52 protein-coding genes and 1 pseudogene (1 of these 53 running past the window's edge) are annotated in these 51,199 nt (G+C 69.3%); 25 read left to right on the top strand and 28 right to left on the bottom strand.

Annotated elements, in window-relative coordinates; translation table 11 throughout:
- Nucleotides 1-116: 116 nt before the first annotated feature.
- The 5 genes from OP79_RS36435 to OP79_RS36415 form a co-directional block, all read right to left on the bottom strand.
- The gene (locus OP79_RS36435) at nt 117-1,220 is read right to left on the bottom strand and encodes a zinc-binding dehydrogenase (RefSeq protein ID WP_211270929.1); all 1,104 of its coding nucleotides are present in this window, start codon (nt 1,218-1,220) and stop codon (nt 117-119) included.
- A gap of 393 nt (nt 1,221-1,613) precedes the next feature.
- Nucleotides 1,614-3,683: an iron ABC transporter permease gene (locus tag OP79_RS36430; protein ID WP_033326455.1), complete on the bottom strand. Its 2,070-nt coding sequence runs from the start codon at nt 3,681-3,683 to the stop codon at nt 1,614-1,616.
- Between the two features lie 4 nt (nt 3,684-3,687).
- Entirely contained in the window at nt 3,688-4,671 is a 984-nt protein-coding gene (locus OP79_RS36425) for an iron-siderophore ABC transporter substrate-binding protein (RefSeq protein ID WP_033326453.1), read from the bottom strand.
- A complete protein-coding gene (locus OP79_RS36420; protein ID WP_033326449.1) occupies nt 4,668-5,525 on the bottom strand; it encodes an ABC transporter ATP-binding protein in 858 nt (285 codons plus the stop codon). The genes OP79_RS36425 and OP79_RS36420 overlap by 4 nt, the downstream gene beginning before the upstream one ends.
- A gap of 283 nt (nt 5,526-5,808) precedes the next feature.
- On the bottom strand, nt 5,809-6,627 hold the full coding sequence (locus tag OP79_RS36415; RefSeq protein WP_033326447.1) for a VOC family protein: 819 nt from the start codon (nt 6,625-6,627) through the stop codon (nt 5,809-5,811).
- Between the two features lie 251 nt (nt 6,628-6,878).
- Here OP79_RS36415 and OP79_RS36410 point away from each other — a divergent pair, with 251 nt between their 5' ends.
- From OP79_RS36410 to OP79_RS36385, 6 genes are all read left to right on the top strand, one after another.
- Nucleotides 6,879-8,231: an ABC transporter substrate-binding protein gene (locus OP79_RS36410; RefSeq protein WP_033326494.1), complete on the top strand. Its 1,353-nt coding sequence runs from the start codon at nt 6,879-6,881 to the stop codon at nt 8,229-8,231.
- Between the two features lie 82 nt (nt 8,232-8,313).
- Nucleotides 8,314-9,291 (top strand): carbohydrate ABC transporter permease, encoded by a 978-nt coding sequence (locus OP79_RS36405; RefSeq protein WP_033326442.1) that lies wholly within the window; start codon nt 8,314-8,316, stop codon nt 9,289-9,291.
- Nucleotides 9,288-10,184: a carbohydrate ABC transporter permease gene (locus OP79_RS36400; protein ID WP_078492225.1), complete on the top strand. Its 897-nt coding sequence runs from the start codon at nt 9,288-9,290 to the stop codon at nt 10,182-10,184. The genes OP79_RS36405 and OP79_RS36400 overlap by 4 nt, the downstream gene beginning before the upstream one ends.
- Entirely contained in the window at nt 10,181-11,248 is a 1,068-nt protein-coding gene (locus tag OP79_RS36395; RefSeq protein ID WP_245685571.1) for a zinc-dependent alcohol dehydrogenase, read from the top strand. The genes OP79_RS36400 and OP79_RS36395 overlap by 4 nt, the downstream gene beginning before the upstream one ends.
- Before the next feature lie 203 nt (nt 11,249-11,451).
- Nucleotides 11,452-12,258 (top strand): DeoR/GlpR family DNA-binding transcription regulator, encoded by an 807-nt coding sequence (locus tag OP79_RS36390; RefSeq protein WP_245685570.1) that lies wholly within the window; start codon nt 11,452-11,454, stop codon nt 12,256-12,258.
- Nucleotides 12,255-12,992, top strand: coding sequence for an HAD family hydrolase (locus tag OP79_RS36385; protein WP_051745184.1), 738 nt, complete (start codon nt 12,255-12,257; stop codon nt 12,990-12,992). The genes OP79_RS36390 and OP79_RS36385 overlap by 4 nt, the downstream gene beginning before the upstream one ends.
- 9 nt (nt 12,993-13,001) lie before the next feature.
- Here OP79_RS36385 and OP79_RS36380 read toward each other — a convergent pair whose 3' ends face one another.
- Both OP79_RS36380 and OP79_RS36375 read right to left on the bottom strand, forming a co-directional pair.
- Nucleotides 13,002-13,412: an SseB family protein gene (locus tag OP79_RS36380; protein ID WP_033326437.1), complete on the bottom strand. Its 411-nt coding sequence runs from the start codon at nt 13,410-13,412 to the stop codon at nt 13,002-13,004.
- 14 nt (nt 13,413-13,426) lie between these two features.
- The gene (locus OP79_RS36375; protein ID WP_245685569.1) at nt 13,427-15,004 is read right to left on the bottom strand and encodes a hypothetical protein; all 1,578 of its coding nucleotides are present in this window, start codon (nt 15,002-15,004) and stop codon (nt 13,427-13,429) included.
- 202 nt (nt 15,005-15,206) lie between these two features.
- Here OP79_RS36375 and OP79_RS36370 point away from each other — a divergent pair, with 202 nt between their 5' ends.
- Entirely contained in the window at nt 15,207-16,271 is a 1,065-nt protein-coding gene (locus tag OP79_RS36370; RefSeq protein WP_033326489.1) for a protein kinase family protein, read from the top strand.
- A gap of 15 nt (nt 16,272-16,286) precedes the next feature.
- Here the strand turns inward: OP79_RS36370 and OP79_RS36365 are convergent, their stop codons facing one another.
- The 4 genes from OP79_RS36365 to OP79_RS36350 are packed head-to-tail and all read right to left on the bottom strand — an operon-like array spanning nt 16,287 to nt 19,967.
- Nucleotides 16,287-16,880: a hypothetical protein gene (locus tag OP79_RS36365; RefSeq protein WP_033326434.1), complete on the bottom strand. Its 594-nt coding sequence runs from the start codon at nt 16,878-16,880 to the stop codon at nt 16,287-16,289.
- Nucleotides 16,877-17,749, bottom strand: coding sequence for a carbohydrate ABC transporter permease (locus OP79_RS36360; RefSeq protein WP_033326432.1), 873 nt, complete (start codon nt 17,747-17,749; stop codon nt 16,877-16,879). The genes OP79_RS36365 and OP79_RS36360 overlap by 4 nt, the downstream gene beginning before the upstream one ends.
- The gene (locus OP79_RS36355) at nt 17,746-18,687 is read right to left on the bottom strand and encodes a carbohydrate ABC transporter permease (protein ID WP_425428656.1); all 942 of its coding nucleotides are present in this window, start codon (nt 18,685-18,687) and stop codon (nt 17,746-17,748) included. Before OP79_RS36355 ends, OP79_RS36360 begins: the two co-directional genes overlap by 4 nt.
- Nucleotides 18,684-19,967, bottom strand: coding sequence for an ABC transporter substrate-binding protein (locus OP79_RS36350; protein WP_033326430.1), 1,284 nt, complete (start codon nt 19,965-19,967; stop codon nt 18,684-18,686). Before OP79_RS36350 ends, OP79_RS36355 begins: the two co-directional genes overlap by 4 nt.
- Nucleotides 19,968-20,119: 152 nt before the next feature.
- Between OP79_RS36350 and OP79_RS36345 the strand changes: the two genes are divergently transcribed.
- Nucleotides 20,120-21,478, top strand: coding sequence for a Gfo/Idh/MocA family protein (locus tag OP79_RS36345; protein WP_033326428.1), 1,359 nt, complete (start codon nt 20,120-20,122; stop codon nt 21,476-21,478).
- 245 nt (nt 21,479-21,723) lie between these two features.
- On the opposite strand, the gene OP79_RS36335 is transcribed toward OP79_RS36345, so the two are convergent.
- Nucleotides 21,724-22,302 (bottom strand): YceI family protein, encoded by a 579-nt coding sequence (locus tag OP79_RS36335; protein ID WP_033326424.1) that lies wholly within the window; start codon nt 22,300-22,302, stop codon nt 21,724-21,726.
- Nucleotides 22,303-22,403: 101 nt separating this feature from the next.
- On the opposite strand from OP79_RS36335, the gene OP79_RS36330 reads away from it, so the two are divergent.
- The gene (locus tag OP79_RS36330) at nt 22,404-23,258 is read left to right on the top strand and encodes a helix-turn-helix domain-containing protein (RefSeq protein ID WP_033326422.1); all 855 of its coding nucleotides are present in this window, start codon (nt 22,404-22,406) and stop codon (nt 23,256-23,258) included.
- A gap of 163 nt (nt 23,259-23,421) precedes the next feature.
- Here OP79_RS36330 and OP79_RS36325 read toward each other — a convergent pair whose 3' ends face one another.
- Nucleotides 23,422-24,015: a TetR/AcrR family transcriptional regulator gene (locus OP79_RS36325; RefSeq protein WP_033326420.1), complete on the bottom strand. Its 594-nt coding sequence runs from the start codon at nt 24,013-24,015 to the stop codon at nt 23,422-23,424.
- A gap of 131 nt (nt 24,016-24,146) precedes the next feature.
- Between OP79_RS36325 and OP79_RS36320 the strand changes: the two genes are divergently transcribed.
- The 7 genes from OP79_RS36320 to OP79_RS36285 all read left to right on the top strand — a co-directional run bounded on the left by OP79_RS36320 (nt 24,147) and on the right by OP79_RS36285 (nt 30,355).
- Nucleotides 24,147-24,911 carry a 3-oxoacyl-ACP reductase family protein gene (locus OP79_RS36320; protein WP_033326418.1) on the top strand — a complete coding sequence of 255 codons (765 nt, stop codon included), beginning with the start codon at nt 24,147-24,149 and terminating at the stop codon, nt 24,909-24,911.
- 40 nt (nt 24,912-24,951) lie between these two features.
- The gene (locus OP79_RS36315; RefSeq protein ID WP_033326416.1) at nt 24,952-25,755 is read left to right on the top strand and encodes an alpha/beta fold hydrolase; all 804 of its coding nucleotides are present in this window, start codon (nt 24,952-24,954) and stop codon (nt 25,753-25,755) included.
- A 44-nt stretch (nt 25,756-25,799) separates the two neighbouring features.
- The gene (locus OP79_RS36310) at nt 25,800-26,219 is read left to right on the top strand and encodes an ester cyclase (protein ID WP_033326414.1); all 420 of its coding nucleotides are present in this window, start codon (nt 25,800-25,802) and stop codon (nt 26,217-26,219) included.
- Nucleotides 26,220-26,600: 381 nt separating this feature from the next.
- Nucleotides 26,601-26,999 carry a nuclear transport factor 2 family protein gene (locus OP79_RS36305; RefSeq protein WP_033326413.1) on the top strand — a complete coding sequence of 133 codons (399 nt, stop codon included), beginning with the start codon at nt 26,601-26,603 and terminating at the stop codon, nt 26,997-26,999.
- 222 nt (nt 27,000-27,221) lie between these two features.
- Entirely contained in the window at nt 27,222-28,241 is a 1,020-nt protein-coding gene (locus OP79_RS36300; RefSeq protein WP_033326411.1) for an LLM class flavin-dependent oxidoreductase, read from the top strand.
- Between the two features lie 784 nt (nt 28,242-29,025).
- Nucleotides 29,026-29,718, top strand: coding sequence for a haloacid dehalogenase type II (locus OP79_RS36290; RefSeq protein ID WP_033326407.1), 693 nt, complete (start codon nt 29,026-29,028; stop codon nt 29,716-29,718).
- A 67-nt stretch (nt 29,719-29,785) separates the two neighbouring features.
- Nucleotides 29,786-30,355, top strand: coding sequence for an HXXEE domain-containing protein (locus tag OP79_RS36285; protein WP_051745183.1), 570 nt, complete (start codon nt 29,786-29,788; stop codon nt 30,353-30,355).
- On the opposite strand, the gene OP79_RS36280 is transcribed toward OP79_RS36285, so the two are convergent.
- From OP79_RS36280 to OP79_RS36250, 8 genes are all read right to left on the bottom strand, one after another.
- Complete coding sequence (locus OP79_RS36280; protein WP_245685568.1) at nt 30,356-30,523, bottom strand: helix-turn-helix transcriptional regulator; 168 nt, start codon at nt 30,521-30,523, stop codon at nt 30,356-30,358.
- Nucleotides 30,524-30,652: 129 nt separating this feature from the next.
- The gene (locus tag OP79_RS36275; RefSeq protein ID WP_033326478.1) at nt 30,653-30,862 is read right to left on the bottom strand and encodes a hypothetical protein; all 210 of its coding nucleotides are present in this window, start codon (nt 30,860-30,862) and stop codon (nt 30,653-30,655) included.
- A gap of 186 nt (nt 30,863-31,048) precedes the next feature.
- Nucleotides 31,049-32,158: a glycoside hydrolase family 6 protein gene (locus OP79_RS36270; RefSeq protein WP_245685567.1), complete on the bottom strand. Its 1,110-nt coding sequence runs from the start codon at nt 32,156-32,158 to the stop codon at nt 31,049-31,051.
- Between the two features lie 433 nt (nt 32,159-32,591).
- Complete coding sequence (locus OP79_RS36265; protein ID WP_033326403.1) at nt 32,592-33,086, bottom strand: GNAT family N-acetyltransferase; 495 nt, start codon at nt 33,084-33,086, stop codon at nt 32,592-32,594.
- A gap of 146 nt (nt 33,087-33,232) precedes the next feature.
- Complete coding sequence (locus OP79_RS36260; protein WP_033326401.1) at nt 33,233-34,171, bottom strand: MerR family transcriptional regulator; 939 nt, start codon at nt 34,169-34,171, stop codon at nt 33,233-33,235.
- A 183-nt stretch (nt 34,172-34,354) separates the two neighbouring features.
- The gene (locus OP79_RS55510) at nt 34,355-34,525 is read right to left on the bottom strand and encodes a hypothetical protein (protein WP_157857416.1); all 171 of its coding nucleotides are present in this window, start codon (nt 34,523-34,525) and stop codon (nt 34,355-34,357) included.
- 38 nt (nt 34,526-34,563) lie between these two features.
- Nucleotides 34,564-34,785: an H/ACA ribonucleoprotein complex subunit GAR1/NAF1 gene (locus tag OP79_RS36255; RefSeq protein ID WP_051745182.1), complete on the bottom strand. Its 222-nt coding sequence runs from the start codon at nt 34,783-34,785 to the stop codon at nt 34,564-34,566.
- Nucleotides 34,782-34,988: a hypothetical protein gene (locus tag OP79_RS36250; RefSeq protein WP_033326399.1), complete on the bottom strand. Its 207-nt coding sequence runs from the start codon at nt 34,986-34,988 to the stop codon at nt 34,782-34,784. The genes OP79_RS36255 and OP79_RS36250 overlap by 4 nt, the downstream gene beginning before the upstream one ends.
- Before the next feature lie 195 nt (nt 34,989-35,183).
- Here OP79_RS36250 and OP79_RS36245 point away from each other — a divergent pair, with 195 nt between their 5' ends.
- The 5 genes from OP79_RS36245 to OP79_RS36225 all read left to right on the top strand — a co-directional run bounded on the left by OP79_RS36245 (nt 35,184) and on the right by OP79_RS36225 (nt 40,444).
- Nucleotides 35,184-36,032, top strand: a complete 849-nt coding sequence (locus tag OP79_RS36245; RefSeq protein ID WP_033326397.1) for a helix-turn-helix domain-containing protein — start codon at nt 35,184-35,186, stop codon at nt 36,030-36,032.
- A gap of 130 nt (nt 36,033-36,162) precedes the next feature.
- Nucleotides 36,163-36,783 (top strand): ArsR/SmtB family transcription factor, encoded by a 621-nt coding sequence (locus OP79_RS36240; RefSeq protein WP_157857415.1) that lies wholly within the window; start codon nt 36,163-36,165, stop codon nt 36,781-36,783.
- The gene (locus tag OP79_RS36235; RefSeq protein ID WP_078492220.1) at nt 36,780-37,946 is read left to right on the top strand and encodes an MFS transporter; all 1,167 of its coding nucleotides are present in this window, start codon (nt 36,780-36,782) and stop codon (nt 37,944-37,946) included. The genes OP79_RS36240 and OP79_RS36235 overlap by 4 nt, the downstream gene beginning before the upstream one ends.
- 43 nt (nt 37,947-37,989) lie before the next feature.
- Entirely contained in the window at nt 37,990-38,868 is an 879-nt protein-coding gene (locus tag OP79_RS52525) for a transposase domain-containing protein (protein WP_157857414.1), read from the top strand.
- 97 nt (nt 38,869-38,965) lie between these two features.
- The gene (locus OP79_RS36225) at nt 38,966-40,444 is read left to right on the top strand and encodes a vanadium-dependent haloperoxidase (RefSeq protein ID WP_063742064.1); all 1,479 of its coding nucleotides are present in this window, start codon (nt 38,966-38,968) and stop codon (nt 40,442-40,444) included.
- Here OP79_RS36225 and OP79_RS57375 read toward each other — a convergent pair.
- Nucleotides 40,385-40,513: pseudogene (locus tag OP79_RS57375) on the bottom strand (XdhC/CoxI family protein); the annotation flags it as partial. The gene OP79_RS36225 and the pseudogene OP79_RS57375 overlap by 60 nt on opposite strands.
- A 348-nt stretch (nt 40,514-40,861) precedes the next feature.
- Entirely contained in the window at nt 40,862-41,602 is a 741-nt protein-coding gene (locus OP79_RS36220) for a metallophosphoesterase (protein WP_033326393.1), read from the bottom strand.
- 179 nt (nt 41,603-41,781) lie between these two features.
- Here OP79_RS36220 and OP79_RS36215 point away from each other — a divergent pair, with 179 nt between their 5' ends.
- Together OP79_RS36215 and OP79_RS36210 are read left to right on the top strand one after the other, a co-directional pair.
- Nucleotides 41,782-42,399: an ABATE domain-containing protein gene (locus OP79_RS36215; protein WP_033326391.1), complete on the top strand. Its 618-nt coding sequence runs from the start codon at nt 41,782-41,784 to the stop codon at nt 42,397-42,399.
- Between the two features lie 175 nt (nt 42,400-42,574).
- Nucleotides 42,575-43,219 (top strand): class I SAM-dependent methyltransferase, encoded by a 645-nt coding sequence (locus OP79_RS36210; RefSeq protein ID WP_033326389.1) that lies wholly within the window; start codon nt 42,575-42,577, stop codon nt 43,217-43,219.
- A 49-nt stretch (nt 43,220-43,268) separates the two neighbouring features.
- Here OP79_RS36210 and OP79_RS36205 read toward each other — a convergent pair whose 3' ends face one another.
- From OP79_RS36205 to OP79_RS36185, 5 genes are read right to left on the bottom strand one after another with little or no spacing between them, the layout of a single operon-like run.
- Complete coding sequence (locus OP79_RS36205; RefSeq protein WP_033326471.1) at nt 43,269-43,760, bottom strand: GNAT family N-acetyltransferase; 492 nt, start codon at nt 43,758-43,760, stop codon at nt 43,269-43,271.
- A 44-nt stretch (nt 43,761-43,804) separates the two neighbouring features.
- Complete coding sequence (locus tag OP79_RS36200) at nt 43,805-45,007, bottom strand: XdhC family protein (protein WP_033326470.1); 1,203 nt, start codon at nt 45,005-45,007, stop codon at nt 43,805-43,807.
- A 32-nt stretch (nt 45,008-45,039) separates the two neighbouring features.
- Nucleotides 45,040-47,433, bottom strand: a complete 2,394-nt coding sequence (locus OP79_RS36195) for a xanthine dehydrogenase family protein molybdopterin-binding subunit (protein ID WP_033326387.1) — start codon at nt 47,431-47,433, stop codon at nt 45,040-45,042.
- A 2-nt stretch (nt 47,434-47,435) separates the two neighbouring features.
- Nucleotides 47,436-48,014: a (2Fe-2S)-binding protein gene (locus tag OP79_RS36190; protein ID WP_033326385.1), complete on the bottom strand. Its 579-nt coding sequence runs from the start codon at nt 48,012-48,014 to the stop codon at nt 47,436-47,438.
- A complete protein-coding gene (locus OP79_RS36185) occupies nt 48,014-48,901 on the bottom strand; it encodes an FAD binding domain-containing protein (protein ID WP_033326383.1) in 888 nt (295 codons plus the stop codon). The genes OP79_RS36190 and OP79_RS36185 overlap by 1 nt, the downstream gene beginning before the upstream one ends.
- A 284-nt stretch (nt 48,902-49,185) precedes the next feature.
- Between OP79_RS36185 and OP79_RS36180 the strand changes: the two genes are divergently transcribed.
- Nucleotides 49,186-50,859, top strand: coding sequence for a PucR family transcriptional regulator (locus tag OP79_RS36180; protein ID WP_033326381.1), 1,674 nt, complete (start codon nt 49,186-49,188; stop codon nt 50,857-50,859).
- A 153-nt stretch (nt 50,860-51,012) separates the two neighbouring features.
- A protein-coding gene (locus OP79_RS36175) for a hypothetical protein (protein WP_033326469.1) crosses the window boundary here: on the top strand, nt 51,013-51,199 show its beginning. It continues 587 nt past the right edge of the window; the window shows 187 of its 774 coding nt (coding positions 1-187); its start codon is at nt 51,013-51,015; its stop codon lies beyond the right edge, outside the window.

The following is a 51,199-nucleotide window of genomic DNA, read 5'->3' as shown; positions in this document are numbered from 1 at the left end:
ACCGCAGAAGTCAGTGCTTCCGGCGTCGATAGTGCTCACCTGCTGGCGGCTACGGAACCGAGCATTCCCCGGCTCCTTAGCTCCCATTAGGCGTCGTGCGCCCGCTGCCGCACGACTCATTCCTGCCGCGGCACGATGAGCGCCTTCACCACGCGCTGGGCCGCGACGTCTTCCAACGCGGCCTGTGCTTCGGTGAGGCCGTACTCCCTGGTGATGAGGTCGGTCCACGGGAAGATCCGTCCGTACCGGGCCATGACCTGGACCGCCCGGTACACGTGCCCCACATCGCTGCCCCAGCAGCCGCGGATGTCCAAGTGCTTCTGGTTCAGGTCGAGATGCGGGTTGAAGGTCGCCTCACCGGCGTCGGTGTACTGGCCCACGATCACGTATCGCCCGGCGTCCCGGGTGAGCCGCATGCCCTCGGGCACCGCCGAGGGCACACCGGTCGCCTCGATCGTGACGTCCGCGCCGCGTCCCGCGGTCGCTTCCCGTACTGCCGCGATCCGTTCCTCAGGCGTGGTGCTGCCGATGTCGATGACGGTGTCGGCGCCGAAACGGGTCGCCGCGGCCAGTCTGGCCTCGGGCCCTCCGATGACGATCACCCTTCCGGCGCCGCGCAGTTGGGCGAGGACGGCGGCACACAGGCCGACGGGGCCCGCGCCTTGGACCGCGACCGTGTCACCGAAGGCGATCTCGCCGAGCGTCACGGCGTGCAGCGCGGTGGGCATGCCGCAGCCTCCGGAGAGGAACGCGCGCCAGTCCAGTTCGTCGGGCAACGGGATCACATGGACGCCCGCCTTCAGGTGGATGTACTCCGCCCAGCCGCCCAGCAGTCCGTCGTCGGCCGAGAGCGTGACCCCGTACACCTTCCGCTCCGGGCAGCGGGTGGTGGCGTGGCCGACGGTGCAGTACCAGCAGCGCCCGCAGGTCCCGTACACGTCGAGGAACGTCACGACCTGCCCGACCCGCAGCGGAACCCCGTCCACGTCCCGAGGCACCTCCCCCGGCCCCAGCGCGCTGATCCGCCCCACACTGACGTGCCCGGGAATGATCGGGTACGGCACACCCGCGAGCTGTCCCTTCCACAGATGCCCGTCCGTACCGCACACCTCGCTTCCCAGGGTCTGCAGCAGGATCGCGCCGGGCTCCAGTTCGGGACGGGCGAAGGAACGGAGTTCAAGCGGTGCACCGGGTTCGGGCATGACGACGGCGGAGATCACGACGGTTCCTGTTCACTGAGGGCGGCCCGCTGCTCTCACGCGGGCACACGGATGGGCTCCGGATCCTAAGCGGGTCCGGCGAAGTCCGGTGCGGTACCGCACCCCTAAGCCACCACTCACCCGCGCCCTCCCTCCGGCGGGAGGGGTCGTGGGCCGGTGCGTCGTATGCCCGTCGCTTAGGTTCTGTCTCGGAGAACCCGCACCGTGTACCAGCAAAGGGCCGTATGCCCGCCCTGCGACGGGCTGACGCACCGGCCCACGACCCCGACCCACCACCCACCCCAGGGGCGCGGGGAACTGCGCGACCAGCCACCCACACACCCGCACCCGCCCACGAACCAAACGAACCACCCCCGTAGGCGCCCCGCCCAACCGCCAGAGGCACCCCCGCCTTCAAGCGGAGCGCGAACGCACCAGCAGGTAAAGGAAGTACGGCGTGCCGATCACAGCCGTCATGAGGCCGGCGCCAAGCTGAGCCGGCGCAATGACCGTACGGCCCACCAGGTCCGCCGTACACACAAGCGTCGCGCCGAGCAGCACCGCGACCGGCACCACCCTCACGTGCTGCCGGCCCACCAGGGCCCTGGCCGCGTGCGGTGCCACCAGTCCCACGAAGCCGATCGTGCCCGCGGCGGCCACGGCGGTGGCGCTGAGCAGGACGGCCAGCGTCAGGAAGCCGAGGCGCCCCCGTGCCAGCCCGAGCCCCAGCAGCCTCGGGGTGTCCTCGTCGAGCGACACGAGGTCGAGCTCGGTGCGCCGCAGGCAGGCGACGAGGAGGCCCACGGCGAGTACGGCCGCGAGGGGCACCACGTCGGGCCCGGTCCGCCCGTAGGTGGAACCCGACAGCCAGGTGAGCGCCAGCGCCGCGTTGAACGGGTCGGTGAGGATGATGAGCAGACCGATCAGGGCAGCCGCCCCGGTGGCGACGCCGAACCCGACCAGGACGAGCCGGTTCTGCTGGAACCCGCCCCGCGCGGCGAGCCCGAACACGAGGACGGAACTGATCGCGGCCCCCGCGAACGCGCCGCCGGCCACGCCCCACGAGCCGACGGCGGGCACCGTCGTCACGAGGAGCACGGCACCGAGCGCGGCGCCACCGGAAACGCCCAGGATGCTGGGATCCGCGAGCGGATTGCGGGTCACGGCTTGGATGAGCGTCCCGGCAAGGCCGAGGGCGGCGCCCGCGAGGAGTGCCGCGAGGACCCGGGGCATCCGGGTGTCGAGTACGAAGGTGATGGCCCTGCCCGCCCGGCCCTGTGCCCAGTTCGCCACGTCGCCCAGCAGCAGCTTGCTGTCGCCGAGCAGCACGGCGGCGATCGTCACGCCGACGAGCGCCACCGCCAGTACGGCCGTGGTGGTCAGGAAGACGGTCCTGCTTCTGATGCGCAGCCGGTCGGGGGCGGGGGCTCCTGCCGTGTCCCGGACCCGGGCGGCCATCACGATCAGGAAGACGGCGCCTACGAGGCTGGTGACCACGCCGGTCGGTACGGCGACGGCGATGTCCGCGGGCACGAGGGCGCGCAGCAGCACGTCCGAGCCGAGTACCAGCGCCGCACCGGCGAGACCCACGACCGGAAGGCTGCCACGTGTCCGTGAGAACGCGCGGATCCTGCGGGCGAGGGGGCGGACGAGGGCGGGCGCGCACAGGCCGACGAAGCCGATCGGCCCGGCGAGCGTGACGGCCACCGTGGAGAGCAGCGCGGCGAGTACGACCCCCGTGACCCGGGTGGCTCGGACCGGCACGCCGAGGCTGCGGGCGGCGTCGTCGCCGAGAGCCAGGGCGTCGATCCGCCGGGCGAGCAGCAGGAGCCCGACGAGCCCGGCGATACCGATCGGCGCCATCTGCAGCACGCCGTCGAACCCGTTCTGGGCGATGCTGCCCTGGTGCCACTGGAAGAGGCCCTCTGTCTCCTGTGGGAACAGCAGGAGCAGGCCCTCGGTGACGGCCATGAGACCGAGGGTGAGGGCACTGCCGGCGAGCACGAGCCGGACGGTGCCCGAGCCGAGGCCGGACAGGCCGAGCACGACGGCCGCCGCCGCGAGGCCGCCGACGAACGCGATGCCGGAGGAGGCGAACAGCGGGAGCGTGACACCGGTGACGGCGACAAGGCCGAGGGCCAGATAGGAGCCGGCGTTCACCGCGAGGGTGTCGGGCGAGGCGAGCACATTGCGGCTGACCGACTGCAGGGCGGCGCCCGCCATGCCGAGTACGGCGCCGACGAGCAGCCCCGCGGTCATCCGCGGCAGCCGGGAGGCGATGACGACGGACGCGTCGTCAGGGTTCGCCTGGCCGGTGAGCGCCTTCCAGACCTCGGGTGCGCCGACCGCGGCGGTGCCCTGCGTGATGTCGGCGATCGCGAGGCCCGCGACGAGGAGTACCAGAGCGACCGTCACCGCGGCCGCGCCCGTCCGGGACGTGGCCGCCGACGGACGGGTGGCGGGAGTTGTTGCGGTGACGGTCATGGTGTTACTTCGTCAGCGCCTCGACGACGGAGTCGACGTACTTGCTCATCGACCCGGGACCGCCGAACATCCAGATGCCGTCGGGCAGCCGGTGGACGTCGCCCTTCTTCACGAACGGCAGGGACGTCCACACGGAGTCCTTGGCCAGGGCGCCGGTGAACGGCGTGCTGCTCTTGTCTCCGTCGTTGGCGATGTAGGCGAACTGCACGTCGCCGAGCTTGGTGAGGCCCTCCACGTCCGTGGCGCCGAGACCGTAGGCCTCGTCTCCCTTCACCGTCCAGGCGTTCTTCAGGCCGATCTTCTCGTTGACCGCACCGATGAGCGAACCGCTGGTGTACGGCCGGATGGAGACCTGGTTGGAGACGACGTAGCCGTCGGCGAAGGCGTACTCCGCGCCGGCCAGACCGGCGTCGGCGAGGGCCTTCTTGCCCTCGTCGAGCTTCGTCCGGAAGTCCGACTTGAGCTTCTCGGCCTGCTCCGTGGTGCCGGTGGCCTGCGCGAACAGGTCGAGGTTCTCGGTCATCCGGCCGATCGGGTCGGCGGCGTCGGCGGACTTCGTGACCAGGACCGGGGCTATCTCGCGCAGCTGCTTCACGGCGGCGGGCTTCAGGTCGCTGCTGGCGACGATGAGGTCCGGCGACAGGGCGGCGATGGTGTCCATGCTCGGCTCGCCGCGCGTGCCGATGTCCTTGGGGTCGTTCGTGAGCGGGACGGCGCTGTCCCAGGTCTTGTAGCCCTTGATGTCGGCGACGCCGACGGGGTCGACGCCCAGCGAGATCAGGCTCTCGACCTCGTTCCACTCGGTCGCGACGACCTTCTTGGCGGGTCCGTCGAGCTCGACCTTCACGCCGGCGGCGTCGGTGAGAGTGATGCGCTCGGCGCTCGGCTTCGCGTCGGCCTCGTCGGCGGCGGGCTCGGTCGTTCCGCAGGAGGTCAGGGTGAGGGCCGCGGCGGTGGCGGCCGCCGTGGTCATAAGGAGGCGTCTCATGGGGTGGTGTCGAGCCTTTCGCTTCGCGTGTGGTGTCGGCCGATCGCGCGGGTGCGCAGCCGGCCTGTCAGCGGGTCGGTGCCGACTTCGATGCGGATGCCGTAGGTGTCGGTCAGCCGCTGAGCCGTCAGTACGTCTTCGGGGAGGCCGTCCGCGATGATCCGTCCCTCGTCGAGGAGCACGATGCGGTCGGCGAGAGCCGCGGCCTGGTCCAGGTCGTGCAGGACTGCGCCCACCGCTATCCCGTGGTCGTCCGCCAAGTCGCGTATGAGGTCGAGGAGTTCGACCTGGTACCGCAGGTCGAGGTAGGTCGTCGGCTCGTCTAGGAGCAGTACGCCGGTCTCCTGGGCGAGGCAGCCGGCGAGCCATACGCGCTGGAGCTGCCCTCCGGAGAGGTGCTCGACGCCGCGCCCGGCGAGTTCCGCGACGCCCGTCATGGCCAGGGCGCGCTCCACCGCGGCCGGGCCGTCCGGGTCGGCCCTGCCCCAGCGGCCCCGGTACGGGTAGCGGCCGAACTCGACGACGTCCCGCACGGTCAGCCCGCTGGGCGTGGGGCGACCCTGTGTCAGGAGAGCCAGGCGGCGGGAGAACTCACGCGGGGTCAGCGCAAGGCCGTCGGCGCCGTCGATGACGAGCGTGGCGGTCCGGGGTCGCTGCAGCCGCGCGAGGGCACGCAGGAGTGTCGACTTCCCACTGCCGTTCGGGCCGACCAGCACGGTCACTTCGCCGGGCCGCAGGGTCAGCGACGCGTCGTGTACGACGTCGACGCCGTCGTACGCCACGGTGACACCCGTGGCGGACAGTTCATGACCGCGGGGACCGACGGCCGCGGAGGTCTCTTCGACTGCTTGCACGCCGCAAAGGTTAGCCTAACCTAACGAAAACCATGAAGGGCGCCCAGAATCAGCACATCCAGGCCGCAGGACGGGCACTCCGCGTACGCGCCAACTAAGCGGAGCAGGCGAAGTCCAGTGCTGCCCCGCGCCCCTGGGAGGCCGCAGGCCTCCTTAGGGGCGCGGGGAACTGCGCGACCAGCCACGGACGGCCCGCACCTTTGGTACCGCACTACGCGCGGAGCGCGGCAGCATCCGGTCCGGGCGGCACAGAGGACCGCCCGGACCGTTCGGCTCGCGAGACTCAACTCCCTGCCGAGGTTGCCGGAGGCGCCGGAGTGAGCACAACGAAGTCCGCGTTCGACGGGTCGAGGCAGACGGCCAGGCGCCCTACGCTCTCCACGTCCTCCGGACCCATCTGCACGCTACCGCCGTTCTCGGTGACCTTGGCGACCGCCGCGTCGCAGTCGGTGACGTTGAAGACCGGGTGCCAGTACGGCACGCCGTTCGCCAGCGCGAGATCCTCCTTGCTGAGCTCCATCATGCCGCCGAACATGCGCTCTTCGGGGAGCCCGGGCGGAGTGATGAGGGAGTACGTGCCTCCGCCGCCCGGCACTTCCATGTCACCGAACTGCCAGCCGAAGACACCGCCGTAGAACTCCTTCGCGGAGGTGGCGTCGCTGGTGTACAGCTCGGTCCAGGACAGTGAGCCCGGCGCCTCCACCAGCTCGAAGCCTTTGTTCGTGCCCGGCTGCCAGACGGCGAACTGGCCGCCGAGCGGGTCGCTGTACTGCGCCATCCGCCCCCAGTCGTCGAGGTCCCGCGGCGCCACCCGCACCGTGCCGCCCGCGTTCTGAACGGCCCGGGTCGTGGCGTCCGCGTCGGTGACGCAGAAGTAGATCATCCAGGCCGAACGGGCACCCTCCTCGCTGAGCTTGCCGAGCCCGGCGACGGTCTTGCCGTCCTTCTGGAACATCCCGCCCTCCATGCCGCCCCCCTCGTCACCCATGGACTGGTACTCCCAGCCGAGCACCGCGCTGTAGAAGGCCGCGGCGGCCGGGACGTCGGGGGCACCGAGGTCGGTCCAACAGGGGGAGCCGGGAGTGGGTTCAGTGGTGATCACGGCGGTTCCCTTCGCAGGTCCTGTTTCTCATCAGCGTGACACCCACCACTGACAATCGCCCGCCAGCCGCTTCGCGGTGCGCACCTCCAGCAGCCGGTTCGACGATAGATCCGCTGAGAATTTATCGCAAGATGCGTTAACAAGCTCGCAGTCTTCTGCTAACAATGCTCGCCAACACCTTCCGCGCCGACCACCTCCCCGGGACGGCCGCAGCGGCACGCAGCACCCACCACACGAGAGGCACCCTCGCCATGCCATCGACCAGACATGCCCTCATCGCAGGCGCCACCGCCACCGCTCTCCTGCTCGCCGGATGTGCCGGTGCCGGAGGCGGCGGCACCGGCGGAGGTGACGGCGAGAGCATCAACGTCCTGATGGTCGGCAATCCGCAGATGGAAGACATCGCGAAGCTGACGAAGAGCACGTTCACCAAGGACACCGGCATCAAGGTGAACTTCACGATCCTTCCGGAGAACGAACTGCGCGACAAAGTCACCCAGGACATCGCCACCCAGGCCGGCCAGTACGACGTCGCCACCATCGGCGCCTACGAGGTGCCCATCTGGGAGCAGAACGGCTGGCTGCAGGAACTGGACTCCTACGCCGACAAGGACAAGAGCTTCGACAAGGCCGACCTGCTCAAGCCGATGGTCAAGTCCCTGTCCGGTGAGGACGGCAAGCTGTACGCCCTGCCGTTCTACGGCGAGTCCTCCTTCCTCATGTACAACAAGGACGTCATGAAGGAGAAGGGCATCACGGTGCCCGAACGTCCCACCTGGCAGCAGGTCGCCGACATCGCCGCCGAGGTGGACGGCGCCCGTCCGGGCATGAAGGGCATCTGCCTGCGCGGTCTGGCCGGCTGGGGCGAGCTGGGGGCCCCGCTGACGTCCATGGTCAACACCTTCGGCGGCACCTGGTTCACCAAGGACTGGAAGGCGCAGGTCAACAGCCCGAAGTTCAAGGAGGCGACGAACTTCTACGTCGACCTGGTGAAGAAGCACGGTGAGGCGGGCGCCCCGCAGGCCGGGTTCACCGAGTGCCTGAACGCGATGAGTCAGGGCAAGGTCGCGATGTGGTACGACGCGACCAGTGCGGCCGGGTCACTGGAGGACCCCAAGACCAGCAAGGTGGCCGGCAAGGTCGGCTACGCGTACGCGCCGACCGTCGAGACGGCCAACAGCGGCTGGCTGTGGGCCTGGGCGTGGGCCATGCCCAAGACCACCAAGAAGGCGGACGCGGCCTCGAAGTTCATGCTGTGGGCCTCCAGCAAGAAGTACGAGGAGTTGGTCGGCGAGAAGCTCGGCTGGCCGCGGGTGCCGGCCGGCAAGCGGGCCAGCACCTACGCGCTCCCCGAGTACGCGAAGGCCTCCTCAGGCTTCGGTGACGTCACTCTGCAGTCCATCCAGCAGGCCAACCCGTCCGACCCGGGCGTGCAGCCCAGGCCGACGGTGGGGATCCAGTTCGTGGCCGTCCCCGAGTTCCAGGACCTGGGCACGAAGGTGACCCAGGAGATCTCCGCGGCCATCGCCGGAAAGACCAGCGTGGACAAGGCATTGGGCGACGGCCAGAAGCTCGCCGAGGAAGTCGCCAAGAACTACCGGTGACCTTCCCTGCCCGGTCGGCCGTCCCGTCGGCCGGCCGGGCACCGCTCCCCTACCCCGGCCATCACTGGCAGAGGAAAGTTTCATGACCACGCTCATCGAGACATCCGGTACGCCCGGTACACCGAAGACACAGCCACGGCCCGTCCGTCGGCGAAAGCCCACCGGCGCCGGCAAGTGGCGGCGGCGCATCCCCCTGCTGCCGGCGCTGATCTTCACGATCGTCGTCACCCAACTGCCGTTCATGGCAACGCTCGTCATCTCCACCTTCCAGTGGAACATCCTCAAGCCGGGCGAGAGGCACTTCGTCGGCCTGTCCAACTTCACGTTCGTCTTCACCGACGAGCGGCTGCGCTCGGCAGTGCTCAACACCGTCGTGCTCACCGCGTCGGTGGTCCTCATCAGCGTGGTCCTCGGCCTCGGCCTCGCCATGCTGCTCGACCGCAGGTTCGTCGGCCGCGGGCTGGCGCGCACCCTGCTCATCGCGCCGTTCCTCGTCATGCCGGTCGCCTCGGCGCTGCTGTGGAAGCACGCCATCTACAACCCCGACTACGGCCTGCTCAACGGCACCCTCAACGCCGTATACCGCCTCTTCGGCGCCGACAACGGCCCCACCATCGACTGGATCTCCTCCTACCCGATGCCGGCGGTGGTGCTCTCACTGGTCTGGCAGTGGACGCCGTTCATGATGCTGATCCTGCTGGCCGGCCTACAGGCGCAGCCCGGCGACGTCCTGGAGGCGGCCCGCGTCGACGGTGCGTCGGCCATGGCGACCTTCCGCTTCATCACGCTGCCGCACCTGCGCCAGTACCTGGAGCTGGGCATCCTGCTCGGCACGATCTACGTCGTGCAGACCTTCGACGCGGTCTACACCATCACCCAGGGCGGCCCCGGCTCCCAGACGACCAACCTGCCCTACGAGATCTACCTGACCATGTTCCGCAAGTACGAGTACGGCGAGGCGGCCGCCGCCGGTGTCGTCGTCGTACTCGGCTCGATCGTGATCGCGACGTTCGCGCTGCGCACCATCGCGTCGCTGTTCCGTGAGGAGATATCCCGATGACCGCTCACGCAGCAGTCGCCGCCCCTGGAGCGAAAGTCAGGAAGCTCGTCCGTCGTCACGACAAGCAGGGCGACCACGGCGGTGCGCAGGGTCTTTCGCCCCTGTGGACCTTCGTCGCCTGGCTCGCCACCCTGGCGTTCTTCGCGCCGGTGGCGTGGATGGTGCTCACCTCCTTCCACCAGGAGGCCGACGCGGCGACCAACCCGCCCACCCCGTTCGCCCCGCTCACCTTCGACCAGTACGAAACGCTGTTCAGCCGGGACATCACCCCCTTCCTCCTCAACTCGGCCATGGCCAGCGTCATTTCCACCCTGCTGGTGCTCGCCCTGGCGGTGCCGACGGCCTACGCGCTGTCCATCAAGCCGGTCGAGAAGTGGACCGACGTGATGTTCTTCTTCCTGTCCACGAAGTTCCTGCCGGCCATCGCGGCCCTGCTCCCGGTCTACATGATCGTCAAAGAGGTCGGGATGCTGGACAACGTCTGGACGCTGATCGTCCTGTACACCGCGATGAACCTGCCGATCGCGGTGTGGATGATGCGCTCGTTCCTCGCCGAGGTCCCCAAGGAGATCCTGGAAGCCGCCGAGATGGACGGGGCCAACCTGCTCACCGTGCTGTGGCGGGTCGTCGCCCCCATCGCCATGCCCGGACTCGCCGCCACCTCGCTGATCTGCTTCATCTTCAGCTGGAACGAGTTCATGTTCGCCGTCAACCTCACCGCCACCCAGGCCTCCACCGCCCCGGTGTTCCTGGTCGGCTTCATCACCAACGAAGGCCTCTTCCTGGCCCGGCTGTGCGCGGCGGCCACCCTGGTCTCCCTGCCGGTCCTCATCGCCGGCTTCGCCGCCCAGGACAAACTCGTCCGCGGCCTGTCCCTGGGAGCCGTGAAGTGAGCACCCGACCCGAACGGAACCCCACCCCCATGAACCAGCAGATCCGCCGCGTACTCGTCCGGTCGATCGACGACATCCAGATCGAACGGACGGACGCCCCCGTGCCCGGCGCCGGTGAACTCCTCGTCCGTACCACCGTGGTCGGCGTGTGCGGCTCCGACACCCATGCCGCCCTCGGGCATCACCCGTTCATCGACCTGCCCTACCGTCCCGGACACGAGGCAGTCGGTGTCATCGCCTCCGTGGGTGCGGGCGTCGAGGACTTCGCCTCCGGCGACCGGGTGCTCATCGAGCCGAACCTCTACTGCGGCCAGTGCTTCCAGTGCCGCTCCGGCCGCTACAACATCTGCCAGGAGCTGAAGGTCTTCGGCTGCCAGACCCCCGGCGCCATGGCGGACCTGTTCACCATCCCCGCCGCCCGCGTCCATCGCGTCCCCGGCGGCATGACCGACATCGAGGCGGCTCTCGTCGAACCGCTGGCCACCCCGGTGCACGCCGTGGCGAAGGCCGGTGACCTCACCGGACGTACCGTCGTCGTCCTCGGCGCCGGGCCCATCGGCCTGTTCACCCTCATCGCCGCCCGGCACGCGGGCGCCGCCCGGATCGCCGTCACGGACCTCATGGACGGCAAACGGGAACGGGCGCTGCGCCTCGGCGCCGACACAGCCCTGCCCGCCGACGCCCCCGACCTGGTCGAGCAGGTCCACGCGGCGCTCGGCGGTCCGGTCGATGTCGTCTTCGACTGCGTGGCCCGGGAGCAGTCCATGGCCCAGGCGACCGGCCTGGTCGCCAAGGGCGGTCACATCGTCGTGGTGGGCGTGGGCGCCGGCGGCCCGACTCCGATCCGCCTCGACCTGGTCCAGGACCGGGAGATCCGTATCGAAGGCACCCTGATGTACACCGCCGAGGACTACCGCACCGCCATCTCCCTCATCTCCTCGGGCACCATCGACGTCGACGAGGTCGTCACCGCCACGTACGGACTGGAGGACGCCGGCAAGGCCTTCGCCGCCTCCCTCCAACCGGAACACGTCAAGGTCCTGGTCACTCTGGAAGCTCTCTAGCGGTGTGCGGGTGCTCTGGGCGACGGCCGCGCAGGCGCCGGTCCCTCCCGCCGCGTATGCGAAACTTCGAGTTTGAAGCTTCGTGGAGGAGCCCGACCGCACTGGCCGTGAACGCCGTGACCGCAGCGCTGTGCAGGCCCTGGTCCGTCAGTCCGTCGGCAGAAGCGCGACGGACGCAGGACATGGATGGAAGGAGAGCCGCAGTGCCCGCCAGGACACGGTCGTCGCAGGCCGCGGTCGAGGAGCGGCGTCAGGCCGTCCTGCGACACGTCGCCGAACACGGCGAGACACGCATCGACGACCTCGCCGACCGGTTCGACGTCAGCTTGATGACGATGCACCGCGACCTCGACGACCTGGCCCAGCGTCACCTGCTCCGCAAGGAACGCGGCCGGGCCGTCGCCTTCCCCGCGCTCACCATGGAGACGGCCACCCGTTTCCGCGAGAGCACCGAGCACTCGGCCAAGGCCGCGTTGTGCGCGGCGGCCGTCGCCCGGATCAGGCCGGGCAGCACGGTACTCATGGACGACTCCACCACCCTCTTCCCCCTCGCCCCCGCCCTCGCGGAGCTCGACCAACTCACCGTCGTCACCAACTCGGTGGGCCTGGCGCAACGCCTGGGAACGGCCTCCGGCGTGGACGTCACCCTGCTCGGCGGGCGCTATCACGGCGACTTCAACTCCTGTACGGGTCCCGCGGTCACCCGCGCCCTGTCCGGCATACGTGCCGATCTCGCCCTGATGTCCGCCACCGCCGTCCTCTCGGGCGAGCTCTTCCACCCCCTGAACGAGTACGCCGAGGTCAAGCTGGCCATGCTCGCCTCCGCCGAGCGGGCCGTACTCCTCGTGGACCACTCGAAATTCGGCAAGGCCGCCACCTACGCGTACGGCACCGCGGCCGACTACCAGACCGTCATCACCGACACCGGCGCCCCCGACGCGGAGCTCGCGGCCATCCGCGAGCTGGGAGTCCCCGTCGAGACAGTCGACCCCGGAGAACCCTCCCCGTGATACAGACCCTGTTCGAAACTCCCAGCGCCTATCGGCTCACCGCCACCGAGATGGCCGATCCCGTACCGCGGGTCGAAGCCGTGCTGTTCGACTTCAGCAACACGATCTTCCAGATGATCGACCTCGAGACATGGCTGCGCCGGATCGGCACAGCCACCGGCCGCCTCGCTCTGCTGCACGAGCAGGGCGCCGTGGCCGAGATCTCCCGGCAACTGCGCACCGCGTTCCGGCTGCCCGCGGTCGCCGCCCTCCAGGAGGGCCGGGACCTGTCTCCCGAACGGCATCGCGACGCCATGCGGGGATGGTGGGGTCACGTCGACTTCCTACGAGGCGTGGAGGAGGCGGCCTACCGGGAACTCACCGCGCCGGACGCCTGGCTCCCCTACCCCGACACCGCGCCCACCCTGCGCAGCCTCCGCGCTCGCGGACTGCGCATCGGCATCGTGAGCGACTTCGCCTGGGACCTGCGGACCCACCTTGCCCAGCACGCCCTGGACGACCTGATCGACGCCTGTGTCATCTCCTATGAGCAGGGCCGCGAAAAGCCCGACCCCCAGCTCTTCCTCAAGGCCTGCGCAGACCTGGGCGTCGACCCCCGCGCAACTCTCATGGTCGGCGACAACCCGGTCCGCGACGGCGGCGCGACCGCCTGCGGCCTACGGACCTACATCCTCCCGGCCGAGAACCGCACCGGCGACCGGGGCCTGGCCGACGTCCTCCGGCTCGTCACCTAGTTACCTCTGTTACCTCTGGCAATGGGAGAGCACGCTGCGTACGGCCTCCGAGGTGAAGGTGACCGCGTCCGGGTGGCCGAGGTCGATGGCCAGGGTGAGGTCGGTTTCGGTGGGCCAGTTGACCGCCAGGACCTCGAGTTGCAGCTGGCGGTAGCAGTAGATCTCGGGGAAGGCGTCCGAGAGCCTTTCCTCGCAGGTGAAGGCCACCACGGCCTGGGTTCCCGGCGGGTACTCGAGTACGGGGAGGGTCAGGAGGCCGCTGTCCTGGGCGTCACGCGTGGCGATGTCGTCGGGCAGGGGCACGAGGACATCGCAGGCGATCAGGGTGTCCAGGGCCGACGGGTCGTAACGGTGGCGCTTGAGATCGCGCAGAGCGTCCTGCGCGGCGGCCGTGAGCACTGCCTCGGGGATGGCGATCATGGCCTTCCTCCTCATCAGTGCGTTGCGGTTCGGGACGGGGTTTCCCACGTACCCCGGGTGAGACCAGCTATGCGCGCTGTCGCCCGGTTGCCGCCCCGCTCGCCGTGCACGGCGGGTGCCACATAGATCCGCACATCAGCGATCCGGTGAGGCTGCCAGGTGCGGGCGTACGCGGGCGGTTGGCCTCCCTGCGTGGTGAGGACGGCGACCGGCAACCGCCCGGCGGTCCGCACGATCTCCGCCCGCGTGGTGTTGGCGTTGTTGCCGGAGGTCTGGGCGGAGGCGCACCCGGTGTAGAAGGCGATCGGGATGGCCTCGTACCCGGTCAGCAGGCACGGCGGCCGTACGCCGAGCCGGTGCAGCTCCGCTGCCGTGCGGGCCCAGTCGCGGCGGGCGGCGTAGGTGCCGTCCACGACGTGGTTCAGCACCGCGTACTGGATCACGAGGTGCCCGGCGAGACCGAACGCCACCAGGGACACGGCCACCTTCCGCCACCGTCGGCTCCGCGGGGTCACCAGGTGGACGAGCGCGCCCGCGACCGGGAGCGCCAGCAGTGCGTAGGCGGGCAGCAGGAAGCGTGGCGCCGCGTATCCGATCAGGAACAGGTACGGGAAGGCGGCCGTCGCGGCGCAGGCCAGGGGCAGGAGGGTGGCGGCGGTCCGGCGGGCCCGGACGGCGACCGCCAGGCCGAGGGCGGCGAGCAGGGGGAGCACGAACCACCAGATCATCACCGCCGGGTGCGGCCACGGCGCGGTGCACGGGCGGCACAGCGTACGGCCGGCCAGGGAGCGCAACTGGTCGTCGACGGCGAGGTTCCAGCCAAGGCCGCCCTGGACCAGGGAGGCGTCGGCCAGCCGCTGCCTCAGGCCGCCATAAGCGACGTACGCCTCGACGACCCACTCGGCCGCCCCGGCCGCCAGCCCCATGACGAGCGACAGGAGCAGTGGCCATCGCCGCCAACGGCGCACGCACACCAGCAGGGCGAGCAGCGGCAGGGTCACCCAGACCGCGTCGGTGGGCCGCATCCACGCCATCAGCGCCGCGCTCAGGCCCACGCCCCACAGCGCCGCCCGGTCGAAGCTGTCCGCCTGGGCGCGCAGGAAGTATCCGACACCCGCCAGGGCACCGATCGCGACCCAGTAGTTGGGCATGACCTGCGGGCCGTAGAAGAGGGTCACCCACAGCGTCGCGAACAGCGCGCCCGCCAGGGCCAGCACGCGCAGGGGGAACAGTCCCCGCCAGGCGCGCAGCGCGAGGAACAGGCCGAGTCCGGACAGCAGTGCCAGATAGACCCGCAGCAGTTCCGTGGACGTCGACCACGAGGCGACGGGCGCGGCCAGCAGCGAGATGCCGCGGGCGCGCGGCGCGCTGAAGAACGCCGCCGGAGCCTCCGGGCTGACCTGACTGACGTACACCACCTCGTCCCAGCCGAGGCCCAACCCGGGGCGTACGAGCGTCAGTTGAGCGAGCGTGAAGGCGCCCGCCACGAGCGCGAGCCCGCTCTGACCGCCGAAGCGCCGCGCGGTGCGGGCCCGCGCCGGCGGGTGGCGCCGCTCGGCATCGACGAGCGGGACGTGCAAGGTCTTGGGCATCGTCGACCCTTCACCCCCAGCCTGAAGAAAACCAGCCGGAAAACAGCAGAAACACGAACAAATTAACGCGGGTCGGTCAGGTGCGCAGCGCGGAGGGGGGCGAATGGGGAGGGGTCCGGGCGGCCGAATGGCCGTTACGTAGGGTGGCGGTCATGCCAGGAGACGGGTGGGCGCGGTAATGGCGGAGACAGAGTCCCCTGACATGTCACGCGGAGCGCGACTGGCCGCCCACAGCGCCGTCTCCACAACGCTCGCCCTGTGCAATGATCACCGACTGCGTGAACTGGTGGACGCCGCCGTGCCGTTGGGCTCCGGCATCGGCGGGCAGTCGGTGCTGATGGAGGTCGCCGGACGCCCCGTGTTCGTGAAGCGGGTGCCGCTCACCGACCTGGAGGCGCTGCCGGAGAACGTCCGGTCCACGGCGAACCTGTTCGGGCTGCCCGCCTTCTGTCAGTACGGCATCGGCGCCATCGGCGGGGCGGGCTTCGGGATCTGGCGGGAGCTCGCCGTGCACATCATGACCACCAACTGGGTGCTCGGGGACGAGTACCAGGGCTTCCCGTTGATGTACCACTGGCGCGTGCTGCCGGACCCGGCGCAGCCCCTTCCCGAGGACCTGGCCGATGTGGACCGGGCCGTCGCCTACTGGGGAGGTGGTCCGGAGGTACGCCACCGGATCGAGGCCCTCGGTCGGTCATCGGCGAGCGTCGCGCTGTTCCTGGAGTACATCCCGCAGACCCTGCACACCTGGCTGGGCGAACGGATGCGCACGGAGGACGCGAACGAGGCCTGCTCCCTGGTGGAGCGGGAACTGGAAGTGGGCGTCTCCTTCATGAACGCGCGCGGGCTCCTGCACTTCGACGCCCACTTCCAGAACATCCTCACCGACGGCCGGCGCCTGTACTTCACCGACTTCGGCCTCGCACTCTCCTCCCGCTTCGACCTGTCGCCGAGCCACGCCGCCTTCTACGACCGGCACCGCGCCTACGACCGCGCCTACACGATGACCTGGCTGGTGAACTGGCTGCTCAAGGACCTGTACGACTACGAGCGGGAGGAGCGCGAGGCGGCGGTGCGCGCCTGCACCCGGGGTGAGCGCCTCACGGGAATCCCCGACGCGGCGGCGGCGGTCATCGCCCGCTGGGCACCGCTGGCCGCGGTGGTGTCGGGCTTCAACCGCACGTTCCACGACGAGAGCAGACAGACGCCGTACCCGGTGGAGGAGATCCACCGGGTCAGCGAGAAGTACGGCTTGGCCATCACCTGACGGATGCGGGTCCTCTCAGGCCCGCCCGGACAGTCGTACGTCGATCGCCGTCAGCGCCAGCGCCAGCGGCCCCGGCGCCAGGAACGCCAGCGGCAGCAGCATCCACGCACACAGCGCTGCCGCCGCCAGGGCCAGGAGTACGAGACCGCTGCCGCCCACATCCCGTACGGAGTCCCGGGCCGCCTCGCGCACCGCCGCGCGCCAGTCGGTGAGGGACTCGGGGCGGGCGCAGGCGCGCAGGGCGACGACAGTGGCGTACGTACCGATGAGCGCGGCGACGGCGGCGAAGAGCGGCGCGCCCGGCAGGCCCGCCCGGGCCAGCGCCAGGTCGGCCAGCACCAGCAGCACGCCCACCGCGGACAGCGCACCGGCCGCGAGGTCCCCGGCCCGCAGCCGTTGCCGCAGCACCGCCAAGTACCGTCCCGCCGTGGCGGGTTGGTCCTCGCGCGTGCCACGCAGCACCGCGCACGCCGTCGACAGAGCCGCCGGCAGCGTGACGACCGGCAGCGACACCAGCGCCGTACAGATGCCCACACTCAGCACATCCGCGAACAGCGTCATCCGCGGTCCGAAGATCTCGCCCGTCTCGCGGGCCTGCCCGGCGCTCATCCCTTGATCCCGGAGTTCGCCATGCCCTCGACCAGGAAGCGCTGGAAGGCAAGGAAGAACAGCACGATCGGCAGCAGCGCGATCACCGACATCGCGAACATCGGGCCGAAGGCCGACTGGCTGGAGGCGTCCACGAACTGCCGGAGTGCCAGCGTGAGCGTGAACTTCTCGGGCGAGAAGAGATAGATCAGCTGGGTGAAGAAGTCGTTCCAGGTCCAGATGAAGGTGAAGATCGCTGTGGTGATCAGCGCGGGCCGGGTCAGCGGCAGGATGACGCTGAAGAAGCTGCGGAACGGCCCGGCGCCGTCGATCCGTGCCGCCTCCTCCAGTTCACGCGGCAGCCCCCGCATGAACTGCACGATGAGGAAGACGAAGAACGCCTCCGTGGCAAGGAACTTGGGCAGGATCAGCGGCCAGTACGTGTTCACCATGCCGAGCTGGTTGAAGATGATGTACTGCGGGATCAGTACGGCGTGGTGCGGCAGCATGATCGTCGCGATCATGAACGCGAACAGCGGCCCGCGGAAGCGGAAACGCAGACGCGCGAAGGCGTACGCGGCCAGGGAACAGCTCAGTACGTTGCCGATGACGGCGCCGCCCGCGATGAACAGGGAGTTGCCGAGCAGCTGCCACACCGAGACTTCGTTGACGCCCTCCAGAGCGGTCGAGTAGTTGGACCATTCCAGGCTGCTGGGCAGCAGGTTGAGGCTGGCGATCACCTCGTCGGCGGGCTTGACGGAGGTCGCGAGCAGCCACGCCAACGGGTACAGCATCACCAGCAGCGCGGCCAGACAGCCGGCGTGCAGAGCGACGCGCCGCCAGGCAAGGGGCTTGCGGACGGCGGGAGTTGCGGCGGTTGAGGTGGTCATCGGTCCCCCTCGGAAGCGTAGAAGACCCAGGAGCGCGAGGTCCGGAACAGTACGGCCGTGACGGCGCCGATCACGAGGAGCAGGACCCAGGCCATCGCGGAGGCGTAGCCCATGTGCGAGGCGACGAAGCCGCGGTCGTAGAGGTAGAGGGTGTAGAAGAGCGTGGAGTCGGCCGGGCCGCCCTTGCCCGCGCTGATCGCGAAGGCGGGTGTGAAGACCTGGAAGGCCTGGATGGTCTGGAGCACCAGGTTGAAGAAGATCACCGGGGACAGCATCGGCACGGTGATGGACAGGAACTGCCGCCATCGACTCGCCCCGTCCACGGCCGCCGCCTCGTACAACTCCCCCGGGATCTGCTGGAGTCCGGCCAGGAAGATGACCATCGGCGCGCCGAACTGCCACACCGTCAGCAGCGCGACGGCGAACAGCGCCCAGCCGGGTTGATTGACCCAACCGCCCGTGCCCAGCAGGTTGTCGACCGTGCCGCCGTCGTTGAAGATCGCCCGCCATACGAGGGCGATGGACATGGAGGCGCCGAGCAGGGAGGGCGCGTAGAAGGCGGAGCGGTAGAAGCCCCGGCCTCGCTTCATGGACTTCAGGGCGAGCGCGACGACCAGGGCAAGGCCGAGTTGGAGGGGCACAGCGATCACGACGTACGTGAGGGTCGCGACGACCGAACGCCAGTAGCGCGGGTCCTCGGTGAACATCTGCGTGTAGTTGCGCAGGCCCACCCACTGCGGCGGGTTGAACAAGTCGTAGTCGGTGAAGGAGAGATAGAGCGAGACGGCCATCGGGAGCAGCGTCAGCACGGCCGCGCCGAGGACCCACGGGGAGAGGAACACCCAGGCGGCGCCCTCGCGTTGGCGACTCGGAGGCTTCTTTCCTGTGGCGGTCTGCCGGGTTCGTGAGGCGGCCGTCGGCATCTCTGTGGTGGTCATGAGCGCAGCTCCGCCTTCGCCTCGGTGACATAGTCCTCGGCCGCCTCGCGGGGCGACATCCGCTCGTACGACACCTGGTCGTAGTCGCGCATGAAGGTGGTCTGCAGGGCGCTGTCGCCCGAAGGGGGCGCCTGGGGCGGGGCGTTGAGGTCGCCGTCCACGGAGGCCTGGTACTCGTCGATCGTCTTGTCGAAGTCCTTCAGCTCGGGGCCGATCGCCTCGCGGATCGTCGCGTTGATGGGGATGCCGCGGGTCGCGCCGAGGATCTTCGCCGCGTCCATGTCGTTCAGCATGAAGTCGATGAACCGGGCGGCCTGCTTGGGGTGTTCGGAGGCCTCGGCGACGCCCATGAACATCGACGGCTTGAAGTACTGGCCGGGCGTGCCGTCCTCACCCGCCGGCATGGGTGCGAGATTGACTCCGCCGGGGACAAGGGCGAGGAAGCCGCTGGCGGGCGCGTCCCAGTTCATGTCGGAGATGGCCTTGCCGCGGCCCAGCGGGGTGTTCTCGACCGTGCCGTCGATCTGGGTGGTCTCCTCGGCGGGCGAGACGGCGCCCTCGCGGCGCAGCTTGTCCGTGAAGGTCCACCACTTGGTCAAGTCGTCGGCGGTGAAGCCAAGTTGGCGGTCCTTGGTGTAGAGCTCCTTGCCCTGGCCACGCAGCCAGACCTCGAAGCAGTCCTCGCTCTGGCCGGGGTCGGTGCCGCCGGGCTTGCCGGTCTCCTTGGCGAGGGCGCGCATCGCGTCGGCCCAGTCGCTCCAGGTCCAGCCCTCGCGGGGCAGTTCGACGCCCGAGGCCTTCCACTGCTTCGCGTCGTACGCCATCGTCTCGGTGCCGCGCGCCTGGGGAATCGCGTACTGCTTGCCGTCCACGACGCCCGTGGCCAGCAGGCCCTTGTCGATGTCGGCGGTGCTGAGCGCGGACTTCTGCTTCGCGAGGTCGAGGAGGACGCCACCGGAGGCGTACTGGTCGATCATGCGGTAGTCGAGCTGCATCACGTCGGGGGCGTCGCCGCCGGCCGCCTGCGTGGCCAGCTTCTGCTTGTACGGCTCGTATCCCGAGAACGAGGTCTGGATGTCGATGCCGGGGTTCCGTTCCTCGAACAGCGCGACGGCCTCCTCGGTGCGGGCCGCCCGGTCCGGGTTGCCCCACCAGGTGTAGCGGAGCACGACCTTGCCGCCGCCGACCGAGTCGCCGGATCCCGTACAGCTGGTGAGCGTCGCACAGAGTGCCAGCACGGCGGCCGTCATGCAGGACCTCGTTGTCCTGTTTCCGGGCATGTGTGGGGTCACCTCTCTCGGGCAGAAAGCGCTTGCGAGCAGAACGACCCTAGGTATCGTCCGGATGTCCGTACAAGCCCCCGTGCGCCACTTCCCTGGAACTGTCACGGATCTTCACCGGCGCCCTCGACACCCAGCGAACGGAGACCTTTATGCCCCTTGAGAACGTACGCCTTGAGACCGTACGTCGCCGCCGCCGTTGTGCGGTGGTGGGCCTTGGCGCGCGGGCCCGGCTCTTCACCGAGGCGCTGGCCGGTCCCTACGCGGACCGGATCGAGCTGGTGGGCTTCTGCGATGTCAACGCGCACCGCATGGCCGTCCACAACGACTGGCTGGCCGCCGACCCTGGCCGGGAGCCCGTACCGGCGTACGCGGCCGAGGACTTCGAGCTGATGCTTCGTGAGGAGCGCGTCGACCTGGTGGTGGTGTGCAGCGTGGATCGGACGCACGATCAGTACATCGTGCGCGCTCTGGAGGCGGGCTGCGACGTGGTCACCGAGAAGCCGATGACGACGGACGCCACGCGGGCCCGGCGCATCCTGGACGCCCAGCGTCGCACGGGCCGCGATGTGCGGGTCGCCTTCAACTATCGCTACAACCCGGTGCATTCGGCCGTGCGTCAGTGCATTGCGGCCGGGGAGATCGGCGAGGTGGGGTCAGTTCACTTCGAGTGGCTGCTCGATCTGCGGCACGGTGCGGACTACTTCCGGCGGTGGCATCGGGACAAGGCGAACTCCGGTGGCCTGATGGTCCACAAGGCGACGCACCATTTCGACCTGGTGAACTGGTGGTTGGGGACGTCGCCCGAGACGGTCTTCGCGCAGGGCGGCCTCTTCTTCTACGGGGAGAGTGCGGGACGGCGGCGAGGACTTGCGCGCTCGTATACGCGGGCTCATGGCGCCCCCGCCGCCGACGGCGACCCCTTCGCCGTACGCCTCGCGGACTCGCCCGTGCTTCGCTCGCTGTATCTCGACGCCGAGGGGGAGGACGGCTACCACCGCGACCAGAACGTCTTCGGGCCCGGCGTGAGCATCGAGGACGACATGGCGGTACTCGTGCGGTACGCGTCAGGCGCGACCCTGACGTACCACCTGACGGCGTACGCGCCTTGGGAGGGCTACCGGGTTTCGTTCAACGGGAGTTCGGGCCGGCTGGAGCTGCTGGTGGAGGAGACGACGTGGGTCCGCCCGGACGCTGTCGGGTCGGAGGGCTCGAGCCCTGTCATGCACGGCTCGGCGGTCGGCGAGGAGGCGGGTCGTACGGAGCTGCTGCTGCGACGCTTCTGGGAGCCGCCGCGTGAAGTGAAGGTCGCGGCCGGCGAGGGCGGGCACGGCGGCGGGGACGTCCGCATGCTGGCGGACCTGTTCGGCTCGCGGACGGGTGACCCGGATGACCTGGGACGCGCGGCGGACGCTACGGACGGGGCGCGGTCCCTGGTCACGGGGCTGGCGGCGAATCGGTCGTTCGAGACGGGGGCGGTGGTTCGGGCTCGGGATCTGCTGGACGTTTGAGGGGGTGGGTGCGGGTTGAGGGTGGCTGGTCGCCGCTCACGTTGGGGGTCCGGTCGTGTCCATGGATGTGACTTACGAGGGCTGGCGGCGACGCGGCCTGAGCCTGGCGGACCGTGCCCGTGGTCGGCACGGCCCCTGCGTGGGCGTACCGGAGCAGGAACGGAACGTGCCAGGCCATGACGATGTCGGCCGCTTGCCGGGCGGCGCCCCACGGAGACTCCCAGCGAGGCGCGGCCCGTCCTCGGTCAGCCGTCTTGGCCCTGCGGTCCGACGAACTGCATGTCCAGGTGAAGCTTGACGACATCGCCGAGAAGCCCGGCGCCGAAGTCCAGCCCGAAGTCGCTGCGCCGGATCTCACCCGTCGCCTCGAACCCGGCGTGCTTCCTCTGGTCCGCAGGGTGGTCCACCACCCCTCCGAACTCGACGGCGAGCGTGACCGGGCGGGTCACGTCCCCGATGGTCAGGTCCCCCGCCATCGTCCAGTCCTCGCCCTCTCCGGACACCCGTGTCGAGCGGAACGTCATCGTCGGCCGCTTCTCCACATCGAGCAGCTCGGCGGAGCGGGTGTGCGCGTCGCGGTCGGAGTTCCCGGTGTCGATGGAGGCGAGAGCGATCTCGGCGGTCACCCGCACGTCGTTGACGGTCTCACCGATGTACAGCCCGGTCTTGAACTCGGTGAACCGGCCGCGCACCTTGGCGATCCCGAGGTGGCGGATGGTGAAGTTGACCGCCGAGTGAAGGGGGTCGAGTTCCCAGTCGCCCGGGGACAGCGGCAGCGCGGCGACGGAAGCGGCGGTGATGTTCGCGGAGTTGTCATTGCTCATGGCTTCATCGTGCGAGCCCCGAGGCGGGTGAGGGAGGCCGGGCGAAGGGTAGTAGTGGCAGGGCCATCCTCCGCGACGGCACGCGTTGTACGGTTCGACAGGTGAACGACAACGAGTTGGGCACCTTCCTGCGCACCCGCCGTGAAGCCGTCACCCCCGCCGAGGTGGGTCTGCCCGCGGGCCTGCGCCGCCGCACTCCGGGGCTTCGCCGGGCCGAGCTCGCCACGCTCGCCGGCATCAGCGTCGAGTACCTCACCCGGCTCGAACAGGGCCGCGACCGCAACCCCTCGCCCCAGGTCCTCGGCGCCCTCGGCGACGCCCTGCGCCTGTCGCACGCGGACCGTCTCCTGTTGCACCGGCTGGCCAAGGACCACGGCGATGCCAAGGCGGTATGTCAGTCGGTCACCGTACCGCCGGTACGTACGGTGCGTGCCACCTTCCAGGCGCTTCTCGACCACCTGGAGCCCGCACCGGCCCTCCTGCTCAACTGGATCGGTGACATCGTGGCCTGCACGCAGGGCTATGAGCGGTACGCCCGCCCGCTCGGCCTGCTCGACGGCGACCCGCCCAACATGATGCGGTATCTGTTCACCGATGCCCGGGCACGCGCGGTGTACCCGGGATGGGACAGGCTGGCCGACGAGCAGGTCGCCCATCTGCGCAACGAGGCCTCGCCGCACGACCCGTATGTGGCCGCCCTGGCCGAGGAGTTGACCGCGACGGTGGGAGCACCGTTCAGCGATCGGCTCGCCGTTCCGGCCCTGCCCAACCGGTTCGGGACCGAACTCGTCGACCACCCCGAGGCAGGCCGCCTCCGCCTGTCGTACGAGACGCTCGCACTCTCGGACGAGGGCCAGCGCCTGGTGGTGCACTTCCCGGCCGACGAGGCCACGGCCACCGCACTCGACCGCCTCAACGGCCGCAGGCCCGGAGCGCTGCGGGCGGTGAGCGGCTGACATCACCAGGGTCGCCCCGGTCTGACGTCACGGGGTCGCCCCGGTCGGCCCGGCCGCGTCGCCGTCTGTCACGCCGCTCAAGGACTGACCCGCGCCGCCGACCCGGGCAACCCGGGCGCGGCGCGCTTCAGCCATGCGTTCAGGTCATGGCCGAGTAGTCGATTCAGGCGCTCGGCCACGTGCTGAGGGCCTGGTCGGCGACGCGGTGCATGTCCTCGCGGCTGGCGCCGCCGGCGGCCTGCACGGCGAGGCCCTGCCCGACGGTGATCACATAGCGAGCAAGGGAGTCCGCGTCGGCGGTGGAGGGCAGGTCGCCCTCGGCCTGGGCATTCTCGAACCGCTCCCGCAGGGCCTCTACCCCGGCCTCGCGGCGTTCGGCCAGGTCGCGACGGACCGGTTCGCTTTCCGGGCCGGCGGCCAGCGCGGACTGCACCAGCAGGCAGCCGGGCGGGCAGCCGGGGAGGGTGTGGGCGTTGACGGCTCCGTGCAGCATCGCCTCGGCCACCTGCCGGGCGGTGGGCAGCTCAAGAGCCGGGCCCACGAAGGCTCCCGGGCCCTGCACGTAGCGGTCGACGGCCTTGCGGAACAGCTCCTCCTTGTTGCCGAAGGCGGCGTAGACGCTGCGCCGGTTGATACCCATGGCCTCGGTCAGCGCGGCGAGCGAGGCGCCCTCGTAGCCCTCGGCCCAGAACAGCCGCATCGCCGCCTCCAGCGCCTCGTCGGTGTCGAAGGACCGGGGCCGTCCGGTGCTGGGCATCGAAGCCTCCTTGAGAAAAAGTTCGCCGCCGCGGAAGGAATCTTGTGGTTGCTCAGGTTAGTGTCATCGTGGTTATAGTAACCGATCGGTTCGGTTCGTAAGTGAAGTGCTGAAGACATCGGAGACCCCTTATGAGCACCCAGCTCGTCCCCGGCACCACCCAGTCCGGCGTACGGCCCCTCGAAGGCAAAACCGCCCTGGTCACGGGCGGCTCTCGGGGCATCGGTGCCGCGATCGTGCACCGTCTGACCGCCGACGGCGCCCAGGTCGCCTTCACCTACGCCAGCGCCAAGGAACAGGCCGACGCCGTGGCCGAGGGCACAGGCGCCCTGGCCATACAGGCGGACAACTCCGACCACGAAGCCGTCCGGGCCGCGGTCGGCCGCACCACGGAGCATTTCGGCGGACTGGACATCCTCGTCAACAACGCCGGCGTCTCCCACGCCGCGCCGATCGAGGACTTCCCGCTGGAGGAGTTCGACCGGATGATCGCGGTCAACGTCCGGGGCGTGTTCAACGCCGTCCAGGCCGCCGCTCCCCACCTCGGCCAGGGTGGTCGCATCATCAACATCGGCAGCGTCATCGTCGACCGTGTTCCCTTCCCCGGCGCAACCGTCTATGCCCTGAGCAAGGCCGCCGTCGCCGGTCTCACGCGCGGCCTGGCCCGCGAACTCGGTCCGCGCGGCATCACCGTCAACAACGTGCAGCCCGGCCCCACCGCTACGGACATGACCCCTGTCTCCGGCCCGTACGCGGAGTCCCTGAAGCAGCTCATGCCGCTCGACCACTTCGCCGAGCCCGCCGACATCGCCAGCGCCGTCGCCTATCTCGCCGGCCCCGAAGCCCACTTCGTCACGGGCAGCAGCTGGAACGTCGACGGCGGCATCGCTGTCTGACCGCCCACCCCGGGCGGCCGCCACCATCGACGACGTACAGATGCACTACGTCATCGGCGGCGACGGCCCGCAGGTCATGGTGCTGCTGCACGGCTGGCCGCAGAGCTGGTACGAGTACCGCCAGATCATGCCCTCACTGCTGCCCGGCCGCACCGTCATCGCCATCGACCTGCCGGGCCTGGGCGACTCCACCGGAAACCCGCCCTCCAGGGCCAAGACGGCCCTGGCCACCTACGTCCACAAGCTCCTCAACCACCTCGGCCACCACGAGAACGTACACGTCGTCGCCCACGACTTCGGCGTCAGCGTCGCCTACCCACTGGCCGCCCAGTACCGCGAGCAGGTGGCGGGCCTGTTCCTCATGGACTACGGCCTGACCGGCAAGAACCTGAAGTTCGCCGCCATCGAGTCGATGTTCTGGCACTTCTCCTTCAACAAGCAGAACCCGCTCGCCGAGGAACTGGTCACCGGCCGGGTCGAGACCTTCCTCACCCACTTCTTCCAGGGGATGAAGACCGCCGGCGAGAACATCTCCGACGACGAACTGGCCGAGTTCGTCCGGCTGTTCTCCCGTCCCCAGGTCCTGCACGCCGGCTTCGAGCTCTACCGGACCGAGACCCAGGACGAGGCCGACAACACCAAGCTGCAGGAGACCCCGCTGACCATCCCGGTCCGCATGATCACCCAGGCCGGCCTCGCCGACATGGTCCTGCCGCCCCTCCAGGACGCCGCCCCCCACGCCACCTCCGCCGACGTCCCCGGCGCCGGACACTTCCTCCTCCACGAAGCACCCGACCGCGTCCTGGCCGAAATCAATGCCTTCTACCCCAACCCCACAGCCTGACCAACTTCGAAAGCCGACACACCGAGGTGAGAGGAAACCCCCTGATGAACAGCCAACCCACTTCCGCCCGCGATGTCCCTACTCGCGTATTCGCCGCCTTCGACGCGGGCGACATCGCTGCGCTGGACACCCTGGTCTCGCCCGATCTCATCGACCACAACCTGCCCCCAGGGGCTCCCTCGGCGATCGAGGGGATGAAGGGAATGGTCGCTGCCATGCGCGACGGGTTCACCAACCCTCACCACGAGATCGTCTACCAGGCCGAGACAGACGACGGCTGGGTCGTCTCCCAGTGGGTGATCACAGCGACCCACACCGGCCCTTGGTTCGGAGTGCCCGCGACCGGCCGTGAGGTGACCTGCTCCGGCATCGACCTCGCGCGGGTGGTCGACGGCCGGATCGTCGAGATCCGGCACGTCGAGGAGCTGCTGCAACTGCAGATGCAGATGCAGCTCACCGGCTGAGGCAGCAGCAGGGATGCATCAGCGCGGCGCGAGCCGACCAGACAAGGACCCCCGGCGAAGAGTCGAAGTTGATCGCCCCCTAGACCCTTCGCCGGAGGTTCGCATGACTCACGCCGTTGCCGCGTTGGCTCCTGAAGGCTGTCTGACGACATACCGGAGGCGCTCGCTCCATTCCTGCAGGGCGCCGAGATCGAGCAGGTGGCCGACCGCGGCTCGATCGGCAATCCGTCCGCACTCCAGCAGTTCGCCGAGTACCGCGCCGAGCGGGCCCGCACAGGCCGGGTGGCCGAGGCTCGGCGCTGAGCCCGAGCCACATGAGGAGCTGGACCCAAGTTCAGGACGCATTGCCGCACTACGTGGCCGAGACAACCGAGGAGAGAGATGTCGAGCGAAGAAGCGGACCCCACGGACTTCAGCGTGGTGAGCACCTTGCTGGCCGCGATCGAGAAAGGCGACATGGACGAGGTGCGCCGCTGCTTCGCGCCCGGCGCGCTCACCTGGCACAACTTCGACGAGATCGAGCAGGACGTCCATGACATGACTGCGATGCTCGGTCACCTCTGTGCCCTCTCGACGAGCCGCAGTTACGAGGACCGACGTATCACGACAGTCGGCTCGCAGGCGTTCCTGCAGTACACGCTGACCGCAGCACTCCACTCCGGAGGCCGCTTCCGGATGCCGGCGATGATGCGGCTGGAGATCGATTCCGACGGGCTCGTGGCACGGATCGAGGAATACTTCGACTCACGCGTGCTCGACAGCCTCGCCAAGGCCTCGTGACGGCCTCCGCGTCCAGCAAGAACGAGAGCGTGTTCCCCGGGGGCCAGAAACTCGCCCGCCTCGCCACCGTCACGCCGACTCCCTCGACGCCGCCGCGACGCTCAGTCAGCCGGTCCAGGTCGACCTCTACCTCCGCGCCTTCCAAGGAGTGTCCGCCGGCGCCTGCGACAATCGGATCAACGCCGGTGCGGCCGAAGCTGCCGCGGACGATGGAGGAGCCCTGTGCCTCTGCCCTCACAGCCCCTGCGGAAGCTGGGCTTCCTGACCATCGGCTTGTTCGACGGGGACGATCCCCGCCGGGGCCATGAGTCGACGCTCGAGATCATCGAGTTCGGTGAGCAACTCGGCTTCGACAGCGCATGGTTGCGTCATCGCCATCTGCAGTACGGCATCTCCTCCCCGGTGGCCGTCCTGGCGGCGGCCTCGCAGCGCACCCGCCGCATCGAACTCGGCACCGCCGTGATCCCGGTGGGCTGGGAGAACCCGCTGCGCCTGGCCGAGGACCTGGCGACGGTCGACATCCTGTCCGGGGGCCGCGTGAATCCGGGGGTCAGCGTCGGCCCGCCGATGCACTACGACCAGGTCAGGGAAGCGCTCTACCCGGACACCGCGGACGCCGAGGACTTCAGCTACGAGCGCGTGCGCCGGCTGCTGGACTTCGTACGCGGGAAGCCGGCCACCGACTTCAGCGGCGTCCAGGGCTTCGAGGTGTTCTCGGACCGCGTCCAGCCGCACGCCTCCGGCCTGGGCCGCCGCATGTGGTACGGCGGCGGCAGCCTGAGTTCGGCCCGGTGGGCCGGGGAGCACGAGATGAACTTCCTGACCAGCAGCGTGGTGAAGGCGCAGGAGTCGGAGGACTTCGCGCAGGTCCAGCTCTCGCACATACGCGCCTTCCGGGCTCACCATCCCGACGGCGACCGCGCCCGTGTGTCGCAGGGACTCGTCGTCATCCCCACGGACGGCGCCTCGCCCGAACAGCGCGCGAAGTACGAGGAGTACGCCCGCAAGCGGCTGCCGCGCACCGTCGCGCCACAGGGGCCGGCGCGTCTGATGTTCGCCCCCGACCTGGTCGGCACCTCCGAGCAGATTGCCGAGCAGCTCTACGCACACGCCGCGTTCCGCGAGATCGACGAGGTCGCGTTCGCCCTGCCGTTCACCTTCGACCACGAGGACTACGTCCAGATCCTGACGGACATCGCGACCCGACTTGGCCCGGCGCTCGGCTGGCGGGCTGCCGGCTAGCCGGCTCCCGCTGTGCCGCTGCCGCGTCCCCGATGGGGTGGCCCGGTGGATGTTCGGGCGCGCGGTGGACAGGTTGTTGAAGCCGTCTTGATCGCCGGCCGCCGTGCAGGAGGACCTGCTCGCGGAGCCCCGGCAGGGTCCGCTTCGGACGGGCAGAGCTCACTGCCCCGACTGCGAGATGCCGTCCACGGGGGGATGGGATCGCGGATGGGTGGGTGCGTGCGGGTTGCAGTGGCTGATTGCCGCTCACGTTGGGAGGCCGGTCGCGGCCATGGGCGTGGCGTACGGCGGGCTGGCCGCGACGACGTGGACTGAGCTCTGGGCGCAGTGGTAGGCACGGCGGTGTTGAGTCGCACACCGTGAGCACGTCTCCCCCTCGTGTTCACGAGGCGCTCGTCTGAGCGCCTGAAGGACATCCTCCCCCTGCCTGTTCACGCTTTTCGCAGGACAGGGGACACGGCACTCGCGATGCCTGCACGAATTGAGCGGTACGCGCCCGCGTGGGACTGTCCCGACAACCACCCCGCCGGTCGTCGGTACGGCACTTCCGCGAATGCCGCCCGGCTACCCACCGGCAGGCGAGTCAGGGAATGTGACAGATCGCCCCCTCACTGTCACATTTCCGCGACCGGTACCTCTCTCGAGTGGACGTGACCTGCTGCGAGCGAACGTCCCGGCTCGTCTCCTTCCGCCGGTACGGCGGCCCAAGTGCGGCCCTCCACAGCGGAGTTCCAATGTGGCAGGCTATTTCGACGTCCGTACCCCGTCAGCAGGAGACCACCGGATGGCCGATGCATGGGACATCGAGGTCGTCGTCTTCGACGTCCTCGGAACGATGGTCGACGAGCCAGGAGGACTTCGAGCGGCCATTCGCGATGCGGTGCCCGCGGCCGACGACTCGTCGGTCGACCAGCTGCTCACCGTGTGGCAAGAACATGTCGAGCACGAGCAGCGACGTATCGAGGAACAAAGCCGGGCATACGCCAACACCGAGATCATCGACCGCGAGGCAGCTCAACGCGTAGCCGACTGTGCCGGGCTGACCGACCCGGAGGCCATCGAGCGACTGGCTACCGCAAGTCAACGCCTGAAACCCTGGAACGACTCCCTCGCCGGACTCGAGCGCCTCACGCGGCGTTTTCCTGTGCTGGGACTCTCCAACGCAAGTCGCGCGACCCTGCTCCGTCTCAACGCATACGCTGGGCTGCGCTGGCACCAAGCCCTGTCCGCCGAAGACGCCCGGGCCTACAAGCCCGCACCGGAGGTCTACCAGCTTGCGATCGACGCGGCAGGGTGTCCACCGGAGCGCGTGCTGAAGGTCGCAGCCCACGCCTGGGACCTCCGTGGAGCGCAGGCGGCAGGAATGCGAACCGCTTACATTCAGCGACCAGCCGGGGATCCTCCGAAGGGGACCGACACCTTCGATTGGCAGTCAAACAGCCTGGATGAGTTGGTCGTTGAGCTGACGGTGACGTAGCAACGCCAATCTCGGCGGCCAGGGACTCTCCGGGCGTACGTGATGCATGCTGACAGAATTCTCGCCTATGAGCGGATATGAGGCGGGCGATGGTGGCGGACGGATCGGGGCCGGCGTGACCTTCGGGCTGCTGGCTGCGTGGGTGGTGCATGATCTGGAGGAGGTGGCCACGGTGCCGGGCTGGACCCGAGAGCGAGTCCCCGAGCTGCGGCAGCGCTTTCCACAAGTGCCAGAACGGATGTGGCAGCGGCTGGAATCCATGGACGGGCGCGAGTTCGCAACGGCCGTCGCCGGGATGGGCGTGGTGGTAGCCACCGCTGCTGCTGCCGGACACCGCACTGGTGGACACTCCGGTTTCTACCAAGGGGCTCTCAACGGATTCGGGCTGCACGCCCTGGTGCATCTGGCCCAGGCCACTGCCATCCGTGGATACACGCCTGGTTCGGTCACCTCACCGCTGGTGGTCATCCCCTTCACGTTGTGGGCTCGCGGCCGACTGCGGCAAGCCGGTGTCCTGCGTCCCACGCGGCCACGCGACGCGGTGCAGGGGCTGGCGTTGGCTGCTGCGGCCACGGCCGGGACGCACATGGTGGCGCGACGGCTTCTGTCCCGGGGCCGAACAGCACCCCGGACCTGATCACTCACTTGGGGATTCGCCGGACGCGGCCTTGAAGCAGCGGCTGAAGTGGGCAGGGGACAGCGCGGCGACCGCGGCCATGTCGGCCACAGCGAGTGCCTCGGAGTAGCGGACGTCCGCGAGATCCCTGGCGCGGAGCAGATGACGAGCGATCGGAACATGGGCCACGGGACCCATTGTGAGGTCACCGGGACCCGCCGCTCCCGGAAGTCTCTGGCCGACCTGGAGCATCCTGTGGCGACTGCCTGGGGTGGTTCCGATCCTGCCTGGCACCCTGCGGCTTCGGCCGTGCGGAGCTCATCGCCCCGACTGCGAAATTCCGTCCACGAGTTGGCCCAGGACATCTCGGATGCCCTGACCGAACTCTGTCGGGGCGATCAGCACGCCGAAGACCAGCACAATGACCACGGTCAGTTTCTCGTCGTTCCTGCTTCTGGCCTGCGTTCGGCGACGCAGTCGTACGACGATGATCACAGCGAGCAGAAACGCCACGTTGATCGTCAGCACCACCGGCCGGTCCTCCCGTCAGGCAAGAGCGTTCGGACCTTCCTGTGTAGTTCGAACCGGGCGACACCGTGGCTCAGTTGTCCACGGTTGGCGGCAAAGTGCCCCGAGTCGACCGAATTGCTCGGATGCCTGAGCAGCGGGCGCCGCCGACAGGCGGGCCCGCCCTCAGCAGAACTCCCGGCCCCGTCACCCTCCGCCCAGAATCGGCGGATTGGCCAACCGCACCAGTTCCAAGGCCTGTTCGGGGAACCAGTCCCCCGCGTCCGGATCGACCATCCCGCGCTCCGGGTCCTCCGGACCCTCCGTGCCGCGCAGGCACAATCCGTCCGACTCGCCCGGGATCTTGATCCACAGTCGGGCGTCGTGGAGCGGGTCGCCCGTGCGGAGAGTGGGGCGGGCGCCGAGGCCGCGGTCGGGCGGGTTGCACCAGTCCTGGGGGTCCGTGTACTTGCCCGGGGGCGGGGTCCACGGGCCCCGGCCGTTGCGGCTTGAGTCGGTGACAAAGTGCTTCATACGGGAGGGCGGTACGCGTACGTTCTCCTCCAGCCAGGCCTGGGCGTCGGCGCGTGGCCAGCTCTGGTTGGGGCAGTTGGCCGCGTCGCCGCCTCCGTCCACGTACGCGAGGCAGGACGAAATCAGCTTGCCGTACCAGGAGTTGGCGTCGTCGGTCTGGTAGTTGGAGGTGTTGGTGTAGAAGCCCGAGGCGCGGGCGACGCCGCCCTTGAGGAGGCGGGGGACGATCGAGTTGACGGTGTGCCAGCCGGGGTGGCCCGTGTCCAGGTACACCCGGGTGCCGCGTAGCGGTTCCAGCTTGTCCACCGCGTAGTTGACCTCGGTGTAGCGAGCTGCGGTGAGTGTGCCCTGGGCGTCGTCCTGGCCGCAGTCGGCGGGAACGAGGGCGAGGGAGTCGGGTTCGAGGACGACGAGCGCGTCGCGGCTGCCGATGCCGCGCGCGACCGCGTCGATCCACGCCTTGTACTCGGCCGTGTTGGAGGCGCCGCCGCCCGAGTAGTTGGAGCAGTCACGGCCGGGCACGTTGTAGAGCGCGAAGATGGGCAGCGCGTCGTCCTGGTCCGCGTCGCGCGCCACCTCGCGGATCTGGCGCTCGACCTGGGCCGGGGTCTGGTCTCCGTACCAGACCGCCTGTGGTGTGTGTGCCATGGTCAAGATGCCTGCCGCGTCCCGGAGTTGGCCCGCCCAGGCCAGCTCGGAAGCCTGGCGGTACGCCGCCGGGTTGGCGTCGGGGACGTACAGGCCGGATCTGTGCCGTTCGGCATCCGCCGCAACATCCGCCACTTCCACCGCACCTGCCGTCGGCGCGCTCAGCAGAGAGGCCAGGCCAACAAGTAAGACAGCCAGGCCTGTTGAGATACGTCTCATGGGTTCACTCCTGGTTCGCAACGGTCACCGGGGACTTGCGGACTTACGGGAGCGCTCCCATGAGCCTCGTCGCGTATGGGGCGACCCGTCAAGGTGGCTGCACCGAACGGCTCGCGGCCGCACCGGGCGGCTCAAGAACCGACCCAAGTCTGTGCTGCCCGAGAGGTCGCAGAAGAAGCGCTGCGGCTCACCCACCAGATTGCCGTGCACATCGAGGTGCCAGGTGGCCACCCCACCTCGTTGCCCTCGTGCGCGCCGGAGCCCGCTTCGAACGCGGCCACCTCGTCGAACGCCCCGAGACCCTCACGGCGTGAGCAGCCTCGGCTGATCCGCAGAAGCCTGGGGAATCTCAGGCATTCGCGCGCCGTATGTGCAGGTGGCCATCGCGGGGGAAGGAGGGCGGCGCCGCGGGCAGGACGCTGTCGAAGTCGTACCGGCTCTTCTGTGCAACCCGGCACGATGCCAGGTTGTCCACCTGGTGCAGCAGTTCGAGACGCTCCAGCCCGTCGGCTTCGAAGGTGTCGAAGGCCCAGCCGGTGAGCGCCTCCAGAGCGCGGGGAGCCACTCCCCTCCCGCGAGCGTGCGCCGCGGTCCAGTAGCCCACCTCGGCCGCCGGTTTGCCGGAGGTGACTTCCTTGAGGACCACGTTGCCCACCAACTGTTCGCGAACTGAACCGGGTTGTTCCTCAAGGACGGCAAAGCCGAACCGGTCCCCCGCTGCCCAGCCCCGCTGCTGGGCCTGCACCCACCGTTCCCCGTCAGCATCGTCGTCCACGACAGAGCTCGCCCACTGGCGCAATGCGGGATCCCGGCTCACCTCGACCAATGCGGCAACGTCCTCCATGCGTCAGGGGCGAAGAACGAGAGGGGGAGAGGCCGGCGACACGGCCACCTGAAGGACGACGGGGGCATTCATCAATTGATCATATGCGGCGGCGTTTTCACCCGATGCCGGCCGCGTCCGGCCCATGCCGCCTTGCGACCGCCCCGTCATCGCTGTGTCCGGAAGCGCAGAGCCTGGACGGACCAGTCGAACACTGGAGCCAGACTCTCCGGGGCCGGCCAGCCGTTGACCACTGCGAGCAGCTGGAGGTACCGCTCCCTGCGGGGGTCGTTCACGCTCTCCAGCCGAGTCGTCAGTCGGCGGCGGAGCTCGACGTCGTCTGGGCGGCCGAGAAGATGCGCGCAGTGCGCCGTGAACGTCGCGACGATCGGATCGGCCTGGGGCGAGGCCGGGTCGATGCCGGCGGTCAGGGCCGGGCCGACCAGGTCACGGACGACTGCGGCAATGTCGCGGCGCGGGCCCATGGTGTCGCTTTGGGCCTGCTCGGCCGCCTGGTCCTCGACCATCCGCCGTACGCCGGCGCGGAAATCCGAGTCCAGGGAAAGTTCGGCCAACTCCACCCATGCCTGGACTTGTTCCGCCTCGGGGTTGTCGGGCAGCTCGGGGGTCATCGAGCGCATGACTCCCGCGAATGCGGGGGCAGCGTCAAGACCGCCGAAGACGGCATCGAGAAAATCGCCGATCACACGTCGGCGTTCATCCTCGGAGAGCTGGGCCAGCCGGTGCATGAGTTCTGTCTCCTCAGGGGTGGACCCGCGCTCAGCCACCGCCGTCAGCACCGCGTGCCGCAGGCGCAGGATGCGGATCTGCACTGCCAGTGCTTCGGCGTGCGCCCTCGCGACCTCGGGAAGCGAGAGTTCCCGGTCCACGACCTTGCGGATCGTGGGAAGGTCCAGTCCCAGCTCGCGCAGGGTCCGCACGAGGTCCAGGCGTGCGACGGCGTCGATGTTGTAGAGGCGGTAGCCGGCCGGGCTGCGGTCCATCGGCGCCACGATTCCGCGATCGGAGTAGAACCGAATGGTCTTGACCGTGAGACCGGTCCGCCGAGCGAGCTCGCCGATCGAGTAGAGCGTGTCGCTGTCCATGTCCCCACCTTGGCGTCTCCCCCTACTGGAGACTCAAGCCCCTATGTCTGCCAGCAACCGACCACTCCTCTTCCACAAATTCGTGGTCGACTACCGGCGGGCGCTGTTCGGTGAGATCCCCGAGAGACAACGCGAGTTCAGGCCGCCGACCCGATCCGCCCGCTCCGTCTGCTGTCCGGAGCCCTACGCGTCGGGCTCCGCGCGTCCCTTCACCACGCGCCACAGCTTCCGCGCCGTAGGGCAGATGCCCTCCACGCAGTCGGGGCACGTCGAGGCATGCTCGATGTACGCGCGGTACGCCGTTTGGTGCCGGACGTATTCGCCGTCGCCGATCACGGACTGTAGGTGGCTCACGCCACCGCCACCGTCGCGCCGTTGCCACTCCACTCCACTCACGGCAGCTCTCCCCGGCTCCGCGCGTTGGCCAGGGCCACGCCTGCCGATAGTCTCTCCGCCACCGTGGCGGGCCTCAGCGGGCCACGCGCGTCCCATTCCCGCCCGCCACCGGGCGGCTTGAGCTGCCAGTACGGGCCGACGCGGTCCATGACCCGGCCGACCTTGCGCGTCGCCTCGTCCCATACGAGATCACCGATCTCCGGTGTGTATCCGTTCATACGCACCCCCGCTGGATCACGTCGGCCAACCGCAGCGCGACATCCGCGCGCACCCGGCCGAGGGCGATCAGGTTCAGTGAGGGCGACGCCACGTCCGCCCTCAGCGACGGCAGCACGATCCCTGCCGCCGTCAGTGCTTTCCGCAGAGTTTCGACCGCCGCTGTGACATCCGTGGTGTTCGGCTCTTGCCGCGCTGTGACCATGAACTCAGCGTCGTCGGTGGCCAGTTGAGAGGGCTAGCATCCATACTCAGTTATTCGCGATACCGAGTCACCCATAGCCGTTTATATCCACGAGGGCGCGACGTATCTGCACCGCCCGGCCTCGAGCACGGTGATGAGGAGTTCGCGGCGGGTCTGGCCGCGAAGTAAGCAGAAGCAAGCAGGTGAGCGGAACCGGTGACAACGGACTACCAGCAAGCGCGCGAAGCGCTCGGGGTACGGCTGCGCGAGCTGCGGCTGTCTGCCCCTGATGGACGACTCACCGGTTCCGGGCTGGCCCGGCGGCTCGGCTGGCCGCAGCCGAAGATCAGCAAGCTGGAGAACGGCAAGCAGACCGCCACGCCCGAGGACCTGCGGGCGTGGGCGGAGGGGACCGGGCAGCCGGACGCGTATGACGAACTCCTCGCCAGGCTCGGAGGGTTCGAGTCGCACATCCGGTCGTGGCGGCGGCAGCTCGCCTCCGGGCACAAGCCCGTACAGGACATGCATCTGGCCGCACACGCCGACGCTTTCGTGTTCCGGGGCTGGGAGTCCTCCATGGTCATGGGCATCCTCCAGACACCGGACTACGCCCGGCACATCTTCACCCGGTACGCCGAACTCCAGCAGTCTCCCCGGGACACAGAGGAAGCCGTGCGCTCCCGCATCAAACGGCAGGATGCGCTGTACGACCCCGCGAAGCGTTTCCACCTCATCATGTGGGAGGCCGCTCTCCGGGCGCTGATCTGCCCGCCGTCCGTCCTGGCCGCCCAGCTCGACCGACTGGCCGGGGTGATCGGCCTGGACACGGTCGAGTTGGGAATCATCCCGTTCAGCGCCTCGCTCAAGATCCCGCCCGCCACGGCGTTCTGGATGTACGACGACAGCCGCGTGATCGTCGAGACCTGGCACTCCGAGCTGTGGATCGAGGACGAGGCCGGCGTGAACACGTACCTCCGTACCTGGAACGCGCTGAAGGAGTCCGCCGTGTACGGCTCGGACGCGCACCGGGCCATCAGCGCCGCGCGCCGGACCCTCAACGTCTGACACCCGCTGTGCCCGCAGCCGTCCTTCAACGCCCGCTTGGGATCAGCCCATCGGGTGCCGAGCGATGGGCGGCCGGGGCCCTCAGGACGGTCTACGCGGCCGAGGTGGTCCGCCGTTCCTGAGAAGCCACGTGAAGAGTATTGAGAAGAAATCTTTGCATAGATATCTTCTCATCATGCCTGAATTACGACCACGCGCGCTGTCCGACATCGACGCACTCAAGGCCCTCGCTCACCCGCTGCGCCAACAACTGGTGACCTGGCTTCAGCGTCATGGTCCGGCCACGTCTGCCGACCTGGCCGCCGAGTTCGGTGAGGACCGCGGCGCGACCAGCTATCACCTGCGGCAACTGGCCCGGTTCGGGTTCATCGAAGAGGACACGGACCGCTCATCCGGGCGTCGCAAGTACTGGCGGGCCATCCCACAGGACGTGCGGCTGCCGCGCCGCCCGACGGAACCCGAGGTTGCTGTCGCCGCCGAGGAGATCGGCCGGCAATGGATGGAGCGTGCTGATCGTGACCTGACCGCCTACCTGTCCCACAGAGAGGCGTTCGGCGAATTCGCCGCCAGCGCCATGCACTCCTTCGGCAGCACCATGCTCACCGCTGAGGAACTGGCCGAGTTCGGTGAGGAGTACATCGCCTTCCTCAAACGCTGGCACCGGGAACCTGGCCAGGCGCCCCCCGGCAGCCGGCACATCTCCGTGGTGTTCCATGCCTTCCCCACCCCTGACAGCGGGGACGTGTCATGACCGCCCCGACCGCCGAAAAAACCGCCGAACGGCCCTCGTTATGGCGCAACCGTGAGTTCGTCGCCCTGTGGAGCGGTCAGGTCGTCTCGACCCTGGGCGCCCAGATCAGCGGGACGGCGATGCCGCTGCTTGTGCTGGCGACCACCGGATCGCCCTCCGACGCCGGGATCGTCGGAGCCGCCGGCACGCTCCCCTTCCTCATCGCTCACCTGCCGGCCGGAGCGCTGGTGGACCGGTGGAACCGCCGCAAGATCCTGCTGATCAGCGAACTCGTCGCGGGACTGGCACTCTCCACCGTCCCGATTGCCCTGTGGTGGGGCAAACTCACGGTCACGCACCTCGCCGTGGTCGCCTTCATGCAGGGACTGTGCTTCGTCTTCTTCGGGCTGGCCGAGCGCGCCGCACTCCCGAAGATCGTCCCTGTCGCGCTCCTGCCCACCGCAGTGGCCCATAACGAGGCCAGGACCCGCGGTGCGGCTCTGGCCGGTCCTCCCCTGGGCGGCATGCTCTTCGGCATCGACCGCGCCGTGCCTTTCCTGGCCGATGCGGTCTCGTACGTCATTGCCTCCATCGTTCTGCTGTTCATCCGAAGCGACCTGCAGAACGAGACGAAGCCTCCATCAGAGCCTCTGTGGCAGGCGACCACCGCAGGTTTGCGCTGGGTCTGGCGCCACCCCCTGATCCGCGCAGCGATCCTGTTGATCGCCGTCAGCAACATGGTCTTCCAGGCTCTCGTATTGATCCTGGTCGTCCTCGCCCAGCACCAAGGCGCCACATCCACCACCATCGGGATGATGCTCGGCATCTACAGCGGTGGTGGTCTGATCGGCGCACTCGCGGCGAGCAGGCTCCACCGTCACTTCAAGCCCAAGACCGTCATCGTCGGCGTCAATTGGATCTGGGCTGCGCTTCTGCCTCTGTTCGCACTCACGTCGAGCCCTGTGCTGATCGGCGCCATCGGTGCTGCCACCGCCTTCGTCGGACCGTTGTGGAACGTCGTGATCACCACCTACATGACCGTCCTGGTTCCCAACGAGCTACTGGGGCGTGTCACCAGCGCGGCCATGACCCTGTCCTGGGGGGTCATGCCGCTGGCCTCCCTCGGTGCCGGATACCTGCTCACCACCATCGGACCGATCGGCTCCGTGTTGAGTTCCCCATAGACAGGAGATCGACCAAGATCCTTCTGTCGTACGAGGAACTCCGTTGGATGCTCGGTGTCGCGCCCTGCCCGCAACAACCACCACTTCCCTGGCCGGAGACCAGTCATCCTCTCCGCGGCCCGTCCCCGCCGAGCTGCGCTTCGGCGAACACGTACGCTTTGGCGTCCTGCCCAGGGTAATCACGCCTCAGGCCGTTGACGAAGTGATCGAACGGGCTGGAGCCCGCGAGAAGCGACGACGGCTCCTGCCCGCCCGTGCGGTGATGTATTTCGTCCTGGCGCTGTACCTGTTCAGCAGCGCGGACAGTGCCGGACCTCCGGGTTACCGGGCCGTACTGCGAATGCTTACGGAGCAGTTGCGGCACCTGCCGGGCTGGGGGATGCAGAAGCTTCCCACCAGTGCGGCGCTGACCCGGGCCCGACAACGCCTTGGGTCCAAGGCGCTGCAGTTGCTGTTCGAGGGGCAGTGCGGCCACCTGGCCAGGGACGCCGACCGGGGCGTCTTCGCCTTCGGTCTGCGGCTGACAGCCTGGGACGGAACCGTCCTGGACGTCCCCAACTCGCCAGGAAACAGCGCTGAGTTCGGATACTCGGGCCGCACGGGCGTCAACCAGAGCTGGAACCCTCAACTGCGGGTCATGGCACTGTTCGAGTGCGGGACCACGCTCTGGTCGACGCGGTCTTCGACTCCGTGGACCGCTTCAGCGAACACAAACCCGCCCGCCGCTTTCTGGCCTCCCTCACCGAGGGCACTCTGCTACTGGCCGACCGGAACTTCGCCGGGTACGAACTATGGGGCCTGGCCCGCACCACCGGAGCCCACTTGGCCTGGAGGATCAAGAAGCGCCCGGAGGGCGCTCCGGCCGAGTGCTCCCGGCGGAGCCGGCGCATTCGTCGCCGAGGTGACGGACATCCGGGTGTGAACCCCGTCGGACTGTCGATGATTGTCGATGTAACGACAAAACTGACCCCTGCCTTTAGGCTCGGACAATCTGTCACCGACAAGCCCATGGGGGTCTCGTGACACAACGCCCGCTCGCCGGATCATTCAGAGGGTTACGCCGTATCGCGGTCCTCACCGTACTCGCCCTGACCGTCCCACTGACGGCCACCACCGCCGAGGCACACAGCGGCGTGGAGGCCGCCCCGGGCAATCCCGTCATCGCCTGGAACATCCACGCCCAGACCGCCATCTACGACACCGCCAAGCAGTCGCCCACCACCAGCACCCGCAGCTTCGCCATCGTGCAGGGCGCCGTGTACGACGCGGTCAACGCCGTCGCCGGCCGTCCGTACGAGCCCCTGGTCAGCGCGCCCCGCAGCCGCCCCGGGGACTCCACCGCCGCGGCGGTCGCCGCGGCCGCCCACGACACGCTGCTGTGGCTCTTCCCCGGGCAGGCCGAGTCGCTGAACGCCCGGTACGACGAGGCGCTGGCCGCGATCCCCGACGGCCGCGCCGAGGACGGCGGGGTGACCGTCGGCAGGGCCGCCGCCGCGGCGATGACCGAGAGCCGCCGTGACGACGGCTTCGACCCCACCGCGCCGTGGACCGTCGGCACCGAGCCGGGCGAATACCGGCTCACCCCGCCCGGCTACGTCAACGTCGGCGCCTGGGTGCCGAACCTGAAGCCGTTCGTCGTCCCCGACGCCGGCGCCTACCGGGTCAAGCCCCCGCCGGCCCTGACCGGCGCCGCCTGGGCCCGCGACCTGAACGAGGTCAAGAGCCTCGGCGCGGCCACCAGCACCGTCCGTACCGAGGACCAGACCGAGGCGGCGATCTGGTGGGACGACCCCCGGATGGTCGAATGGTCGATCACCCGGCAACTCGCCGGCGCGCACCGCCTGAGCAGCCTCCGGACGGCCCGGCTGCTCGCCATGGTGTACGTGGCCTCCGCCGACACCCTGATCGCCTGCTACAAGGCCAAGGCGCACTGGAACTTCTGGCGCCCAGTGACGGCCATTCCGCTCGCCGGCACCGACGGCAACGCGGCCACCGATCCCGACCCGGACTGGACGCCGCTGCGGGTCACCGCCCCGTCGCCGGAGTACCCGTCGGGCCACGCCTGCTTCACCACGGCGGTCATGACGGTCCTGGGGTCGTTCTTCGGCCGTGACGACCTCACGTTCGCCGCGTACAGCCCCGCCTCCGGCACGACCCGCCACTACGACAGCCTTCAGGCGGCGACAGCCGAACTCCTGGAGGCGCGAATCTGGGCCGGCGTGCATTACCGCTTCGCCTCCGAGCACGGGCACCGGCTCGGGCTGACGGTCACCCTCGACGTCCTGAACCGCGCCTTCCAGAGGCGCGAGCATCCAACGGAGTTCCTCGTACGACAGAAGGATCTTGGTCGATCTCCTGTCTATGGGGAACTCCGTTGCTGCGTGGGGCTTTCGCCGGACAACCACTCAAATCGGGCAGAGTTCACAGAGCTGGAGCCCTTACGGACTCGCTCCCCAACTCCGCCACCTATGGATCGGCGTATGCGCCCCGGTCAGTGAAACCCCGCTCCCCCCACGCCGGTTGGCGACGATCTCCGACGCGATCGACAGCACCGTCTCCTCCGGCGTTGCCTCGCTGGGAGCGCTCAGGCTGACCCTGTACGAGATCGCTGAACGCTGAACTCCCTTGCGCCTCCCGGCCTTTCGAGGCCGGGAGGGGCTCTCTGTTGTTGCCTCCTCAGCCCCGGCGTGCTGCGTTCAGGACATCTGTGCGAGCGACGCCTGGGGGGGGCACCCGGGCCGGTGACTGTGCCGAGGATGACGGGAAGAGCCTGACGGCGGCCGCTGTCGGTGACGCGTTGGATCAGCAGGGCCAGGCTGGCTCCGGGGGTGGCGACCGGGGGAAGGCCCGCCACCAGGAACCCCGCGACGGCGTAGGGATGGACCACGATGCCTCCGGATCGTGCGAGCGGGGGATCAGAGCACGATGCGGTAGTGGGTGGTCAGGCGCCGGTCGTCGGACAGGATGTGGAACGCAAGGCCGGGCGGCTGGTCGCGGTCTGCGGCCTTGTCGCCTTCCCAGGGCATGCGCAGGGTCCAGGTGATGGCCGGTCCGACGATCAGCGGACGCGCGGCAAAGGTCGAGGCGGCCGCGGTGTGGGCGTGGCCCGTGAGGACGGCGGCGACCTGCGGATGCGCGTCGAGCAAGTCGGCCAGTTGTCCGGGCTCTTCGAGCATGCCGGAGTCGGGCAGGGGGTGATGGAGTTCGACCGGCGGCTGGTGGAAGGCGATCAGTGCCGCGGTGTCCTGCGGCAGCGCGGTGAGGGTGGTGTCGATCCAGGCGAGTGTTTGGGCGTCGAGGCGTCCCTCGTCGCGGCCGGGGATGGTGGAGTCGCACATCAGGATGGTGGTGCCGGCGATGTGGTGGGCCTGATTGATGGGGCCGTGGTCGGACGCCTTTCCGAGCAGGGCCTTGCGGTAGGCCGGTCGCGCGTCGTGGTTTCCGGGGCAGGTGAGCACGGGGAAGGGGGCGGTCAGGATCTGAGCTGCTTCCTCGTACTCGGCCTCCTCGCCGTGATCGGCGATGTCCCCAGTGACCAGGAGCGCGTCAACCGGGTGGGGCAGGGCTCGCAAGTAGTCCATGACGCGGGTAGCGCGTCGGGTTGCCCTTTCGCTGCCGTCCAGGTGTAGGTCGCTGATTTGTGCAAGCAGCGTCATTCCGTAGTCGCCTCCAATGGCGGGCTCAGCCGCCGTCCTGTGCCAGGGCAGGTGTCTCCCGCTCCACCCACTCCAGTATCTAACGGAAATTTTTTATTTACCGTTAGGGACCTTAGGGTGTGCGTAGGGATGTGATCAAGTGGCTGACGACCGGGCACCGAGCTGGAAGGGGATGCCTTGTGGAGCGCTGGCTGGCACTGGAACTGGCGAGCACGATTCGCCACGACGGAGATGGCGGCGTCGCCGATGACCTCGCCACGGTCCAGGGAACAACGCACTGGATCCAAGAGCAGGAGGATCTGCTGGCCGGCCACATTCCGGTTGGAGAACTCGCAGCGGATGAAAACCTCAGGCTCGGGATCATCGAGCTTCGGCAGGCAGTCCGGGCCCTGTTCGCCCGAGTGGTCAGTCCCGCTCCCCCCAGCCCAGCAGACGCCCACCGCCTGATGACTGCCGACCAGGCAATGGCCCACCTCAACACGGCTGCCGCGAGGGAACTGGTCGCCCCGCAGATCGACTGGCCCGTCGAAGGAGTCCCTACCGCCCGACTGCTGTCGGCGGAAAACGATCCGTACGTTCGGCTTGTCGCGGCCCTGGCCCGAGCCGCCATCGACTTTCTCAGCGGCCCGCAGCGCACGGAGTTGCGATCCTGCACCGCGCCCCGCTGCGTGCGCTACTTCGTCAAGAGCCACGGGCGGCAGGAGTGGTGCAAGCCGTCATGCGGAAACCGCGCCCGGGCAGCTCGCCACTACAGGCGTCACCACACGGCAGTTGATAGCGGTTCTGCCCCGTCCTGATCGCTCAGGGGCTACCCCGAGTCCGCCCAGCAGCGGTGATGGGCGGTGAACGCGCCCCACCTCGTTGCTCTTGTCCGGGCGAGTGCCCGCTTCGAACGCGGTCAGCTCGTCGGGCGCCCCACCCTGGTGGCAGCATGAACTGCCTTCAACCCAACCCTCAGGGAGGCATCTCGTCGTGTCCGACCTCGACAGCCAGGTTCCCTACTGGGATGCCGCCGCGGCCACGAAGACCTTCACCCACCCCCTCCATCTGCCCTGGCTCGACGAGATCGGCAGGCATGCCGCGATCCTCGACTACGGATGCGGTTACGGCCGCACCATGGAGGAGCTCGAACAGCACGGCTTCGACAACCTCACGGGCACCGACACCTCGCCAGGAATGATCCAACGGGCCCGCCACCTGCACCCCACCATGCGCTTTGCAGCCCTGGACGCACCACCGATCTCGCCTTACCCGGACGCCGGCTTCGACGCAGTTCTCCTGTTCGCCGTGCTGACCTGCGTCCCCAGCGACGAAGCGCAACACCGGTTGATCGCCGAGCTGAACCGCATCCTCAAGCCCGGCGGGATCCTCTGTATCAGCGACCTTCTGCTGCAAGACGACGAACGCAACCGCAGCCGCTATGCCGACCGCTACGGCAGCCATGGCGTGTTCGAGACCGGCGATGGTGCGGTCTGCCGCCACCACTCCCGCGAGTGGCTCTCCACCCTGCTCACCCGGTTCGAAACCGTCGACACCCGGACCATCACGGTGGCCACCATGAACGGGCATGAGTCAATGGGGATCCAGATCCTCGCCCGCAAGCCCACGGCGACATGAGCGCAGCTCAGATCCACAGGTATCGACCATGACTCCCCGATGTGGGCGATCAGCCAACGGCGGCGAGCTGACGCCGGTACCGGATGCCAGGGCGTCCGTCGAGCGTAATGTCCCCCACCGGGGTGAACCCGTTCCGTGCGAGTACGGTCATGGACGCCGGGTTGTCGAGGGTGGTGCGCGCCCTGAGTGCGGAGAGCCGGTAGGTCGTGGCGGCGAGGCGGCACGCTTCTGCGACCGCGGCGGTCGCGACGCCCCGGCCCGTGGCACGCTCGGCAATCCTGTAGCCGAGTTCGGCACCCTCCTCGTCGATGTCGACGAGGTTGACGCGGCCGATCAGGTCCCCCTGCTCGTCGAGGACGACATGGAAGTGGCATTCGCCGGCGTCCTGCTCAGCGAGGCGGGCGAGGTGGCGGGAGGCGAACTCGGCGAAGAACGCGTCACCCCGATCCGGCACGGACCGCGCGAAGTACTCCCGGTTCTCCTGCTCGAAAGCCAGCAGGGCAGGCGCGTGGTCGTCACGGAGCCTCTCCAGCCTCAACATGCCCGGCAGCATACGCAACGATGATCGCGTCCGGACGTCAGGTGTCAGGCCACCGACCCGATCCGCCCCGCCGGGACCGTCGCCGACGTCGCGTCATGGTGGATCGGCATATGCGCCCCGGTCAGTGAAACCCCGCTCCCCCCACGCCGGTTGGCGACGATCTCGGCGGCGATCGACAGGGCCGTCTCCTCAGGCGTACGCGCCCCGAGATCCAGCCCGATCGGTGACCTGAGCCGCGCCAACTCCAGCTCTGTCACGCCTACTTCACGCAGGCGCGCGTTGCGGTCCAGATGCGTGCGCCGGGAGCCCATCGCGCCGACGTACGCGACCTGCAGCCGCAGCGCCAACCGCAGCAGGGGTACGTCGAACTTGGCATCGTGCGTGAGGACACACAGGACCGTGCGGGCGTCCACCGACGTCCGCTCCAGGTACCGGTGCGGCCACTCGACCACGACCTCGTCCGCCTCCGGGAAGCGGGCCGCCGTCGCGAAGACGGGGCGGGCGTCGCACACCGTCACGTGGTAACCGAGGAACTTGCCGATGCGGACCAGCGCCGAGGCGAAGTCGATGGCGCCGAAGACGATCATCCGCGGCGGCGGCACCGACGACTCGACCAACACCGTGAGCGGTGCTCCGCAGCGAGATCCCTGCTCTCCGATCTCCAGGGTGCCGGTGCGGCCCGCGTCCAGAAAGGCACCCGCCTCGGCCGCCACCGTGCGGTCCAGCTCGGGATGGGCGCCGAATCCGCCCTCGTACGAGCCTCCCCCAGCCTCCGGCCGGGGGGACCCCCATCTCGCTTCGCTCGGACGTACGAGCAGGGCGCGGCCCAGCAGCTCCCCCGGCCCGGAGACGATGCGCGCGACCGCCGCCGCCTCCCCGCGCGCGGCGGCGGACAGAGCCGACGCGAACACCTCCCGGTCGGAGGCCGAGGCCCGTACCGGCGTCACCAGGATGTCGATGACGCCGCCGCACGTCAGGCCCACCGCGAAGGCGTCCTCGTCGCTGTAGCCGAAGCGCTCCAGAACCGGGACCGACTCCCCGTCCGCCAACGCCTGTTGGCACAGTTCGTACACCGCACCCTCCACACAGCCCCCGGAGACCGAGCCGATCGCCGTGCCCTCGGAGTCCACCGCGAGGGCCGCGCCGGGCCCGCGCGGCGCGCTGCCGCCGACGGCCACCACGGTGGCCACGGCGAAGTCGCGGCCCTGCTCGACCCACCGGTGCAGCTCTTGGGCGATGTCCAGCATCTCGGTCTCGCTCTCCTCTCCGCCCCGGAGGGTCACATGCCGGTAAGGTGCTCCGGCCGTACCGGCGTCCTGTTCAGCTCCAAGCCCGTCGCGTTCCGAATGGCCGCAAGGACAGCCGGAGTTGACGAAAGTGTCGGGGCCTCCCCGACACCCCGCAACCCGTACGGCGCATGCGCGTCGGCCAGTTCGAGTACGTCGACGGGCATCGTCGGCGTGTCCAGGATCGTGGGGATCAGGTAGTCCGTGAAGGAGGGGTTGCGGACCTTCGCCGTCTTCGGGTCGACGAGGATCTCCTCCATGACCGCCATGCCCAGGCCCTGGGTCGTACCGCCCTGGATCTGGCCGACGACGGACAGCGGGTTGAGGGCCTTGCCGACGTCCTGGGCACAGGCCAACTCGATGACCTTCACCAGCCCCAGCTCGGTGTCGACCTCGACCACGGCCCGGTGCGCGGCGAACGAATATTGCACGTGTCCGAAGCCCTGCCCGGTATGCCGGTCGAACGGTTCGGTCGGCCGGTGCCGCCATTCCTCCTCGACCTCGACCGACTCGTCCTCGAGTACGTCCACCAGGTCGGCAAGCACCTCACCGCCGTCGGTGACGACCTTGCCGCCCTCCAGCAGTAGCTCGGCAGTGGCCCAAGCCGGGTGATATGTACCGAACTTGCGGCGCCCGATCTCCAGGACCCGCTCGCGGACCAGTTCGCAGGCGTTCTTGACGGCGCCGCCAGTGACGTACGTCTGACGGGATGCCGAAGTCGAACCCGCGGAACCCACCTGCGTGTCGGCCGGCTGGATCGTCACCTGGGTGACGCCGAGCTCGGTGCGGGCGATCTGCGCGTGGACGGTGACGCCGCCCTGGCCGACCTCCGCCATCGCGGTGTGGACGGTGGCGACGGGCTCGCCGCCGACAACCTCCATGCGGACGCGGGCAGTCGAGTAGTCGTCGAAGCCCTCGGAGAAGCCGACGTTCTTGATGCCGACCGCGTACCCGACACCCCGTACGACGCCTTCGCCGTGCGTGGTGTTGGACAGGCCGCCCGGCAGCTGGCGTACGTCCGCGCCCTCGGAGCTCTCCCACTGGCGCTCCGGCGGCAGGGGCATCGCCTTGACGCGGCGCAGGAGTTCGGCGACCGGGGCGGGCGAGTCGACGGGCTGGCCGGTCGGCATGATCGTGCCCTGCTCCATGGCGTTGAGCCGGCGGAACTCGACCCGGTCCATGCCGACCTTGTCGGCGAGCTTGTCCATCTGCGCCTCGTACGCGAAGCAGGCCTGCACCGCGCCGAAGCCGCGCATGGCGCCGCAGGGCGGGTTGTTGGTGTAGAGGGCGAGGGCTTCGATGTCGACGTTGTCGATGACGTACGGGCCCGCGCCGAGCGAGGCGGCGTTGCCGACGACGGCCGGTGAGGCGGAGGCGTACGCGCCGCCGTCCAGGACGATGCGGGCCTTCAGGTGCGTCAACTTGCCGTCCTTCGTTGCCCCGTGCTCGTAGAAGAGCTTCGCGGGGTGGCGGTGGACGTGGCCGAAGAAGGACTCGAAGCGGTTGTAGACGATCTTCACCGGCTTGCCCGTGCGCAGCGCCAGCAGGCAGGCGTGGATCTGCATCGACAGGTCCTCGCGCCCGCCGAACGCGCCGCCGACGCCGGACAGCGTCATCCGCACCTTCTCCTCGGGCAGGCCGAGGACCGGGGCGATCTGGCGGAGGTCGGAGTGCAGCCACTGGGTGGCGATGTAGAGGTCGACGCCGCCGTCCTCCGCGGGGACCGCGAGTCCCGACTCCGGGCCGAGGAAGGCCTGGTCCTGCATGCCGAAGGTGTACTCGCCCGTGACGACGAAGTCGGCGCGGCGGCGGGCCTCCTCGACGTCTCCGCGGATGATCGGCTGGCGGTGGAGGATGTTGGGGTGGGTGACGTGGGCGGCGTAGTGATCTGTGCGGTTCTCGTGGATCAGCGGCGCGTCGGGGGCCGTGGCGGTCAACTCATCAGTGATGACCGGGAGTTCGCGGTACTCGACCTTGATCTTCGCGGCGGCGCGGCGTGCGGTCTCCGGGTGGTCGGCGGCGACGATCGCGACGGGCTCGCCGTGGTGGCGTACGCGGCCGTGGGCCAGTACGGGGGTGTCCGGGAACTCCAGGCCGTAGTGCCGTATGTCGGTCGGCAGGTCGTCGTACGTCATGACGGCGTACACGCCGGCCTGGGCGAGGGCTTCGGAGGTGTCGATCGACACGATCTCCGCGTGGGCCACCGGGGAGCGCAGGATCTGGCCCCACAGCATGTCCTCGTGCCACATGTCGGAGGAGTACGCGAACTCGCCGGTGACCTTGAGTGTGCCGTCAGGGCGGAGTGTGGACTCGCCGATGCCGCCCTTGGTCTGTGAGCCCTGGGTGACCTTGGTGGGGGTGCCGAGAGGAGCGTTGTTGCCGGTCATGCTCAGACCGCCTCCGACTGCCTGGCGGCCGCGAGGCGGACCGCGTTCATGATCGTCTCGTAGCCGGTGCAGCGGCAGAGGTTGCCCGACAGCGCCTCGCGGATGTCCGCGTCGGTCGGGGTCGGGTTGCGCTCCAGCATCTCGTCGGCCGCGACCAGCAGACCGGGGGTGCAGAAGCCGCACTGCACGGCGCCTGCGTCGATGAACGCCTGCTGGACGGGGGAGAGTTGGGTGCCTTCGCCGGTCTGTGAGTCGGTGCCGTGCGCCGACCACCCTTTGGCCGCGTCGAGGGACGTACCGCAAGATCCGGTCGCGCATCCCGCGTCACGCTGCTTGGCGTACTCCGCAAGCCCCTCGACCGTGACGACCTCGCGCCCCTCGACCTGGCCCGCCGCGACCAGACACGAACACACCGGTACGCCGTCGAGCCGCACCGTGCACGAGCCGCACTCCCCCTGCTCACAGGCGTTCTTGGCACCCGGCAGCCCCAGGCGCTCCCTCAGCACATACAGCAGGGACTCGCCCTCCCAGACGTCGTCGGCTTCCTGTGGGCGGCCGTTGACCGTGAAATTGACGCGCATTACGCAGCTCCCTCCGTGGCGGCGGTGCCGCGGTACGACTCCCAGGTCCAGGTGAGCGTCCGGCGGGCCATGATGCCCACCGCGTGGCGGCGGTAGCTCGCGGTGCCCCGGACGTCGTCGATCGGGTTGCAGGCGGCGGCGCACAGGTCCGCGAACTGCTTGGCGACCGACGGGGTGATGATCTTGCCGTTGTCCCAGAAGCGGCCCTCTTCGAGCGCCGCGTTCAGGAACTCCTCGGCGGCCTTGGCCCGGACGGGCGTGGGCGCGGCCGAGCCGATGCCGGTGCGGACGGTACGCGACGACGGGTGCAGGGCCAGGCCGAAGGCGCACACAGCGATCACCATGGCGTTGCGGGTGCCGACCTTGGAGAACTGCTGCGGTCCTTCGGCCTTCTTGATGTGTACGGCCCTGATCAGCTCGTCGGCGGCGAGCGCGTTGCGCTTCACGCCGGTGTAGAAGTCGTCGATCGGGATGCGGCGGGAGCCTCGTACGGACTCGACCTCGACCTCGGCGCCCGCGGCGAGGAGCGCGGGGTGGGCGTCGCCGGCCGGAGAGGCGGTGCCGAGGTTGCCGCCCACGCCGCCGCGGTTGCGGATCTGCGGGGAGGCCACGGTGTGCGAGGCGAGGGCGAGGCCCGGCAGTTCGGCCCGCAGGTGCTCCATGATCTGGGTGTAGGGGACGGAGGCGCCGAGCCGGACCGTCTCCTCGCCGACCTCCCAGTCGCTCAGCTCGCCGATGCGGTTCAGGTCCAGGAGGTACTCGGGCCGGCGGTGGTCGAAGTTGATCTCGACCATCACATCGGTGCCGCCCGCAATCGGCACGGCGGTGGGGTGCTCGGCCTTCGCGGCGAGCGCCTCCTCCCAGCTGCCGGGGCGAAGGAAGTCCATGATCGGCTCTCTTCTTCGTATCGAGGGGCGTTCCGTTTGAGCCAGGTCGGGGACGGCGGCATCGGCTCGTTCAGATGCTGTTCACAGGGCTTGAGGTCAGTAGACCGCGGCTGCCCGCACCCAGGTCAGTCACACAAACCATGAAGGAGTCGGCTGGCCAGGGCGATCGTCTTGTAGATTCGTCCGAACGGGGGGCGCCGGCAACCTCATCGTTTTCCTCGGGAAACACCGGACACGGTCCCCGGGAACCAGAGATTTCCAGACAAGGAACGGCGGCGACGAGAATGCGGCTGCGCGCACTGCTGGACACCGATGCGCTGGGCCTCAGGCTGCTCGGCGGCGAGAACGAGCTGGACCGCAGCGTGCGCGGGGTGATGACCACGGATCTGCGGGACCCCAGCCGCTATCTCTCGGGCGGCGAACTGGTCCTCACGGGTCTCGCGTGGCGGCGCAGCGCGGCGGACTCCGAGCCTTTCGTACGGATACTCGTGGCCGCCGGGGTCGCGGCCCTGGCGGCCGGTGAGGCCGAGCTGGGCGACGTCCCCGACGATCTGGTGCTGGCCTGCGCCCGGCACCGGCTGCCGCTGTTCGCCGTCGACGAGTCGGTGGCCTTCGCGACGATCACCGAGCATGTCGTACGGCAGGTCTCGGGCGAGCGGGCCGGGGATCTGGCGGCCGTGGTGGACCGGCACCGGCGGATGATGACCTCCGGACCGGCGGGCGGGGGCCCGGACGTGGTCCTGGACCTGCTCGGCTCCGATCTGGACCTGCGGGCCTGGGTGCTGTCCCCCGCCGGGCGGGCGATCGCGGGCGCGAACCTCTCGGGGCCCGGGCTGCCCGCCGAGGTCTGCGCGAAGCTGGCCGCCGAGCACCTGGCGGCGGTGCGCACGGGGCGGCGCGGGCCGTACCGCGTGTCGGTGGGCGGTACGACGTACTCCCTGTTCGCGATCCTCAGCAGCGGGCGGGGGGCGGCGGCCTCGCGCGACGTACGCGAGACGGTGCTGTCGGACTGGCTGCTCGTGGTGGAGGCGGACGCCGGGGACTGGCCGGAGGAGCGGCTCGACCTGCTCCACGGGGTGACGCAGTTGATCGCGGTGGAGCGGGACCGGCGGGACGCGGCGCGTACGGTGCGCCGTCGGCTCGCGCAGGAGGTGCTGGAGCTGGTGCAGGCCGGTGCCGCGCCCGCGGAGATCGCGGCGCGGCTGCGGGTCGCGGCGCCCGTGCTGCTGCCGGGGCTCGGTGCGGCCCCGCAGTGGCAGGTCGTGGTGGCCCGTGTCGAGTGGGACGGCGGGGAGATCGAGGGCGGCCCGGTGGCCCAGTCGCTCCTCGAGGAGATTCTCGTCGACCCGCTGTCGTCCGGACCCGAGCCCTCCGACCGGATCGCGGTGGCCCATACGGGCGAGGAGGCGATCGCGCTCGTACCTCTGCAGGCCGTGACCTCCGAGCACGACGGGCCGGAGCCGGGGCTGCTCGCCGACGCGCTGCTGGCGGCCGTCCGCGGCCCGCTGTCGGCGGGCCTGAACGACGACGGGCGGCTCACGCTCGGCGTCAGCGCGGCCGTGCACTCGGCGGAGGGACTGCGGGGCGCGCTGGAGGAGGCCCGGCACGCACGCCGGGTCGCCGCCGCTCGTCCCGGGAGGGTGTGCGCGGCGGGGCATCAGGAGCTGGCCTCGCATGTGCTGCTCCTGCCTTTCGTACCGGACGACGTACGCCGGGCCTTCACGGCTCGCCTCCTTGATCCCCTACGGGACTACGACCGCCGGCATCGCGCCGAGCTGATCCCCACGCTCGAGGCGTTTCTCGACTGCGACGGCTCCTGGACGCGGTGCGCGGGCCGACTGCATCTGCACGTCAACACGCTGCGCTACCGGGTCGGCCGTATCGAGCAGTTGACGAGTCGCGACCTCTCGCGGCTCGAGGACAAGCTGGACTTCTTCCTGGCGTTGCGGATGAGCTGAGGTCACAGGGACGTGGATCTGGAGGCACGAAGTGCCACTCCTTGCACCATGACTTTGTGAAATCCTTCACCCACCCCCTTGGCCAGGCGCGCGGATTCATGCTGAGATGCGGCCACCACTCAACAGCTCAATGGTGTGCTCGGGGAGGGCAACGTGGCGTATCCCGCCATGTCTGGTTACGGAACCGCTGCAGGGGACGATCCAGTCCAGACCGCGGTATGGCGGCTGCGCTCGCGTGCCTGCTGGGCCGACGCAGCCGCCCTTCTCGAGCCCGTCACGGCGGGCGCGGCGCTCCAGCGGGCCTCGCTCCTCGTCGAGCGGTGCCTCTACACCGAGCAGG

This window comes from Streptomyces yerevanensis (assembly GCF_000716805.1).
Classification (GTDB): Bacteria; Actinomycetota; Actinomycetes; order Streptomycetales; family Streptomycetaceae; genus Streptomyces; species Streptomyces flaveus.
Note: the sequence above shows the minus strand (reverse complement) of the source record. Positions and strands in the feature narration are given on the sequence as shown.

What these genes read in the sequence shown, in the direction of transcription:
- OP79_RS36305 (WP_033326413.1), top strand. Translation starts at nt 26,601, where the DNA reads ATGTCGAGCGAAGAAGCGGACCCCACGGACTTCAGCGTGGTGAGCACC.
- OP79_RS36370 (WP_033326489.1), top strand. Translation starts at nt 15,207, where the DNA reads ATGTCACGCGGAGCGCGACTGGCCGCCCACAGCGCCGTCTCCACAACG.
- OP79_RS36380 (WP_033326437.1), bottom strand. Translation starts at nt 13,412, where the DNA reads ATGATCGCCATCCCCGAGGCAGTGCTCACGGCCGCCGCGCAGGACGCT.
- OP79_RS36345 (WP_033326428.1), top strand. Translation starts at nt 20,120, where the DNA reads ATGCCCCTTGAGAACGTACGCCTTGAGACCGTACGTCGCCGCCGCCGT.
- OP79_RS36285 (WP_051745183.1), top strand. Translation starts at nt 29,786, where the DNA reads ATGAGCGGATATGAGGCGGGCGATGGTGGCGGACGGATCGGGGCCGGC.
- OP79_RS36315 (WP_033326416.1), top strand. Translation starts at nt 24,952, where the DNA reads ATGCACTACGTCATCGGCGGCGACGGCCCGCAGGTCATGGTGCTGCTG.
- OP79_RS36200 (WP_033326470.1), bottom strand. Translation starts at nt 45,007, where the DNA reads ATGCTGGACATCGCCCAAGAGCTGCACCGGTGGGTCGAGCAGGGCCGC.
- OP79_RS36185 (WP_033326383.1), bottom strand. Translation starts at nt 48,901, where the DNA reads ATGGACTTCCTTCGCCCCGGCAGCTGGGAGGAGGCGCTCGCCGCGAAG.
- OP79_RS36255 (WP_051745182.1), bottom strand. Translation starts at nt 34,785, where the DNA reads ATGAACGGATACACACCGGAGATCGGTGATCTCGTATGGGACGAGGCG.
- OP79_RS36320 (WP_033326418.1), top strand. Translation starts at nt 24,147, where the DNA reads ATGAGCACCCAGCTCGTCCCCGGCACCACCCAGTCCGGCGTACGGCCC.
- OP79_RS36350 (WP_033326430.1), bottom strand. Translation starts at nt 19,967, where the DNA reads ATGCCCGGAAACAGGACAACGAGGTCCTGCATGACGGCCGCCGTGCTG.
- OP79_RS36235 (WP_078492220.1), top strand. Translation starts at nt 36,780, where the DNA reads ATGACCGCCCCGACCGCCGAAAAAACCGCCGAACGGCCCTCGTTATGG.
- OP79_RS36250 (WP_033326399.1), bottom strand. Translation starts at nt 34,988, where the DNA reads ATGGTCACAGCGCGGCAAGAGCCGAACACCACGGATGTCACAGCGGCG.
- OP79_RS36430 (WP_033326455.1), bottom strand. Translation starts at nt 3,683, where the DNA reads ATGACCGTCACCGCAACAACTCCCGCCACCCGTCCGTCGGCGGCCACG.
- OP79_RS36205 (WP_033326471.1), bottom strand. Translation starts at nt 43,760, where the DNA reads ATGTTGAGGCTGGAGAGGCTCCGTGACGACCACGCGCCTGCCCTGCTG.
- OP79_RS36265 (WP_033326403.1), bottom strand. Translation starts at nt 33,086, where the DNA reads ATGGAGGACGTTGCCGCATTGGTCGAGGTGAGCCGGGATCCCGCATTG.
- OP79_RS36400 (WP_078492225.1), top strand. Translation starts at nt 9,288, where the DNA reads ATGACCGCTCACGCAGCAGTCGCCGCCCCTGGAGCGAAAGTCAGGAAG.
- OP79_RS36190 (WP_033326385.1), bottom strand. Translation starts at nt 48,014, where the DNA reads ATGCGCGTCAATTTCACGGTCAACGGCCGCCCACAGGAAGCCGACGAC.
- OP79_RS36325 (WP_033326420.1), bottom strand. Translation starts at nt 24,015, where the DNA reads ATGCCCAGCACCGGACGGCCCCGGTCCTTCGACACCGACGAGGCGCTG.
- OP79_RS36335 (WP_033326424.1), bottom strand. Translation starts at nt 22,302, where the DNA reads ATGAGCAATGACAACTCCGCGAACATCACCGCCGCTTCCGTCGCCGCG.
- OP79_RS36355 (WP_425428656.1), bottom strand. Translation starts at nt 18,687, where the DNA reads ATGACCACCACAGAGATGCCGACGGCCGCCTCACGAACCCGGCAGACC.
- OP79_RS36360 (WP_033326432.1), bottom strand. Translation starts at nt 17,749, where the DNA reads ATGACCACCTCAACCGCCGCAACTCCCGCCGTCCGCAAGCCCCTTGCC.
- OP79_RS36375 (WP_245685569.1), bottom strand. Translation starts at nt 15,004, where the DNA reads ATGCCCAAGACCTTGCACGTCCCGCTCGTCGATGCCGAGCGGCGCCAC.
- OP79_RS36180 (WP_033326381.1), top strand. Translation starts at nt 49,186, where the DNA reads ATGCGGCTGCGCGCACTGCTGGACACCGATGCGCTGGGCCTCAGGCTG.
- OP79_RS36410 (WP_033326494.1), top strand. Translation starts at nt 6,879, where the DNA reads ATGCCATCGACCAGACATGCCCTCATCGCAGGCGCCACCGCCACCGCT.
- OP79_RS36290 (WP_033326407.1), top strand. Translation starts at nt 29,026, where the DNA reads ATGGCCGATGCATGGGACATCGAGGTCGTCGTCTTCGACGTCCTCGGA.
- OP79_RS36220 (WP_033326393.1), bottom strand. Translation starts at nt 41,602, where the DNA reads ATGACGCTGCTTGCACAAATCAGCGACCTACACCTGGACGGCAGCGAA.
- OP79_RS36365 (WP_033326434.1), bottom strand. Translation starts at nt 16,880, where the DNA reads ATGAGCGCCGGGCAGGCCCGCGAGACGGGCGAGATCTTCGGACCGCGG.
- OP79_RS36425 (WP_033326453.1), bottom strand. Translation starts at nt 4,671, where the DNA reads ATGAGACGCCTCCTTATGACCACGGCGGCCGCCACCGCCGCGGCCCTC.
- OP79_RS36260 (WP_033326401.1), bottom strand. Translation starts at nt 34,171, where the DNA reads ATGGACAGCGACACGCTCTACTCGATCGGCGAGCTCGCTCGGCGGACC.
- OP79_RS36310 (WP_033326414.1), top strand. Translation starts at nt 25,800, where the DNA reads ATGAACAGCCAACCCACTTCCGCCCGCGATGTCCCTACTCGCGTATTC.
- OP79_RS36405 (WP_033326442.1), top strand. Translation starts at nt 8,314, where the DNA reads ATGACCACGCTCATCGAGACATCCGGTACGCCCGGTACACCGAAGACA.
- OP79_RS36195 (WP_033326387.1), bottom strand. Translation starts at nt 47,433, where the DNA reads ATGACCGGCAACAACGCTCCTCTCGGCACCCCCACCAAGGTCACCCAG.